Origin of the sequence: Polyangium jinanense, assembly GCF_028435265.1 — a bacterium.
In the GTDB taxonomy this organism is placed as follows: domain Bacteria; phylum Myxococcota_A; class Polyangia; order Polyangiales; family Polyangiaceae; genus Polyangium; species Polyangium jinanense.
Genome location: NZ_JAGTJK010000037.1, coordinates 57672 through 104556, shown reverse-complemented (window position 1 = coordinate 104556; position 46885 = coordinate 57672). Strand labels below are relative to the sequence as shown.

31 protein-coding genes (1 of these 31 running past the window's edge) are annotated in these 46885 nt (G+C 69.2%); 15 read left to right on the top strand and 16 right to left on the bottom strand.

The features are described 5' to 3' along the window. Positions 1-421: 421 nt before the first annotated feature. Positions 422-1510 carry a phosphodiester glycosidase family protein gene (locus KEG38_RS39825; RefSeq protein WP_272425692.1) on the bottom strand — a complete coding sequence of 363 codons (1089 nt, stop codon included), beginning with the start codon at positions 1508-1510 and terminating at the stop codon, positions 422-424. 271 nt (positions 1511-1781) lie between these two features. On the opposite strand from KEG38_RS39825, the gene KEG38_RS39820 reads away from it, so the two are divergent. After that, positions 1782-5795 carry a M36 family metallopeptidase gene (locus tag KEG38_RS39820; RefSeq protein WP_272425691.1) on the top strand — a complete coding sequence of 1338 codons (4014 nt, stop codon included), beginning with the start codon at positions 1782-1784 and terminating at the stop codon, positions 5793-5795. Between the two features lie 4 nt (positions 5796-5799). On the opposite strand, the gene KEG38_RS39815 is transcribed toward KEG38_RS39820, so the two are convergent. Beyond that, a complete protein-coding gene (locus KEG38_RS39815) occupies positions 5800-6600 on the bottom strand; it encodes an alpha/beta hydrolase (protein ID WP_272425690.1) in 801 nt (266 codons plus the stop codon). Next, positions 6597-10052 (bottom strand): hypothetical protein, encoded by a 3456-nt coding sequence (locus tag KEG38_RS39810; protein ID WP_272425689.1) that lies wholly within the window; start codon positions 10050-10052, stop codon positions 6597-6599. The genes KEG38_RS39815 and KEG38_RS39810 overlap by 4 nt, the downstream gene beginning before the upstream one ends. A 233-nt stretch (positions 10053-10285) precedes the next feature. On the opposite strand from KEG38_RS39810, the gene KEG38_RS39805 reads away from it, so the two are divergent. The 8 genes from KEG38_RS39805 to KEG38_RS39770 all read left to right on the top strand — a co-directional run bounded on the left by KEG38_RS39805 (position 10286) and on the right by KEG38_RS39770 (position 21551). Continuing rightward, positions 10286-10888 (top strand): DUF4142 domain-containing protein, encoded by a 603-nt coding sequence (locus KEG38_RS39805; RefSeq protein ID WP_272425688.1) that lies wholly within the window; start codon positions 10286-10288, stop codon positions 10886-10888. Positions 10889-11197: 309 nt separating this feature from the next. Beyond that, positions 11198-12046 carry an HAD hydrolase family protein gene (locus KEG38_RS39800; protein WP_272425687.1) on the top strand — a complete coding sequence of 283 codons (849 nt, stop codon included), beginning with the start codon at positions 11198-11200 and terminating at the stop codon, positions 12044-12046. A 151-nt stretch (positions 12047-12197) separates the two neighbouring features. Beyond that, positions 12198-13772 carry a hypothetical protein gene (locus KEG38_RS39795; RefSeq protein WP_272425686.1) on the top strand — a complete coding sequence of 525 codons (1575 nt, stop codon included), beginning with the start codon at positions 12198-12200 and terminating at the stop codon, positions 13770-13772. An 18-nt stretch (positions 13773-13790) separates the two neighbouring features. Then, complete coding sequence (locus KEG38_RS39790) at positions 13791-15353, top strand: vWA domain-containing protein (RefSeq protein ID WP_272425685.1); 1563 nt, start codon at positions 13791-13793, stop codon at positions 15351-15353. Between the two features lie 222 nt (positions 15354-15575). Continuing rightward, positions 15576-16262, top strand: a complete 687-nt coding sequence (locus tag KEG38_RS39785) for a hypothetical protein (protein WP_272425684.1) — start codon at positions 15576-15578, stop codon at positions 16260-16262. Between the two features lie 707 nt (positions 16263-16969). Further along, positions 16970-18265, top strand: coding sequence for a hypothetical protein (locus tag KEG38_RS39780; RefSeq protein WP_272425683.1), 1296 nt, complete (start codon positions 16970-16972; stop codon positions 18263-18265). Beyond that, positions 18262-20457 carry a hypothetical protein gene (locus KEG38_RS39775; RefSeq protein ID WP_272425682.1) on the top strand — a complete coding sequence of 732 codons (2196 nt, stop codon included), beginning with the start codon at positions 18262-18264 and terminating at the stop codon, positions 20455-20457. Before KEG38_RS39780 ends, KEG38_RS39775 begins: the two co-directional genes overlap by 4 nt. After that, positions 20454-21551: a hypothetical protein gene (locus tag KEG38_RS39770; RefSeq protein WP_272425681.1), complete on the top strand. Its 1098-nt coding sequence runs from the start codon at positions 20454-20456 to the stop codon at positions 21549-21551. The genes KEG38_RS39775 and KEG38_RS39770 overlap by 4 nt, the downstream gene beginning before the upstream one ends. Positions 21552-21762: 211 nt before the next feature. On the opposite strand, the gene KEG38_RS39765 is transcribed toward KEG38_RS39770, so the two are convergent. Then, complete coding sequence (locus KEG38_RS39765) at positions 21763-22353, bottom strand: RNA ligase family protein (protein ID WP_272425680.1); 591 nt, start codon at positions 22351-22353, stop codon at positions 21763-21765. Between the two features lie 440 nt (positions 22354-22793). On the opposite strand from KEG38_RS39765, the gene KEG38_RS39760 reads away from it, so the two are divergent. The 3 genes from KEG38_RS39760 to KEG38_RS39750 all read left to right on the top strand — a co-directional run bounded on the left by KEG38_RS39760 (position 22794) and on the right by KEG38_RS39750 (position 27485). Then, complete coding sequence (locus tag KEG38_RS39760) at positions 22794-25322, top strand: serine/threonine-protein kinase (protein ID WP_272425679.1); 2529 nt, start codon at positions 22794-22796, stop codon at positions 25320-25322. Between the two features lie 168 nt (positions 25323-25490). Next, entirely contained in the window at positions 25491-25823 is a 333-nt protein-coding gene (locus KEG38_RS39755; RefSeq protein ID WP_272425678.1) for a DUF2325 domain-containing protein, read from the top strand. 18 nt (positions 25824-25841) lie between these two features. Continuing rightward, a complete protein-coding gene (locus KEG38_RS39750; RefSeq protein WP_272425677.1) occupies positions 25842-27485 on the top strand; it encodes an acyl-CoA synthetase in 1644 nt (547 codons plus the stop codon). 7 nt (positions 27486-27492) lie between these two features. Here KEG38_RS39750 and KEG38_RS39745 read toward each other — a convergent pair whose 3' ends face one another. Genes KEG38_RS39745 through KEG38_RS39730 form a run of 4 tightly spaced genes read right to left on the bottom strand, consistent with a single transcriptional unit; the run spans position 27493 to position 32819 of the window. Continuing rightward, the gene (locus KEG38_RS39745; protein ID WP_272425676.1) at positions 27493-28176 is read right to left on the bottom strand and encodes an STAS domain-containing protein; all 684 of its coding nucleotides are present in this window, start codon (positions 28174-28176) and stop codon (positions 27493-27495) included. A 44-nt stretch (positions 28177-28220) separates the two neighbouring features. After that, entirely contained in the window at positions 28221-29387 is a 1167-nt protein-coding gene (locus tag KEG38_RS39740) for an FIST signal transduction protein (protein WP_272425675.1), read from the bottom strand. Between the two features lie 58 nt (positions 29388-29445). Further along, positions 29446-30474: a threonine ammonia-lyase gene (locus KEG38_RS39735; RefSeq protein WP_272425674.1), complete on the bottom strand. Its 1029-nt coding sequence runs from the start codon at positions 30472-30474 to the stop codon at positions 29446-29448. Between the two features lie 17 nt (positions 30475-30491). Then, the gene (locus KEG38_RS39730; protein ID WP_272425673.1) at positions 30492-32819 is read right to left on the bottom strand and encodes a GH92 family glycosyl hydrolase; all 2328 of its coding nucleotides are present in this window, start codon (positions 32817-32819) and stop codon (positions 30492-30494) included. A gap of 90 nt (positions 32820-32909) precedes the next feature. Between KEG38_RS39730 and KEG38_RS39725 the strand changes: the two genes are divergently transcribed. Both KEG38_RS39725 and KEG38_RS39720 read left to right on the top strand, forming a co-directional pair. Next, on the top strand, positions 32910-34430 hold the full coding sequence (locus tag KEG38_RS39725; protein WP_272425672.1) for a serine/threonine-protein kinase: 1521 nt from the start codon (positions 32910-32912) through the stop codon (positions 34428-34430). Positions 34431-34442: 12 nt separating this feature from the next. Next, positions 34443-37316 (top strand): TonB-dependent receptor domain-containing protein, encoded by a 2874-nt coding sequence (locus KEG38_RS39720; RefSeq protein ID WP_272425671.1) that lies wholly within the window; start codon positions 34443-34445, stop codon positions 37314-37316. 67 nt (positions 37317-37383) lie between these two features. On the opposite strand, the gene KEG38_RS39715 is transcribed toward KEG38_RS39720, so the two are convergent. The 6 genes from KEG38_RS39715 to KEG38_RS39690 all read right to left on the bottom strand — a co-directional run bounded on the left by KEG38_RS39715 (position 37384) and on the right by KEG38_RS39690 (position 44866). Then, the gene (locus KEG38_RS39715) at positions 37384-38370 is read right to left on the bottom strand and encodes an NAD(P)H-quinone oxidoreductase (protein WP_272425670.1); all 987 of its coding nucleotides are present in this window, start codon (positions 38368-38370) and stop codon (positions 37384-37386) included. Positions 38371-38422: 52 nt separating this feature from the next. Then, complete coding sequence (locus KEG38_RS39710; protein WP_272425669.1) at positions 38423-39994, bottom strand: type 1 periplasmic-binding domain-containing protein; 1572 nt, start codon at positions 39992-39994, stop codon at positions 38423-38425. Between the two features lie 409 nt (positions 39995-40403). Next, positions 40404-41504, bottom strand: a complete 1101-nt coding sequence (locus tag KEG38_RS39705; protein ID WP_272425668.1) for an amino acid adenylation domain-containing protein — start codon at positions 41502-41504, stop codon at positions 40404-40406. A 99-nt stretch (positions 41505-41603) separates the two neighbouring features. Beyond that, positions 41604-42635 (bottom strand): carboxypeptidase-like regulatory domain-containing protein, encoded by a 1032-nt coding sequence (locus tag KEG38_RS39700; RefSeq protein ID WP_272425667.1) that lies wholly within the window; start codon positions 42633-42635, stop codon positions 41604-41606. A gap of 12 nt (positions 42636-42647) precedes the next feature. Beyond that, a complete protein-coding gene (locus KEG38_RS39695; protein ID WP_272425666.1) occupies positions 42648-44087 on the bottom strand; it encodes a serine/threonine-protein kinase in 1440 nt (479 codons plus the stop codon). A gap of 131 nt (positions 44088-44218) precedes the next feature. Beyond that, positions 44219-44866, bottom strand: a complete 648-nt coding sequence (locus tag KEG38_RS39690) for a DUF2267 domain-containing protein (RefSeq protein WP_272425665.1) — start codon at positions 44864-44866, stop codon at positions 44219-44221. A 107-nt stretch (positions 44867-44973) separates the two neighbouring features. Between KEG38_RS39690 and KEG38_RS39685 the strand changes: the two genes are divergently transcribed. Continuing rightward, entirely contained in the window at positions 44974-46011 is a 1038-nt protein-coding gene (locus KEG38_RS39685; protein ID WP_272425664.1) for a Glu/Leu/Phe/Val dehydrogenase dimerization domain-containing protein, read from the top strand. 156 nt (positions 46012-46167) lie between these two features. Here the strand turns inward: KEG38_RS39685 and KEG38_RS39680 are convergent, their stop codons facing one another. Both KEG38_RS39680 and KEG38_RS39675 read right to left on the bottom strand, forming a co-directional pair. Then, entirely contained in the window at positions 46168-46635 is a 468-nt protein-coding gene (locus KEG38_RS39680; protein WP_272425663.1) for a DUF6968 family protein, read from the bottom strand. Positions 46636-46669: 34 nt separating this feature from the next. Further along, positions 46670-46885: the 3' end of a DUF6968 family protein gene (locus KEG38_RS39675; protein WP_272425662.1), read on the bottom strand. The gene runs 258 nt beyond the window's last position; 216 of the gene's 474 nt are visible here — the last part of the coding sequence; the start codon falls outside the window, past its right edge; its stop codon occupies positions 46670-46672.

Sequence of the window (46885 nt, the reverse complement as noted above, 5' to 3'; positions counted from 1 at the left end):
CTGAGCATTGGTCTCATCGCGAGGCGTCGCGCCGGGGCGCTGCCCCGGGCCCCGCGGGGGCTGTTCGCCCCTCGACCCGAACCAGGGCAAGCCCTGGACCGTTCGTGGAAGAACTGCGCATCGCGCAGTTCTTCCAACAGGCCCGTGGCAAGACCAGGAAGGTGCGTTGCACGCTGGCGGACACGTTGCCTATTGAATCGTCAGCACCGCGTCTTGATGGGCAGGGTCGTCGTTGGTCTTGACCTGGCCTGTTCGATGAACTGCGCGGGAGCGCAGTTCATCGACCCCGGGTCCAGCGCTTGCGCTGGTCCGGGTCCAGGGGCGGATAGCCCCGGTGGGGCCTGGGGCAAAGCCCCAGCGCAGCGCCTCCCAAGATGAGACCAATGCTCAGATCGGACGAGGCGGGGGACGCGGGCGCGGCTCAACGGGGCGCGGGGGCGCCGGATTGTTTCTGCTTCAGGTAGAAAAAGTCCCGAGGTGCAGGCTTCGATACATATCCGCTCTTCGTGTATTCGACCTTTTCGATCAGCGTCGACACGACGGCGGGTGGGGTGGAATGGTCGTACAGGAGGAACCGCGTATACGACCAGTTGATGTCGAGCTCCGCGGCGGACGCAGCACCGGCCGATTTCATTGCGGCGGCGAGGTCACGCGCCCATACCCACTCACCGATCGCGAAGAGGAGCGTCGTTCCGTCCTCGTGCAATCCGATCGCCGTGCGGCGAATCTCGCGATCACCTCCCTCGGCCGCGCCCCAGAGCCGCGCCGTGTCCTCGTTTGGCAGGCGCGGGTGGAGCGCGCCGCCCTCGATGAGGCACGGCGGCGTCTGCCGGTAGGACCGGATTTGCGCAGTGATGGGCGCGAGCGCCGGGAAGCTCGCGATACGCACGGACCCGTCGCCGAGAAGCGCCACCGTGCAGGCGTCCTCCCGCGGCGGAAGAAAGACGTCGCCGTCGACCATCATTCCCCATTGGCCGTGCTTCGCCATGAAGCCGCCATTGAACACCGCAATCAGCGAGGACAGATCCGCCGCCGGGACGAGGCCGGGGCGTCGATCCTTTGACACCACGGTCGACGTGGGCTCTTCCGTGCCCGCGACGAGGCGTAGATCGACCCGGCGCAGATCGATCGCCACGAGGACGACGTACGGGTGGGGTTTGATCGGGTGTGGATGGACCGTGGTGCGCGCGAGCGCGCCGGTGCCGCGTGCGGCGCCCTCCTCGAGGAGCGTGAAGACACCGTCGCCGGGTTTGGCGGTGCGGGCGTGGGGCGGCGTGAACGTGGGCGGCGGAAAAGGAGGACCCGAATTCGTGGGAGCAGCAACCGCTCGTGCAGGAGCGGTCTCCGGAGGGCTTGGTTCCGCAGGCTTCGGCGGCGGCGTCACGACAGGCGGCGCCGCGGGACTCGTGGTGATCCGCGGCGGCGGCGCCGAATGGTCGAGGGGAGGGGGCGTCCCGCCGCACCCGGAGGCGAGGATCGAAAGGAACCACGGGAAGAACCGACGGACCATGCCGCGCCGCCATTAGCACAAGTCGCGCGCCTGGCACCTCGGATTGCGAAAGAAAAGCAGCGCGGAGGGAAATTCCAAGCCGTGGTCGACGGAATCTTGCATCATCGTCCGAATACGTGCGGAAGCGCGCGCCAGTCCGCGGTGAGACCATAACGTTCCTCGTAAATTCGCTTCCCTCTCACGCGATAAGCGAGTACGCCTCCCTCCTTGGCCCGGCACCCGCCCGCTTCACATCGAGGCGGCGGGCGCGTCCACGTTGGTGGAGGATTCGATGAAGCGCTCCGTTCGTTGTCTCACCATGCTCACAGCGCTGGTCGGGGCTTCCTTCGCTCATGCGAAGGAGCTGCCGAACTTCGATGCTTATTATCGCGCGCAGCCGACTCCCGCCGGGGGTCCGCGCGTCTTGCGGTCCCCCCTCGGCGGACACGTCACGTCGGTGCACCCGCACACCGGCGCTCCCACTTTTTTCTGGGCCTCGCGGGATCAGAGCGGCACGAAGGCGCTCGTCGCGAGCACGAAGCCCGACGTCGCCGCGCGCAAGGCGCTCGTCTCCGCGGCCGAGATGTTGAAGCTCCCGGAAGCCGCCATCCAGGCCACGGTCGTGCGTGAAATTCACGATCGCGGCGCAGGCGGCGTCGTCGTGCGTCTCGGCCAGGAGATCGAGGGCATCGAGGTCTTCCGCGGCGGCGCGAACGTCATGCTCGATCGCAGCCATCGCCTCGTGGCTGCCTCGAACAACCTCCATCCGGCCGGGTTTGCCGGGAACAAGCGCGTCCCGCGCACATTCGTCGTGACACCTCAGGGCGCCCTCGCCAGTGCGTTCCGGGATTTCCACGGCACCGATCTTCCGGTGGCGAACCTCCTGCCGCGCGGCGAAAAAGGTCGTTACCAGACCTTCGATCTGGTGCCCACGCAGGCTCACGAGTTTGCCGGCCCCGCGCGCGTGAAGAAGGTGTTCTTCCCGCTGCCGGATCGCCTCGTTCCCGCTTACTACCTCGAAATCCGTCCGCGCGAGGTCGGCCAGAAGGACGCGGGGCTCTACGCCTACGTGATCGCGGCAGACGACGGGCGCGTCCTCTATCGGCAGAACCTCTCGCACGACGCGGTTTTCAATTACCGGGTCTGGGCCGATGCGAACGGCGACAAACGCCCCCTCGACGGCCCGCAGGCCGATTTCACGCCGCACCCGACGGGCCAGCCCGACAACTCCCAGCCCGACTTCATCGCGCCCGTGCTGGTCTCGATGGACGGCTTCAACAAGAACCCCCAGGGCACGTTCGATCCGTGGCTGGCCTCGGGCGCGACCTCGACGTCCGGCAACAACGTCGACGCGTATGCCGACCACGCCCAGCCGGACGGCTTCGGCAATGGCGACACGCGCCCGAGCGTCACGGCCCCCGGCACGTTCGATCGGGTCTACGACGTGAACCTCGCGCCGACGGCGAACCAGAACCAGATCATGGCCGCCGCCACGCAGCTGTTCTACGTGACGAACTGGCTGCACGATTACTGGTACGACTCGGGCTTCGACGAGAAAGCGGGCAACGCGCAGAAGAGCAACTACGGCCGCGGCGGCGAGGAAGGCGATGCGCTCCGCGCCGAGGCGCAGGACGACGCGCTCAACAACCAGAGCCGTAACAACGCGAACATGCAGACGCCTGCGGACGGCGAATCGCCGATCATGCAGATGTACCTCTGGTCGGGCGCGAGCACGCGGAGCCTCACGACGAACCCCGGCGGCACGGGCTACGGCACCGACGTGGCCGAATTCGGGCTGCAGGTCTTCAACACGACCGGCTCCCTCGCGCTCGTCGACGACCAGTCCACGACCACGACAAACGAGACGCCCGGTACGTTCGGCGACGGCTGCCAGTCCATCAAGAACAATGTGACCGGCAAGATCGTCGTCATCGATCGCGGCGCCTGCACGTTCAAGCAGAAGGCCGTGAATGCGCAGGCCGCGGGCGCGATCGGCATGATCCTCGCGAACCACCTGAACGAGGCCGCCCCGCCGTACATGCCGAACGGGCAGCCGAACCAGGCCCTGAACATCCCCGTCCTGTCCGTCACGCTGGCTTCTGGCAACGCCATCAAGCAGGCCATGATGGGCGGCGATGTGACGGCCACGATGGTCCGCTCGGCGGCGGGCGTCGAGCGCGACGGCACGATCGACAACCACATCGTCGCGCACGAGTGGGGTCACTACCTGCACAACCGGCTCGCATACTGCGGCTCCAACATGTGCGGCGGCATGGGCGAGGGCTGGGGCGACACGGTCGCGATCCACATGGCCCTGCGCGAGGGCGACGATCTCGACGGCGTCTTCGGCATGAGCGTCTACGCCACGGCGACGCTCGGCGACAGCGGCTACTACGGCATCCGGCGCGTCCCGTACTCGACCGACATGACGAAGAACGGCCTGACCTACCGGCACATCGCCGACGATCAGGCGCTGCCGGATCACCCGATGGCCGTCATCCCCGCGCCGAACTCCGAGGTGCACAACGCCGGCGAGGTGTGGGCGACGATGATGTTCGAGGCGACGGTCGCGCTGCTCAAGCGCAGCCAGCAGCCGGGCGCGCCCTACGACTTCGAAGGGGCTCGCCGCCGCATGGCCGACTACATCGTCGCGTCGCTCAAGACGGTCCCGCCGGACGCGACGTACCTCGAGCAGCGTGACGCGATCCTCATGGCCGCGTCCACGGTCGACCTGAAGGACATGGAGATCCTCGCCCAGGCCTTCGCCAAGCGCGGCGCGGGCTCGTGCGCGGTCTCGCCGCCGCGCGACTCGGGCGACAACATCGGCGTGGTCGAGAGCTTCGAGGTCAAGGCCTCGGTCTCGGACCTCGCGGGCGGGCTCGACGACACCGTCCAGTCCTGCGACTCCGACGGGCGCCTCGACGCCCAGGAGTCGGGCCGCGTGACGATCGAGCTCAAGAACACGGGCGTCGCGCCCCTCACGGACGCGGTCGCGAGCGTGACGGCGCAGCAGGCGGGCATTTCGTTCCCGAACGGCACGCAGGTGCAGTTCGGCACGGTCCCGCCCTTCGGGACGGCCAAGGCCACGATCGACGTCGCGCTCGACGGCTCGGTCGCCGGCATCAGCTCGGTCAAGCTCGACATCGCCGTGACGAGCGCCGAGACGTGCGAGCCCAAGTCGACGCTCGTCGAGGTGCCGTACATCAACTACGACAACGTGCCGGAGTCGGCCGCGATCGAGAGCGCCGAGAGCGACATCGAGACGTGGACGAGGTCGGGCGATGGCGCGGATCGGGTCTGGAACCGCATCCAGAACGGCCCGCCGAACCACGTCTTCCACGGCGTGGACTCGGGCAGCCTGAGCGACACCGCGTACGAGTCGCCGGCGATCGTCGCGGGCCCCGGGCCGCTCACGGTCACGCTGAAGCACCGCCACGAGTTCGAGGTCGGTCCGCCGCCGCAGGGCGGTGGCACCGTCAACTACGACGGCGCCGTCATCGAGATCTCGACGGACGGCGGGCAGAGCTGGCAGGACGCGGCCCAGTTCGCGATGGTGCCCTACACCGGCACGATCACGAACATCTCCGACAACCCGCTCGGGAATCGCCAAGGGTTCACGAACCGGAACGCGGCGTGGCCGGGCTTCAACACGATGACGTTGAACTTCGGCAGCTCGCTCTCCGGCAAGACGTTCAAGCTGCGCTTCCGGATCGGCACCGATCCGGCGGCCGGCGCGTACGGCTGGGAGATCGACGACATCGACGTGCAGGGCGCGGTGAACAAGCCGTTCGCGTCGATCGTGGAGGACAGCACGAACTGCGTGGGCCTGCCCGTGGCGAACGCCGGCGCGGATCTCGTGGTGTCGGGCGGTGACGAGGTCACGCTCGATGGTTCGAAGAGCAACGATCCGGACGGCGACACGCTCACGTACAAGTGGACGCAGACGGAAGGGCCCGAGGTCGCGCTCACGCCGAACAATGGGCCGAAGCCTACGTTCGTCGCGCCGAACACGCAGGTCGATGTGACCCTCACGTTCCAGCTCACCATCTCCGACGGCAAGGGCCTGGCGAGCGACCTCGTGAAGGTGACCGTTCAGCCTGGCTCGGGCAACGGCGAGGGCGGCGGCGCGGGCGTCGGTACCAGTGGCAGTGGCGCCGGCGGCGGCCCGATCATCGTCGAGGACGAAGGTGGCTGCGGCTGCGCCGTGGTCGGTGACGAGCAGAAGAGCCCGGTCGTGCCCGCGGCGGCCGCGCTCGGCTTGATCGGCGCCGTGTTCGCGCGGCTGCGCCGTCGCAGCCGCAAGTAATCCGTCACGGATGGGAGGCGGCGGCCCGCGCGGCCGCTGCCTCCAGCGCCTTCTGCCAATCCCCCCGCATCGAAGCGCTCACTGTGTGCCCCACGCCGGGGTAGGTGGTGAGCTCCGCCGAAAAGCCCACCGCGACGAGCGTGCGTACGGTCTCGGTCGCGCCGGCGAGCGGCACCATCGTGTCCGCGTCGCCGTGGAATGCGTGGACCTTTGGGGCGAATTTTCCCATCGGCCACGAGCTCGGGTAGAGCGGCGGCGCGAGCAGGCCGGCGAGGGGAAGCGCCTCGCCGATACGCTCGGGGTGTTTGACCGCGAGCGTGAAGCTCAGCATTCCTCCCTGGGAAAACCCTGTCACGATCGGCCGACCGCGTGTGGGCCGCGATCGTTCGAGCTCCTCCAGCATCGCCGCGAGCCCGTCGGCCGCGAGTGCCGTGCCTTCCGCCAGTTTTGCCGGATCTCGACGCGCGAGCGGGAACCACGAGAAGCCGTCGCTGTACGGCGTCGTCCCGTACGGCACGACGACCCGCATGCGACCTTCGATCGGATCGAACAGCCGAACGAACGACTCCGGACGATCCCCGAGCCCGTGAATCGCCACCACGAGCGGCAGCCGTTCGGTCGCGGCGGCGCCGCCCGTCACGCGTTCGAGGTACCGGATCCCCGCGGCCTCGGGCGGCCCGGATGCGGCCTTCGCCTCGGTCCTCGGGGCAGCGCTCCCCGGCGGAGGCTCGGGCAGCGTGTCACGCCCGCACGCGGGCGCGAACAGCACGAGCGCGAGGAGGACGGCGCCCTTTGCGTGGTTCATGCCGAGGCCAGGCGCGCGACCCGCTCCCGCTCGCGCTGCGGCGGCGGAAGGATCGACGCGCCGAAGAGCACCCGCCGCGGCGCCTCGCCCGCGACCTCCTCGCGCCACGACAGGGCCCACTCGGCCCAGGGGATGTGCTGATCGCGGAACAGGATCTTCCGTAAATCGAGCGGCTTGGGCTCGATCGCCGGGCGCTCGCCGCGCACCACGGGCGGCACGAGCGGGCCGCTGAAGCCGGCGTCGAGGGTGTAGATCACCTCGGTCCGATAGCCCTCGCCCGGCCAGAGCACGAGGCCCTCGTCGGCGATGTCGTACGGCACGTCTTCGCCGAGCGCCGCGCGGATTTGCTCGCGCACGAGATCCACGCCGGCCATGCGGTAAAATCCGGCGATCGCGTTCTCGAAGAGGATCCGATCCGAGCCGTCGAGCGCATCGACGAACCCTGGCTCGGTCACGCTCGCCACGACGAGCCCGCTCTGCTCCTCGAACGCGATCACGGTCTTTGCCTTGGAGATCGCGTCGCAAGCGAGCTCCAGGCGCAGCCGGTTCGAGCCGAGCTCGACGCTCTGCACGGTGATGACGCCCGCGCGGAAGCGGGGGCAGGCCGCGAGCAGACCGCTCACCTCGCGATCGACGGCGCGCCGCACGGTCTCGCGCAGGTCGTCGAGCTGCTCCTGCAGGCCGCGCAGCGAGCCGTGCCCGTGCTCGATGCCACGCGACTCGTCGAGATCCGCACGCCGCGCCGCACGCCGCAGTTTTCCGTACAGCTTGGGCAACGTGCCCGAGTGAAAGCCTGGGCGCATGAGCGTGCCCACGGTCTCGCCTTGATGCCCGATCGGTACGGGGCCCAAGTTTTTCGCGCGGTTCTCGCGGTAAAGGCGGAAGTTTTCCTTGAACTCCCACACGAGGAAGCCGAACACGCTCGGGAAGAGGAAGACCGTCGTCGCCGCGATCGTTCCGCCGATCACCGGGCCGAGCGGGGCGAGCGCGTGGTTCATGACCGTCAGCATCTCCGCGAGCTGCTGGATCAGCATCTTCTGCGCGACCGTGACCACCGGGAAGTGCTTCACCGGGTTGATCTCGGGCTCGATGAGCAGCGTGATGTAGAGCCGGATCACGTACGCCACGAAGAACCACACGAGCCCGAGCGCGGCCTTGAGCGGGATCGTGGCGCGCTTGTCGCCCTCACGGAACCGCAGGAACTCGTCGACCCGATAGAGCGTGCGCTCCGAGACCTCCAGCATCGCGCGGAAGATGCTCATCACGAGGCGCAGGAGCCCCGGCAGCGCGCGCCCCTTGAGCGCCTCCCAGCCGAGCGCGATCTGGTCGAACACGACCTCCTGCGCGACGAGGCCCGCCCGCGTGTTGAGCAGCACGCTCGCCGCCACGAACACGCCTGCCGCGCCGAGCGGCCCGATCACGCCGGGAACGTCGCGCAGAGGCGTGGCCAGGTAGAGGATCGTCGCGACCACGAGCGGCATGAGCACGTAGCGCGCGAGCGCCCGTGCAAGCCCGCTCTCCAGCACGCGCCGGATCGGCCCGAGCGAGAAGACCCACCGCGGCAGGCGCACGAAGACGGCCGCGAGCGCGTGGCCGAGCATCGACAGGAGCCGCATCGCGCCGGCGCGGAGGGCTTCGCTGTGGATGAGCCCGAAGAGCACGGCGGTCGTCACGAGCAACGACGGCGTGCTCACGAGGTGCGGCGGCACGAAGCCGAGCGCCTTCGCGGCCGGCCCGACCATGTGCTGCAAGCCCTCCAGCACCACGAACGCGCCACCGGCCGGCAGGATCACGAAGAGCGTGACGAGCCGACCGAGCTTCGTGCCGAAGAACACGCTCGACACTTTTTGCAAGGCGCGCAGGTACACCTCGCCGCGGCGGTAGACGCCGTCGAGCGAAACATCGAGCGCCTTGTCGGCGAGCAGCAGCGGATCGCCGCGCACGAGCTCACCCGGGAGCCCGACGTCGCCCATCTTGAGCTGGCTTCTGGAGAGCGCGTCGCGGAGCTGCCCGATGCTCAAGAACCCGCGCACCACCACCTGATCGCAGAGCTCCTCGACGAGCTTCTTCCGCGCCACGCGCTCGGGCACGCTCGCGGGCCGGAGGCCCACGCCGTCGAGCGTCCCCTCGATGACCGGCCGCAGCGTTTTCCGTACGTTCTCCTCGGCCCGCCGCACCGCCATGCGCAGGAGCCGCGCGATGAGCCGTCGATCCGCGGACGGCATCTCCACGTGCCTTAGCTTTTGCAACGCGTTCCGCAGGTGCCGCGCGATCTTGAGCGGCCGCGTCGCTGGCAGCTTCCGCACGATCGGGCGATCGCCGAGCGAGAGCGCCCATGTCACGAGATCGACCGCCGACGCCCCGCGCTCGTGCGCCACGCAAGCCCGCTGGAGATCGTAGAGCAGCCGTGCCTCGACCGGGTACCTGAGCGCTTGCCTCTCGCTCGCCGTCACCGCGAGCGGCATCAGCGACGAGGTCCACGGCACCCGCGGCGCGCCCTCCGCGCTCTCGCCCGGGCCCACGAGCGCCGCGTCGAGCCGCGCGCCGAGCGCGTCGAGATCCCGCTGCACCTGGGCGCGCAGCTTCACCTGCTGATCCTCGCCCGCCGCCGGCATCGCCGCGAGGAGCGAGAGCGCGGCCCGCACGTGGTTCCCCTCGGCGCGCGCCTTCTCGGCCTGGGCCACGAGCTTCTGCGCGCCCGCGACCGTCGTCGCCCGCCGCGACAGGAACGCGGGGAGCACGTCGAGCGCGGGGAGCGCCGAGTACGTCGGCGTCGTCGACTCCTTGCCGAACGGCGTCTCCGAAGGCTCCGCCGCGCCCCCGGGCCGGCACGCGGCGAGCAGCGCGCGCGCGTCCACGTCCCCGCCGATCACCGCGAGCGCGCGCGACGTGTCTCGCAGCGTGGGGAACGTCCTCGCCACGAGGCGCGGGGCGAAGTGGTGCAGCTCCAGCAAGAGCGCGGCGAACTCCGTGTACACCTCGGCGTCGTCGGCCGGGGGCAGGAGCAGATCGTCGGCCCGGAGCACGCGCCGGATCTCGTCGAACTCCGTCTGCCCGATCCGATCGATCCGCGCCCGGATCGCCGCTTCATCGAGCGCACCGCGGCGCCGCGCGGCTTCGAGAGCGAGGTGCACACGCCCGTGGAACGCCCCGCGCCAGAGCCGCGTCAGCACCTCGGCCGGCGACGCGTCGAGGATCTCCGATCCCTTCGGCCGGGGCAGGAGCACCACCTGCTCCGGCAGCTTCTTTCCCGCCTCGCCGAGCTCCGCGGCTGGCACGAGCGCGAGGAGCTCGTCCCTCCCGAGCGCGTAACACGACGCGTGCGGCACCAGGAGCCCGATGCCCACGATGCGCCGGTGCCGCTTGATCACGCGGGCGACGAGGCGGCTGTCCACCACGAGCGTCCCGGTCTCCGCGCTTCGCAGGCTTCGCTCGATGGGGGTCGTATCCATGCGGAAGAGCGGTGCGGCGGGAGCGCCGCGCTCGGCCCCACTTACACCACGCAGCGCGGAGGCACAACGACCCGGGCGGAAAGCATGTTGCCGTCCGGTGCCCCCCGACCTCGGGAGACGGTGCCACCGGCTCTCGCCGCGCGCCGCGGGGCTTCATGGCCATGGGGGCGCTGACGCGTGGATCTCGGCTTTGGCCGAAGCGAGCGGGCGGCGCCTTTGAGAGGAGACGACGCATGGCTCACGCATTCCATCGATCCTTCGGCCGCGCCTTCCTGCTCTTCGCGCTCGCGTCCGTGGGCGTGTGGGGCTGCGGCACGGAGGCGGGGAACAACCGCCCGGGTCAGGCCACGGAGGAGCCCTCGGAGCCGATCTCGGACGGACAGATTTTGGCCGTCGTGTCGACCATCGATCAAGGCGAGATCAAGAACGCGAAGACCGCGGAGCAGCGGACCGCGAACGACGCGGTCCGCACCTACGCGCAGCGCATCGGCGACGAGCACGAGGAGGCCGAGACGCGCATTCAGGCGCTCCAGGAGAAGCTCCGGGTGAAGCAGGAGGGGAGCGAGATGCAGTCGAACCTCCGCCGCGAGGCCGATCGCATGGCCGAGCAGTTGCGGACCGTGCCGCAGAACCAGTTCGACGTCACCTTCCTCGACGCGCAGATCGCCATGCACCAGCGCGCGATCACGCTCCTCGACGCGCAGCTCATCCCGAACGCCGATTCGGCTGAGCTCGAGACCTTCTTGCACGAGATGCGCAGCTCGATGGTCACACACCTCACCCAGGCGCGGCGCCTGCGCAGCCGCTTCCCGACGCCCCCGGGCGGCGGGCTCTGATCCGCGTAGAGCCGATAAATACGGAAAATATCTCGGGCGCCCAGATCGGACTGGATACGTCCGATCTGGGCGTCGATTTCCGTCGGCCTCATGCCATTGCATGATAATCTCGGTTACGGCTGGCGTCATGGACGGGGAGCCGGCGGCCGAGGGCCTCGCCGCGGCCGATCGTGGCCTCCCTCGTCCCGCGCCTCGGGGGCCACGTCTTTCTTTACGGCTTTGGCCTCGTTCGCGAAGGAATGGATCCCATGCTTGTCTTGAAAAACCCGAACCCCGGCCATTTCATGCGGGCCGTGCGATGGACGCGCCATGCCGCCGCTCGGTGATCGCCGCATGTATCTGCCGCGCATCGCGGCCCCGCGCTGGGTCGTCTTCGCCGATTTCGACGAGACCTACCTCGCGCACGACGGCTCGCCCGAGCGCCGCCGCGATCGGCGCTCGCTCGAGCAGCTCCTCCTCGAAGAGGCCTCCGCGCTCGGCCTCGTCTTCGGCTGGGTCGCCGACGGGCCCATCGACGTCGTCGCCGCCACGGTCGGCACCCACGGCCTGCGCGTCGTGCCCCATTTCATCGCGAGCTCCTGGGGCGCCGAGCTCGATTTCTTCACCCGCGAGGAAGGCCGCCGCCCGGTCGCCGAATGGGACGCCCGCGTGGCGCAGAGCGGCTTTTCGAGGGCCCGCGTCGCCGCCGCGCTCGACGATCTCCTCCGCCGCGGCGTCCACCTGATCCGCCGCGAGCAAGCGGGCAGACGCATCGACAGTTACATGTTTCAACCGAGCGGTCGCGGCCGGCACCTCGAGATCGCCTCGATCCTCCACAAGGTCGCCGAGCGCCACGGGATTGGCGTCCACGTCTATCCCTGCCACCCCGCGCTCGGCGAACCCGAGGGCGCCTACGACGTGGATTTCGTGCCGCGGGGCGTCGGAAAACGCCAGGTCGCCGATTTCGTCCTCGATCGCCTCGGCATCCCGCGCTCCCGAGCCTTGGGCTTCGGCGACGACGTGGGCGACGTCGACATGCTCTCCACTGTCGAGCACGGCTACCTGGTCGACAACGCGACCGACGACGCTCGCCGCCGCTTCTCCCGCACCGCCGGGGCCAGTTATGCCCGCGGGATCCTCGACGTGATCGAGCGACGCATCGAACGCGTCCGCCTCTGATTCTCGCCCTCCGCCGCGACACCGCTGTCAGGGCCGCGCGCCGGCCCTGGCAGCACGATCCCTTCTCGAATCCCGGGAATACGTGTATGGCACATGGTTTGCTGGCCGTGCCCAGCCTTCGTCTTTCCCTCATGCAGGAGATGAAATGCCGATGGAACGACCTTATGCGGCGCGTCGCGCGTTGCTCCACCCGTTGTGGCTCGGATCTCTCGCCGTCCTCGCCCTGAACGACCACGTCCTCAAGGGCGCGGGCATTCTCCCCGGCGCGATCACGGGCAAACTGAGTGATTTCGCCGGGCTCGTGGTGGCGCCGGTGCTCCTCGCGGCGCTCCTCCGTCTCGGAAGCCGCCGGAGCCTTTTCCTCGCGCACCTCGCCACGGGCGCCGTCTTCGCCGCCATCAAGCTCTCGCCCGCGGCGGCGCGCGCCTTCGAGGCGTTCACCGCGCTCACGCCATTCCCCTGGCAGATCACCGTCGATCCCACCGATCTGATGGCGCTGCCCGCGCTCGCCCTCGCGTGGCGTGTCCTCGTCCCGGCGATGCAGCGTCCGCTTCCGGAGCGCCCTCTGGCCCAGCGCACGGCCGTCGTCTTCGGATCGCTCGCATGTGCCGCGACCAGCGAGCCCCAGGAACCGCCGCCGACCTGCGACCCCGAGTTCTGCGGCGTCACGCCCACCGAGGCCGGCGCGCTCTCCCTCGGCAATACCACGACCGGCGAGCGCCTCGTGCGCCTGCGGCCGCTCAAGGACTCGGTCCAGGTCGATTGCGAGACCCTGCTCGCCGATCCCGAATCCGCGCTCTCGCGCGAGCTCTTCGCGCCCGCCGAGGCGTGGCTCCTCCAGCCGGGCCGGGGTTTGCCCCTCCAGAACAATGACACGGCGGGCTGCGTCGCCTACCTCGTCGACGCCGACGGCCTCTCGCCCACGCTCCTCGCCTGGTCCTCCTCGAGGTTCCCGACCCAGTTCGTCTCCACGGCGACGAACGCGGACGACGGCCTCATGATCCCGCTCTCGCTCGATTCGAACGGAAAACTCTCGCTCGGCCCGCACGAGGCCGTCTTCAAGGCGCCCGCGCTCGAAGAGCCGCCCGTCGCCCCCGGCTGCGGCTCGCCCGACGAGACCGTCGGCATCGAGTGGTCCACGCCGGTCCCCATCGGCGGGCCTTGGATCGTGGAAACCATCATCTCCTCGCCCGACGATTGCCACGCCCTCGTGCTCCAGAACAAATCGACGATGTACGTCTGCCTGCCCAAAGCGGCCATGCCGTTCAAGGCCGGGGACAGCCTCATGATCGACGAGCATGATGGCATCGCCGGCTCTGCCCCCGAGACGAACGGCGAGCCGCCCGAGGGCAAGGTCCTCATCCTCCACAGCGACACGCACACCGTGGTCGCGACGCGCGGCAATGTCCTCGCGCGGTACGGGTTTACGGGCACGGACGCGCCGCTCGGCGAGCCCACCGTCGAATCCGATCTCGTCGAGGGCTGTACCGGCGCGCACGACGAATGCGGCAGCCTGCTCGTCCCGCTCGAGCTCAGCCTCCTCGGCGCTCACGTCCCGTCAATCTCCTTCCTGCGCGCAGGCAAGAGCATCGATCTCGCGGACGGCTACGGCACGCTGCACGTCGTGCGCGCCGAAGCCATGCCCATTCGCGACACGGAATGCCCGCCCTTCGCTCGCTCCAGCCGTCATTACGAATCCGTCCTCGTCATCCCCGCGGGGCCTTGATTTCGGGAGGAAACCACCATGGACCATCGAATCGGTACAGCGCTCCTTTCGACCTTGCTCGCCTCGCTCGTGCTCACGGGCTGCGCGGCCGACAGCGCGGAGTCGGGCGGCGCCAGCGCCGCTCCGGAGCCCGGACCCGGCGCCACCGGCGTCTCGCAGGGCGGCGCCCAGGACTTCGGCCTCTTCCGCCAGATCCTCGAGGACGGGAAGATCCCGGGCCCCGGCGCGCTCGACGATCTCGGCTTCTTCGCCGAGCACAAGCTCGATTACGCCCCGCCGACCTGCGGCAACGACGTGTGCATGCACGGTCTGCTCGGCGTGATGGGCAACATGATCACGGGCTCGAATTGCACGCTCGTCCAGATCGGCATGAACTCGCCAATCGACGTCGGCAACATCACGCGCCCGCCCTTGCATCTCGTCGTCGCCGTCGACGTGAGCGGTTCCATGGCCGGCCAGCCCATGGATTACGTGAAGGCGGGCCTCGTCGAGATGATTCCGGCCCTGAAGCCCACGGATCGGATCTCCCTCGTGACGTACTCGACGAGCGCCAAGCTCGTCCTCGATCATGTGAACGCGTCCGATACCCAGGCGCTCCAGAGTGCATTCCAGGGCCTCTTCGCCGCGGGCTCGACAAACCTCTACGACGGCCTCTTCACGGCGTTCTCCGTCGCCGATCAGCATTTCGACCCGACGTACCAGAACCGCGTGCTTTACCTTTCGGACGGCGTGGCCACGGCGGGCCTGCAAAACTCGAGCAAGCTCACCTCGCTCGCCGAGGCGTACGCGAAGAAGGGCATCGGCGTGACCACGATCGGCGTCGGCAAGGATTTCGACGTCGAGGCCATGCGTGACGTCAGCGAGGTCGGCGCGGGGAATTTCTACTTCCTCGAAGATCCAAAGGCCGTCGTGGAGGTCTTCACCGACGAGGTGAATACCTTCCTCGTGCCCGTCGCGCTCGACGTGAACATCGACGTGACCGTCGGCGGCGGCTACGTCGTGCGGGGGATCTACGGGACAAACGGCTGGCAGACGGCCGAGGGCGGTGGGACCATCTCGATCCCGAGCCTCTTCCTCGCCGGCCGCACGAGCTCCGAGGATCCCATCTCGGAGGGCCGGCGCGGCGGCGGCGGCGCGATGATCCTCGAGCTCGTGCCGCGTTCCGGCGCGATCAGCGTGCCCGATCCGTACGAGGTCGGTTCGCTCGTCCTCTCGTACAAGGACCCGCTCACGGGCTTCACGAAGTCCCAGGTCACGGACATCAAGGCCCCGCACGTGTACGAGGATCCGCAAGAGTTCTTCACGGACGAGACCGTCGAGAAGGGGTTCGTCATGCTGAACATCTACGCCGGCTTCAAGCTCGCCGCCGAGCTCACGGCCGACAGCGATCCGCGCACGGCGCGCCGCACGCTCGAGGCGCTGCGGCCAAACGTCGACACGTGGCTCGCGGAGCATCCCGACCCGGACATCCAGGACGATCTCAAGTACATCGACCTCTTCATCGAGAACCTGAAGGTCGTCGAGGCGAGCACCACGCCCTACGAGCCGGCCGATCCGCCGCCACCCTGGCCCGCCGACTGACGCGTCGTCATCGACGGGGACCGCTTCGCCGGGGCGCTGCCCCGGACCCCGCGGGGGCTACGCGCCCCTCGACCCGCGCCAGGGCCAGCCCTGGACCTCTAGTGGAAAAACTGCGCATAGCGCAGTTTTTCCAAGGGGCCGGCGGTGAAGCGACAACGGTGTCGCATGCTTGGTCATCTTCCCCCTTGACACGTCCCCCGCCGCCCCGGTTACCTTCCCCACATGGTAACCCATTTACGCACGAGCACCTCACCCCAGCTCGCCGCGGACATCTGCGCCGCCATTGCCGACGGCCTCACCAGCGACGACACCACGAAGCACCTCGCGCCCCTGTGGGAATCTCTCGCGGCCAAGGGCGACGCGCTCTCGGCGGAGCGCCGCAAGCTGGAGCGCGCGCTCGGCCGCGCGCGGGCGCGCCTCGCGGTCGCGGATGCACAATGGGATCCGGAGGTCGCAGCGTTTGGCAGGGACGTCGTCGACAAGACGGGCGGCCGCCGGGATGTGCCGCCCTATACGCGGTTCTTCAAGGTCGTCTCCCCGTCGGCGGCGCAGGATTTCGGGGTCGAGCGCGAGGTGAAGCAGGGCCGCGAATGGCTCGACGAGCTCGGCCGGAACCCGGACGAGCCGCTCGCATTGAAATGGACGCCGCGGCTCGGAGCGGTCACGGACAAGCTCGACGGGGCCTCGAAGGAACGCGCGAATGGCCTGCGCGCGCTCGCCTTGCAAGGCACGTCGGAGGAGCTTTACGTGGAGGACATCAACCTGGAGCTCGACCGGCTCGAAGGCGACCTGAAGAAGCTCTTCCCGGGGCAGCCGAAACGCGTCGCCGCCTTCCTGGAGCCGACGCGGCCGAAGCGGAAGCGTGAGGCGGACTCCGCAGACGAGGGGCAAGACGGCGAGGGTTCGTGAGGTAGATCGCGCGACAGGGTCGATCCGAACCTGGATCAGGGTGGTTGCGCGGCGCGCGGAGGTGACTCCCGGGGGGGAGCGCGCTGGTTGCGCGGGGCGCGAAGGGCGATCCTGGTCGGGAGGGAGGCGGTCGCGGGAGGCGCGAGGGGCGATCCAGGGCGGGAGTGCGCCGGTTGCGCGGAGCGACGGGGTGGATCGAGGCGTGGATCGCAGCGGTCGCGCGGGGCGCGAGGGGCGATCCAGGTGGGGAAGGAGGTTGGCGTGTCGGGGAAGGCGGATCGTCTGGCTGACATGTCAACTTCCGCCTCCGCTCGCGCGCCAGCACACACCTTCCGCCTTGACAAGCTGCGTCGTCCGTGCGCCTGTTGGGTCCGGGGATGCTGACATCGTATGGAGGGACCCAGCGCACCGCGAACCGGGCGTAGCGTTTGCCGCGTAGAAACAGACGCGGCCACCCCGGAGGCACGCTCCATCGGCGGCGGGGCAAAAGAGGGGTAAATCGCGAGCGTGATGCGCGTGGCGACGGCGCGCATCGAGCGATTGTCACGAATAACCCCGCGGCTCGGCCATAGGCGGCAGGAGATGTCAAGGCCGCATATCGTGCGCGCTTCTATCCGGCGAAGAATACAATGGAATCAGCTCATGCCGTCGACGTACGCCGAAATGCGTGGTTGGCTCTTCGCTGGTCCTTCGGTTATCCGATAGGCATGAAGTCAAAACCTTTCTTCCGCGCGGCGCTCCTCGCCGCGACGGGGGCTTTGTCCTCGTGCTTCCCGGGCGACGATCCCTCCCTGGGGCAATTCTGCGCGTCGCCGAGCGAAGGGGGCGAGTATTGTACGAGCACGAAACGCGGGCCGAGCAGCGCGTGGGCGGAGGCGAAGGCCCACGGAACATTGCCCATCCAGATGTGGGCCGAATGGCCGGAGGACGTGACGCGCGAGGAGGTCATCCGCAGCAGGAGCAAGCTCGACGCGTGGTTCGCGGATATCGACGAGGTGCTCTTCTATTTGCGCGTCAACGCGCAGAGCGCGGAATCGTATCGAGCGAGTATGGACGGCCGACTGGGAGACCTCCTCCGGCAAGCGAAGAGCAGGCAGCGGCAGATCCTATCGGAGGAGCCGGTCGACGCGATCGGGAATTTCAAGGCGGCGCTCGCGGAGAAAGCGAACGCCGAGAAAGACCCGCTCGTCGCCGAGATCGCGATCGACAAGCAAGCGATGAGCGCGGCGCGGTCGGTCCTCGACGGCGCGAAGGAGGACGCCTCGCCGCTCGGCGCCGCATACAAAAACCTCGTCGCGGAGTATTCGAGCTATCGCGCGACCGAGGCGGTCGAGACAGCGGCGTACGAGAAGCTCGCGGGCGATGCGTCAACGACGACGCTCGATACGATCGACGACGTCGAGAAGGCGATCCTGAACGCCGCGAAGGCCGCGAGCGCGAAGCCGAACGACCTCGTGCTCCATGCGCTCGAGCTGTCCGCGGAGATCCAGCAATTCGAGCTCACGTCGGAGGAGGCGATCGCGCCGCACACGGAATTCATGGCCGCGCACGCCGCATCGATGCCGGACATGACGTCGGGCGCAGAGCGGTCGATCAACGCGATGCTCGGATACGTGGAGCAGCGGGTCAAGCGCAGCGACAAGACGGCGACGTCGCTCGTGACGGGGCTCGTCTTGCGACGGCACGCGCTCGCCTTGCTCGGCGCTGGCCCGGACGCGGGCGAAGATGCGATGGCGTCGCGCAGCGCGCAGGCCTCCGCCGCATTTCAGGCGGACACCGGCGCGCTCCTCGCGCAGCTCGACGAGGCCGGCGCGACGGAGAACGCGCTCGGGTCGCCCGATGCGGCGAAGCGCCGTCGAACGTTGAAGACGCTGCTCCAGTTGAAGCCGCTCTGCACGGAGGGATCGTCCTCGTTCCGCGAGGCTGCGTGCAAGCCGCTGCGGCAGCGGTTCGCGGCGATGGCGGCGGAGCTCGATACGCTCGAAAGCACGGAGGGGTTATGAAGAGGTTTCTTTGCCTGGCGGTCCTGCTCCTTGCATGTGTCCTTCCGATGACGGCGCTCGCGGGGACGCCGTATACCGTGCATTGGGAGATGCACCAGGAGAGCAACTCCTGCGAGGACGCCAGGCTCGGCATGGAAGGGGGCGCCTATTTCCACGGGAATGGGATGCCGCTGGCCACCTTCGAGGTGCCCGGGGCCTACTTCGCGAGCCCCGACGGTTCGCGGAGGAACGTGGCGGAGGCCCCATTCGATTCCGTGCTGCTGCGCATGGGCGCGAATGAGTTCTCGTTCGGGGTCAGTGCCTCCACCGGCAACAACACCTGCGTCCATTCGCAGAATATCGTGACGCTCGTCGCGCCGACGCTCGGAATTCAGAAGCCGCTGTTCAACGTCCGCCGCGATGGGACGGCCTTCAGCGGCAGCACGCAGGTCGGCCTCGCGCTTGCCGAGATCAACCCACCGCTCGCGCAGGCCATCACGAACCTGGAAGTGGCCATCGCGCACGAGCGAGAGGCGCTCCTCGCGAACGCGTCGGCGATCGCGGATCTCGACGAGCGGCTGAGCTTCTTGCGGGAGCTCGATCTGGAGCTGCACGATCTGGTGCAGAGGCCGCTCGATGAGATTTCGCAGGTGGATCTCGACGCGATCCTCGATCGATACACGGGCGTCGTCGACGAGGCGACGCGGGCGGCGCTGAAAGAGTTGATCGACGATTTGAAGCAGAGCGTCGTCGACCTGCAAAACGAGCTCGCGAGCCTGGCCGCGGAGTTCGGCGCGCAGGCGGACGCGGTGGCGGACTTCCTGACGGCGGACGCGCGCGCCGATGGGTTCGATCCGGACGATCCGTTCCATTACGGGCTCGGCCCGAGCGGGACGCCCTCGGTCGACATCCCGGATCTTTCGGGTGTGCCGGGCGCGTTCGAGCCGGGGAACGATCCTTATGCGGCCTACGCGGACGCGGTGATCGCGGCGCTTGAGGAGGACGTCTCGGGGGGCAAAGTCGTCGATCGCGGCTCGTTCGTCGCGACGGTACGCGCGTGGCGGGCGAACCAGGCAGCGATCGAAAAGGCGCTGCTGTCGGGCTCGGGCGTGACGCAGGCCGAGATGAGCGCGTTCTTGAACGCGCAGAACAAGGTGACGAACCACCTCAAGCATTACATGGACGCCGCGGATTGGTTCCTGGATTCGCAGGTGCCGGCGGACGTGCGCGCGCAGGTGGACGGGGTCTTGAAGAACCTGTACGGCGCGCACGCGGAGCAGTTGAAGGACGCGCTCAATGCAATGGGGGGCGGTGACGGGGGCACGATCGATCTGGAGAAGACGCACCTCTTCCAGATGATCCGGGGGTTTTCCGCGGGGGTGTCGGAGCTCGGCGACGTCGCGGCGCCCTACGTCGACGTGATGGTGACGATGACGCACGCGGCGACGCGGATCGGGATCGGGTTCGTGCCGTACGTGGGGGCGGCGCTCGATTTGTGCGAGGCGGTGACGGGGAAGGAGTTGTGTTTGCCCGACGGGAGGGAGCTATCGCTCGGCGAGCGGATCTTCTCGGCGGTCGGGACGGGCGTGGGGGCGGGCGTCGCGTTCCACAAGGGCATGAAGAATGCGCCGATCGGCGCGGTCGGGAAGGCGACGGCGCAGGGCGTCGTGGAGTTCGGACCGGAGCTCGTCGAGGCGCTGAGCAAGAGTCGGATCAAAGAGTGGAGAGGGATCAAACGCGGGGCCTTCAAGCTCAGCGAGAAACTCGAGCACGTGTTCGAGCGAGACGTGGCGCTCCACTTGATCAAGAAGGAGGGACACAAGATGCTCGCGCTGGGGGACGGCGAAGTGCGCCAAGTGGTAGGTATCCTCCCGAGCGCCCAGGTTCGGGGCGTCTCCAGGGCCTGCGATTTCCTCACGGTCTCGCCGAACGGCGGGTTCGTCCTCAGCGACTCGAAGTTCGTCGGCCCGAAGAGCACCGTCAACGTGCCGAAGGCGCTCGAGCAGTTCAACAACGTGATGGCCGCGCTGGGCAAGAAAAACGTTGCCGGCTTCGTGGAGCGGGCGCAGATTGTCATTCCGGCTGGCGGGAGGCTCAAGGAGGGTTTTAAGATCGGAGAAGGTGGGAAGTTGACCAGCACAGCCACAGGAGAGCTCGTGAAGGTAACCGGAGCGAAGAACGTCGAGCTCGTCGTCCACGTGGTGGAGTTATGAGAAGAAAGTGGAACCGCAAGCCAGCGGGCGAGGGCCCCAGGCCTTGGCCGACGTTCCTGGCGTGGTGCCCCGAGGGCAAACGTTTCGAGGCCTTCGCGTCGGCCTTGTCGACCTTGGTGGGCGCGTCTGGGCATTGGCTCGTATCGCGTTTCATGGTCATGGGCGACGATGACACGGAGTATCTCCTGCCCCCGGAGCAAGCGGCCGAGTTGAAGCGCCCAGGGTACGAGAAATACGGGTGCAACAGCGCGCAGCTCGACGATTTTCGGGCGGCGTCCGGCCGTGAGCTTGCATTCCGTGTCAACGTGCAACTGGATTGGAAGGCAGATAAATTCTTCCTGGGCGGATGCGGAGGCAGCGCGCTCGACATCGGTTTCTGGTACAAGGGGTTCGAGGAGGGCTTCCTCCTGCCGGCGGAGCTGCCGCGGCTGAAACACGGAGGTCCCTCGTCCCTGGCCATGGAGGCCGGGGTCGCTTGGAAAATCGCGCTGATCGACAGCTACGACCTGCTCGTTCGGTTTTGCACGGCGAGCCCAGCCATCACGACAGGCGGCTGTGGCGAAGGGCCGGACTGGGGCGCTCCCATGACCATGGCGGGGACCTACCACGCGGATGGATATCCCGGCCGCGATCTCGCGCTGACGTGGATGCGCCTCCACGACAAGGAGCGGATCGATCTCGCCGTGAACTCTCCCCTCGACGTGCTCCGGGCGCGCGTCGAAGCGTCGCCGCGCGGGAGCAGCGTCTGGATCATCGATGAAGAACGATTGGCGCGCGAACAAGTGCTCGCAGCGCTCGACCTGCCTCCCAAGGTCTTGATCGAGGCCCTCGAGGCGGCCCAAGAGAAGCTACATCCCACATGGGAAGCCATGCAATGGGAGCTCTCTCGCCTGATCGATGAAATCGGACGATCCCCCGCCGACGAGCGGGAAATGATCCCCGTGACCGAGGAGCACATCCGCTTCATCGAGGAGCACACGCCGGCGTACGTCCGGCGCCTCGACAATGGCGCGATCGTGCTGATGGCCCACCCCGACCGCACGCTCTGGCCCCTCTGGTCGGATGCGCTCTCGCTGCTCGGGATTCGGCCGTAGGGGGCTCGGCCTACCGTCTCGATGGGCAGGAACGTCGCCGTCTTGCCTCGGCCTGTTCGATGAGCTGCGCATCGCGCAGGTCATCGAACACGGGTCCAGCGCTTGCGCTGGTCCGGGGTGAAGGGGGCGGAGAGCCCCCTTCTGGGGCCTGGGGCGACGCCCCAGCGCGGCGGCGGCCTCACCTCGAAGGCCGTCGCTCTCTTGTTCATGGCTACTCCTTGCCCCGCCCCTTCGGGGCCTCGTCCTTCTCCAGCGTGACCTTGAACAACCCGCCCGAGGCCGAGTGGAGGATGACCACGCCCTCGGGCTGCATGAAGCCGGGCGCGGCGCGCGAACCCTCCTTGCGGAGAATGGCCAGCGCCTCCTCGGTGACGGTGCGGATGTCCATACCCTGCGCCAGCACTGGGACGACGCCGCAGCACGCCGGACGCACCGCGTCGTCCTCCCAGCGGTGGGTGTCGAAGAGGCTGAAGCGCCTCTCCTTCAAGCCGTAGCGCCGCTGAATGCCCGCTCCCCACCACTCGCCGTAATGCAGGCCCGGCCCGAGGCCGGTGATGAGTTTTTCGCGATGCTCCTCGACCCAGCGCGCGAAGCCGAAGTTGTCGTCCTGCGACGTGATCCACTTGCTCCTGGACCCCGCGAGGATGATCGTCGGGGTCGGCCCACCGGCGCGATGGGGGACGGGCTCGCCGATGTAGATGCACCCATTGGTCCCGTCGATCTTCTCCGTTGCGACGCACAGCCGGTTGAGGCGCGGGATCTTGGGGAACTGCTCGAACGTCGGTCTGACAATCTCGTTCATGGAGAAACCTCCACGGTTCTCGTTCCTGGTCGCGGACCCGTATGAAGCCGCCCTTCCTCCGCGAAGCTCGTGGGCACGAAACCCTCGCTCAGGTAGAGTTTCTTCGCAACCTCGTTGCTCTTTCGGACCGTGAGCATCATCGGGCCGGAGAGCTTGTCGATGGCCTCTGCCTCTCCGTCCCGAGGGCCGGAGCGGCAGGAACGTCGCCGCTCTTGCCACGGCCTGTTCGATGAACTGCGCATCGCGCAGTTCATCGACCCCGGGTCCAGCGCTTGCGCTGGTTCGGGGTGAAGGGGGTGGATAGCCCCCTTCTGGGGCCTGGGGCGACGCCCCAGCGCGGCGGCGTCCCCAGAACGAGCCTGACCCCGCTTCCCCTACCGCTCGCGCCTGGGTATAACGGCGCCGCGCGTTTCGCAGGGAAAACCGAGAGGAGCACGTCCGTGGGCGACGATCGGAACGAGCAGGGCGAAAGGGCCCCGGGCATGCGCCCCGACGACGCGCTGCCCGACCTCGATCCCGAGCCGCGATCCATCGCGCCGCCGAGCACCATCCCCCTCTCGCCGGGCACCGTCGTCGCCGACAAGTTTGCCCTCCAACGGGTCATCGCCTCGGGCGGCATGGGCACGGTGTTCGAGGCGTGGGACACGCTCATCGAGCGCAAGGTCGCGCTCAAGCTCATGCACCCGCACTACGCCACCGACCCCTCGATGGTGGCCCGCTTCCGCCGCGAGGCGCAGGCCGCGGCGCGTGTGCAGCACCCGAACATCGTGAACGTGCTCGAGGTCGGCCGCCGCCGCGACGGCGCGTTTTACCTCGTGCAGGAGCTGCTCGTCGGGCAGACCTTGCGCGAGCACCTCGACGCGCGCGGGCCGCTCGAACCCGACGAGGCCCTCGCGATCCTCGTGCCCGTGATGAGCGGCATCGCGGCCGCGCACGCCTCCGGCATCATCCACCGCGATCTCAAGCCCGAGAACGTGATCCTCTCGCGTTCGCCCTCGGGCGAGATCATCCCGAAGATCATCGACTTCGGCCTCGCCAAGCTCCACGAACCGGGCAAGCAGAGCCTCACGCGCCTCGGCATGCTGCTCGGCACGCCGCAGTACATGGCCCCCGAGCAGGTCCTCGCCGAGAAGGTCGACACGCGCGCGGACGTCTGGGCGATGGGCGTCGTCACGTTCGAGATGCTCTCGGGCGTGCAGCCCTTCGGCGCCGAGGGCCTCGCCAGGCTGCTCGCGAAGATCGTCTCGTCCGAACCGCCGCCTTCGCTCGACTTCGTCGCGCCCAAAGCCGCGTGGCCCTTCGCGCCCGTGGTCGCGCGCGCGCTCGCCCGCGACCTCAAAGAGCGCTTCGCCACGATCCTCGATTTTCGTGACGCCCTCTGCGAGGCCCACGGCGGCGCGCGCCTGCTCGTCGGGCACGCGGCGCCGCACGCGGGGCAGCTCGCGGTGCCGGGGCTCGTGGACGTCGTCCCGATCGAGGATCCGGTCCTCGACGCGCCGGTGCACGACCTCGCCGAGGGGTTTGCCGCGCACCATGCCGACGATGGCGGTGGGTACGTCCGGGTCAACCGCCCGCCGCCCCCCATGCCGCCACGCCCCGCCGCAACGCCGCAGCGGCCGCGCGTGCCCGTCTTGACCCCGCTCCCGGCGTCTCGGACCGAATGGGGCGGCCCGGAGAGCCGAAGCCAGACGGACGAGGATCCCGTCAAGCTCGCCGAGGAGGCGCTCGACGTGAACGCCCTCGGCGACGCGATTCGCTGGGCCGAGATTGCGCTCGAAGTGCCAGGCGAGAGCGAGGACGTCCGCGGCAAGGCCTGGCTCGTGCTCGCCATCGCGCATCGCTGGCTCGGCCATTACAGCGAGGCCGCGCGCGCGGCGCAGGAGGCCATGGCCCGCATGGCGCGTGGCTCGAACGGCTGGCATGCCGCGTTCGGGCACCTCGTCATCGCGTACGGCTACCTCGGACGAAAGGATCGCCTGCTCGCGCGCGTCGACGAGCTCGTCCAGCTCGAAGAGGAGGAGGGCGTCACGACCGAGGCGCACCTCGTGAGCGCCTGCCGGCTCGCCATTTTCGTCATCCGCGCGGGCGTCCCGCCGCTCGGCCGCAAGCTCGCGCGGGACGCCCACAGCCGCGTCGCGCGGGCGGGCGCCGTGGGCCCATTCCTGCGGGCCTGGCTCGCCGCGGCCCGGGCCGAGATCGCCATCTTCGAAGGGGACCCGGCGGCGTATCTGCGCCGCGTCGAGGCCGCCGTGGACGGTTTCACGGAAGCGAGCGACGTCCGCAACGCCTGTGTGCAGCGCACGAACGTCGGGCTCGCGTACATGCACCTCGGCGCTTACGATCGGGCCTGTTTCGGCTTGCGGCGGGCCGTCGCCGTGGCCGAGCCCATGCAGCTCGATTTCGTCCCGTTCGCCCAGGGCGCGCTCGGGTATTGCCTCGCGCACCTCGGCCGCGACGCCGAGGGGCTGCCGATCATCGAGGCGGCCCTCGAGACGTCGCGCCAGCGCAAGGATCGGCGCCGCGAGGCGGGCCTGCTCGTGCACGCGGCGCGGATCCGGGCGATGCAGGGCGATCACGTCGGGGCGGTGACGCTCGCGCGCACGGCCGCGGAGGAGGCCGAGGACATCCCGGCCCAGCGCGCGTATGCGCTCGCGGTGCTGGCGAGCTCGCTGCTCGCGGAGGGCCACACGGTCGCCGCATTGGCGCCTGCGAGCGAGGCGGCGAGCCACCTCGACCGGATTGGCGGCATCGAGGATGGCGAGGCATTGACGCGGCTCGTGCAGGCCCTCGCGCTGCATGGCACCGGCCAGGAGGCCGATGCCAAGCGCCGCCTCGGCGAGGCGCGGCGGCGCCTTCTGGAGAAGGCCGACAAGATCGGCGACCGGCGCTTCCGGCGAAGTTTTCTGGAGCAGGTGCCGGATCACCGGCGGCTCATCGAAACCGCGGCGCAATGGCTCGGGCCGGCGTGACGTCACGCTGAGCGTATCGTTCGCCACGGAGACCCCCTCCTTGCCAGCTTGTCAGAGCGCGCTTCGGGCGGGTCGACATTTTGACCGGGAATAAAACGCGTCACCCTGCGAAATGCGGGGAAATCGCGATCGTCCTTGCTGGCCCGGGGCTTGCGATGGACGCCTGGCATGAGCCGAGAAGCCCTTGCCAGAGAGGTCGAGAAGGATTCGCGTGGTGGTCGGACCGTGCTCGTGATCGGCGGCAGCGGCGGAATGTCGGACAGGTACCGTGACGTCGCCGAGAAGCACGGCTTGACCCTCAAGCACTACGAGACGCGCGTGCCGAAAGGGGTGCGTCGCGACGTGGGGAAGGTCGCGCTCGTCATCATCATGGTGACCATGGTCTCGCACGCGCTCCGGGATCAGGTGCAAAACCTTGGGATCGACGACGCGCCGGTCGTGTATCTGCGGAGCGCGTCCGTCTCGGCGCTACGAGGCGCGCTCGAACAGTGGGAGGCGTGATACGCTCCCGCGCCGAGCATGAGCACGAACCGGAACCCTTACGAAGAATTGCCTCGAACGAAGGCGAACTACGCGCCGCTGACGCCGATCACGTTCCTCGAGCGCGCGGCGGCGGTGTACCCGGAGCGCGTTGCCATCGTGCATGGCCGCATCCGTTTGACCTGGTCCGAGGCGTACGAGCGCGCGCGGCGGCTCGCCTCGGCGCTCACGCGGCGCGGGATCGGCGTGGGGGACACGGTGGCCGTGCTCCTGCCAAACATCCCGGCCATGCTCGATACGCATTTTGGCGTCCCGATGACCGGCGCGGTGCTGAACACGCTGAACACGCGCCTCGACGCGGCTACGATCGCGTTCATGCTGGATCACGCGGAGGCGAAGGTCCTCCTCGTCGATCGTGAGCTTTCGGGGATGGCGAAGCAGGCGCTCGCGCTCGCGCAATCGAAGCCGCTCGTCGTCGACGTGGACGATCCGATGTACGAGGGGCCGGGCGAGCGCATCGGCGCGCTCGAATACGAGGCCTTCCTCGCGGAGGGCGATCCCTCCTTTTCGCCGCGCATGCCCGAGGACGAGTGGGAGGCGATCTCGCTCAACTACACCTCGGGGACGACGGGCGATCCCAAGGGCGTCGTCTATCACCACCGCGGCGCGTATCTGAATGCCATTGGCAACATCGTCACCTGGAGCATGCCGAAGCACGCCACGTACCTGTGGACGTTGCCCATGTTCCACTGCAATGGCTGGTGTTTCACCTGGACGGTGGCGGCGAACGCCGGGACGAACGTTTGCCTTCGAAAGGTCGACGCGCGCCACGTCTTCGAGGCGATCCGCGAGTACCGGGTGACGCATTATTGTGGCGCGCCGATCGTGCACGCGATGCTGGTGAACGCCGATCCCGCGCTCCGGGAGGGGATCGGGCACCGTGTCCATGCCATGGTAGCCGCGGCGGCGCCGCCGGCGGCGATGATCGAGGGCATGGAGCGGATGGGCTTCGATCTCACGCACGTCTATGGTTTGACCGAGACCTACGGGCCCGCCGCCGTCTGCGAGAAGCACGAGGACTGGGCGGCGCTCGACATCAGCCATCGCACGGAGCGCATGGGCCGCCAGGGCGTGCGTTACCTCGTCGAGGAGGGGCTCACCGTGATGGATCCCGAGACCATGGAGCGCGTGCCCGAAAATGGGGACGTCATGGGCGAGGTCGTGTTCCGCGGGAACATCGTCATGAAGGGATACCTGAAGAACCCGCGCGCCACCGAGGAGGCTTTCCGGGGCGGCTGGTTCCATTCGGGCGATCTCGCCGTCCTCCAGCCGGACGGGTACGTGAAGATCAAGGATCGCTCGAAGGACATCATCATCTCGGGCGGGGAAAACATCTCCTCGCTGGAGGTGGAGGACACGCTCTATCGGCACCCCGCCGTGCTCGCCGCGGCCGTCGTCGCCGCGCCGGATCCGAAATGGGGCGAGACCCCGCTCGCGTTCGTCGAGACGAAGGAGGGCGCCGCCATCACGGAGGCGGATCTCATCGCGTTTTGCCGGACACACCTCGCCCATTTCAAGGCGCCGCGGAAGGTCGTCTTCGGCCCGCTCCCCAAGACCTCGACCGGCAAGATCCAGAAGTTCTTGCTGCGCGAGCGCGCGCGGTCGACGGACGCGATCGAATAAAAAGGTTTTACGTGCGGGCCGCGCGCGGGGTGCGTGAGGCGTGCGCGATGGCCTGCTTCAGGCTCGATCGCGTCCGGATCCGCGAAAGATCCACGCCGAGCTCGATCACCGTGCGGGCCACGTCCGCGCGCAGGCCCGAGAGCTCGACCTCGGCGCCGAGCAGGCGCGCTGCGTGCGCGACCCGAAGCAGGTGCTCCGCGGTCTCGGCCGTCATCGCGTGAATGCCTGTCAAATCGACGACCACGTGCCGCGCCGACGAACGCGCGACCTCGTCGAGCAGCGCGTTCGTCATCATCTCGGCGCGGCGCGCGTCGAGCTCGCCGATGAGCGGCAGCACCACGACGCCGTCGAGCACGTGGAGGATCGGCGTGGAGAGGGCGAGGATCGCCGCTTCTTTCTGGGCGACGAGATCCATCTCGGCTTGAAGCGCGGCCTCGGCCTCCTCGGCGCTCGCTTTTTGCAGATGCGCGAGCGTGGCGAGCCGCTCCTCGTTCCGCTCGGCAGTCGCCTCCAGATCCCGCACCGCGGCCTCCGCCGCGCGCGCCCTTTGCCCGAGTTTTCGGTGTGCCCGCGCGGCCTCGTGGTGGCGCGTCACGAGCAGACGCACGATCGGCGAGGCGCCCTCGCCGCATTGCAGCGGGCATTCGTCGCAGCCCCCGAGCTGCTCCCAAAAATCGTCGAGGGAGTGCATCGCGTCTTCCCGTTCGAGAACGCAGGACTTGCAACGCATGGCCTCTAGCCCTCGAGCAGCGCAAGGGTGAAGGTCTCGTTGTGGCACATGCTGACGCCGTCGACCGGGGACAGCTCGCCGTGCGTGTAAAACCCGGCCTTCGGGATCGACCCGAGCCGTTCGAGCGGCTTGTGGAGCTCGTCGCGGTACCTCGTGCCCAGCACGAGCTTGCGCGCCACGCAATCGAAGAGGAGCGCGCACGAGGGGTTTGGCATGGCACGCAGGGCTCGCTCCGTCGCCACCTCGGCCGCTCGGATCACGTCGTCCCGCGTCCCGGTCGTCATGCGCACGAGCGTGCCCTCGGGCACATCCCCGCCGAGGATGAGCGCTTTGCGCTGGATATCGATCCCGGCGACGGCCCGGAGCACGGCGATTTCGCCTTCGGCCGGTCGGTATGTGCCTTCGAGGCCGCCCACGACCGCGAGCGGGAATTCGACGGCGAGCGAGGCCACGGCGACCGCGCGGGCGCCGAGGTACTCCTGATAAAGCTCGAGCGCCGGGCGATCGTCGATCGTCCGCACGACGTTGCCCTTCTCGACCCCGGTGATCCGGTGCTCCCCGCCGACGGGAATCCAGCCGCTGCGCGCCGCCGTCGCGATCCGAATGGGCCCCGAGAACACCACGACGGACGCGCCGCCCGAGACCACCCCTCCATCGGCTATCTGGTAGGCTCGGTCGAACTGCCCGAGATTCCCGGCGCCTCCGCCGACCATGGGGAACGTCGCGCCGAGCACGTCCTGCAGGCCGCGGAGGACGTACGGCCCGTTGACACGCAGGCTATCGTAGAACATGAGGAGCAGGCTTGGTGCGAGGGCCCGCGCGCGCTCGCCGAGGCGCCGCCCGAGCGCGCGATCGTCCCCGTCGTTCGATACGTCGAGGAGCGGCGTCACGCGCAATGCGCTGCCGAGCCTGAGCCCCATGGCCGTGACGGACTCCGTGAGGCCGCCGCGACCGTCGATCTCGGCGAGGCTCGAACACCCCGCAATCCGCGCGTCGCTGCCGAGGCGGCCGCGCAGGCCGTCGAGCATGGCGCGGCCGTCGTATTTCGCGGACGCGAAGAGCAAGACGAAATCGGGCCGGCCGCCCATCACGTCGATGAGCTCGTCCGCGGCGTCGCGGCCCGCGCGGCGGGCGTCGTCGTGGACGATGGATATCGTGGACGCCTCGAGCATGGTTCCCCCCCCTCGATGACATCCGATGGTGGGCGAATGTTCGCGGGCTTGTCAAGGCTCAGGCTTCGTTTCGTCCTGCCTCCGGAGGCGAAAGAATGGCGCGGAGCGTTGCTTCCGATACGTTGCGCCCGGTAACGACATTCACCACCCGCGGCCGCGCCACGCCGGTCCGGGCGAGATCGATCTTTCCCGCGAGCAACGCCGCGGCGCCCACGGCGGCCGAGCCCTCCACGACGAGGCGCTCCTCGCGCAGGAAATGGCGCATCGCCTCGGCGATCTCGGCCTCCGTGACGAGGACGAGATCGTCGAGAAAGCGCCGGCAGAGGTCGAACGTGATCGAGCCCTGCTCGACGTTCCCGGCCAAACCGTCCGCAAGGCTCGGCAGCTCCTCGGCCTCGGTGACGTGGCCCGCGGCGAGGCTTTTGTGCATGGCGGGCGAGGCCTCGCTTTGCACGCCGACGACGCGGGTGCGGGGCGCGATCGATTTCACGTAGAGCGCGATGCCCGCGGCGAGGCCGCCACCGCCGACGGGGACGAGGACGAGATCCACGTCGGGGAGGTCGGCCAGGATCTCGAGGCCGACCGTGCCCGCGCCGGCGATGACGTCGGCGTCGTTATAGGGCGAGACGAACGTGAGCCCGCGCTCGGCCTCGATACGCCGGCCGTCGGCCTCGGCGACGTCGTAATTGCCCACGGAGACGATGAGCTCGACGGGGTAACGCCAGAGCGATTCGAGCTTGGCGGGAGAAACCGTGCGGGGCACGACGAGCGTCGCGCGCGCGGAGAGCTTGGCGGCGGCGTGGGCGAGGCCGAGGCCGTGGTTGCCGGCCGAGGCGGCCACGAACCCGCGCCGAAAGACCTCTTGCTCCTCGTCGCGCAACCGCAGGAGCTTGTTCGCCGCGCCGCGCACCTTGAACGAGCCCGTGGGCTGGAAGAGCTCGAGCTTGTGGAAGACGTCCGCCGGGATCATGGCCGAGAGCGGCAGGCTCGGATCGAGCGGGGTGGTTCGAATGAGGCCGCTCGGCGCGAGCCTCTTCGCCGCGGCGAGCACGTGCCGCGGTGAGACGGAGGGGAGGGGGGCGTTCATGTCGTTGAAATGGTTTGTCAGGGCGTGGTGACGCCAAAGGGACCGGGGGCGGGGCCCATCTCGAAGTGGAGCGTGCCGCCCTGGGCGAGATCGCCGTGGAGGATTTCGGGTTTGTCGAGCGCGACACCGTTCCAGGTGACGGATTGCACGTAGATGTTCTGGGCCGAGACCGCGGGGGCTTCGACGACGATCGTGCCTCCCTTCACGGCGATCTCCAGGCGGGGGAAGAAGGGCGTGCCGAGGATGTACCGATCGGTGCCGGGGATCGGATAGAAGCCGGCAGCCGTGAAGAGGTACCAGCAGGAGAGGGTGCCGCCGTCGTCGTTGCCGGCGAGGCCGCTGGGTTTGTCCGTGTAATGAGCGTTCGCCACCCAGCGGACGTATTTCTGCGTGAGGTCCGCGCGGCCGACCTGCGCGAATCCATAGGCCGCGTGGATGTCCGGCTCGTTGCCGTGCCAGTAGGCATTCCGCGGCGCCGCCGACGCAAAATTGTCCTCGATGGGGCGCTCTTCGAGGTCGGCGATGGATTCCTCGAGGAAGCGCTGGAGCTTCTCGACGAACGGCGCTTGCCCGCCGAGGAGCTCGGCGATCCCGGGGATGTCGTGCTGCGCCCAGAGGCTGTGCCAGCCGTTCGCCTCGGCGTAATGGTCCGAGATGGAGTACGGGTTGTAAGGGCTCTCGACGAAGCTGCCGGCCTCGTCCTTGGCGCGGATGAAGCCCGTCGCGGGATCGAAGAGATTTCGGTGGTTTTTCGCGCGTTCGGTGAACATGGTCGCGTCGTCCGTCAAGCCCAGCGCCTTCGCGAAGAGGCCAAGCGCGAGGTCGTCGTGCGCGTATTCGAGCGTGTGCGAGGCCGAGCGGCCGACGCTCGACGGCACGTAACCATACTCCATGTACGGCACGACGTGGCCACGCCCGCCGCGCCCGCCGGGCGGATCGACCGGATCGACCGCGGCCCGGCGCGCGATGGCGTAGGCGCCCTCGGCGTCGAAATCGGTCACGCCCTTGATGTAGCTGTCGGCGAGCACCACGTCGGCGCTGGCCCCGATCATCGTGCCCGCTTCGCCCGTGGCAATGGGCCATTTCGGGAAGAAGCCGGAGATCTCGGCCATGGCATGCAGCGATCGGACCGTGTCGCGTGCGGCCTCGGGCGCGACGAGCGAATAAAACGGGGTCACCGTGCGGTAGGTGTCCCAGAGCGATTGATCGGTCAGGAAGGAAAAACCGTCCGCGGTGCGCTGCTCTCCGCCGTAGAGGTAACTCCCGTCGACGTCGCTCGACGCGGTGGGCATGAGGAACGCGCGGTAGAGCGACGAATAAAAGATGCGCCGCTCGGTCTCGGTGCCGCCCCAGAGCTTCATGCGGCCGAGCAGATCGCTCCAGGCCGTGGCCGTCTTTGCCCGCGTGCCCTCGAAATCCCAGTCCGGGATCTCGGTTTCGAGGTTTTCCGTGGCGTTCTCCAGCGAGACGAACGAGAGCCCGATCTTCAATTCGATCACCGCGTCCGCGCCGAGATCAAAGGAGAGCGCGAAGCCGACCTTCGTGCCGCTGCCGCTCGTCCCCTCCGCGGGCGCGTCGCCGTTCGACCAGACCTGCGCCGCTTTCCACGCCGCGCGCGTCCGGGCCTCGAAGAAGACATCGTAGCCCCCGAAGCCGCCCGACATCCCGCCCACGTGATGGAGTTTGCCCCGGATACGTTGCGCCTCGGGCTCCAGCGTGAACTCGGCCTGCGTGACCTCGCCTCCGCCCAGGTGATGATCGAGATCGAAGACGACGTGCCCCTCCTTCGTGCCGGCCGGATACCCGTGGCGATGCTGCGCCGCGTGCCGCGTCGCCGTGAGCTCGCTGTGGATCGAGCCCCGATCCAGGGTGACCTCGTAATACCCGGGCGAGGCCCTCTCCGTCGCCTTGTCGAAGTGCGATTCGTAGCCGGGCGCCGAGAAGCGGGACGCCTCGAACGCGTCGATCGGCATCACCCCGAGGATGCCGTAATCGGTCGCGCCCGTGCCGTGCAGGTGCAGGTGCGAAAAGGCCCGGACCTGGTCGTCGCCGGCCCAGTAGCCCGAGTAATGCAAAAAATTGATGGTATCGTAGGGGCCGCGGGTGTCCGGGCCGACCTTCGCGAGCCCGAACGGCGCCGCCGCGCCGGGGAAGGCGCTGCCATTCGCGAAGCCGAAGCCGCCGCTGCCGACACGCGGATCGGCGTAGACGAGCGGATCCTCGACCATCGTCGGCCTCTCCGTGGGCACGTCCTGCGGCTCGAGCGTGCAGCCGGTTCCGCCGAGGACGTTCGTCAGACCGAGCACGAGGAGGGGCGCGAGGGATCGATCGAGGCGAGGCGGCATACGCGCGATGCGAACACGAAGGCGACGCGGGCGTCAACCCGAGCCTTGCGACGACGCGCGAGATCCCTTAGCGTGGATTTCGCGCTTGGCATGAATGACCTCATCGGCGGCCGATACCGGATCGAACGCAGGCTCGGTGCAGGCGGAATGGGGGCCGTCTACGAGGCCACCGATACGCAGAGCGGCGCGCGTGTCGCCGTGAAGGTCGTGACCGCGGAGGTCGCGCGGAACGAGGTGCTGCTCGGGCGCTTCGAACGCGAGGCGCGCGCGGCGCGGGGCCTCGACACGCCGCACGTGGTGCGCGCGCTCGACGCGGGCCGCGACGGCCACTCGGGCCTGCCGTTCCTCGTGATGGAGGTGCTCCAAGGCGAGGACGTGCGCGCGCTCTTCAAGCGGCTCGGCCCGATCCGCCCCGATCTCGCGGTGCGTATCGTGGTCCAGGCCTGCCGCGGGCTCGACGTGGCCCACGCGCAGCGCATCGTGCACCGCGACGTGAAGCCGGCGAACCTGTTCCTCACGCGTGGCCCGAGGCCCGGCGAGTGCACGGTCAAGATCCTGGATTTCGGCATCGCAAAGCTCGCCCCCGATCCCGAGAGCATGGCCGAGGCCGGCGAGCTGACGAGCTTGACGCAGACCGGCAGCATGCTCGGATCGCCGCTCTACATGGCGCCGGAGCAGGCGCGCGGGCACAAGCAGATCGACGGGCGCGCCGATCTCTGGTCGCTCGGCGTGGTGCTCTACCAGGCCCTCACGGGCGTGACGCCGCACCGGGACAGCGGCGCGCTCGGGGAGCTCATCATCGCGATTTGCACCGAGCCGGCCGAGCGCGTGGAGCGGCTCGCGCCGTGGGTGCCGCCCGAGGTGGCGGCGGTCGTGCATCGCGCCCTCGATCTCGATCCCACGCAGCGTTTCCAGAGCGCCGCAGAGATGCACGCGGCGCTCATCGCGCTGCTCCCGCCCGGCGAGGCGAACGCCGCGATCCACGAGCGCATGCTGGTGCCGCTGCCCGAGCCGGAGCGCGCGCGGGTCTCGGTCCTGCCGCCGCGCCCGCCGACGCTCTCGCAGCCGCCTCCGGCTCCTCCGCGGGGGCTGGCGGAGGCGGGTTCGCACATGATGGCGGAACCTCCGACGATGCGCTGGTCGGGCGCGGCGCTCGGGATCTCGGCCGAGACGCCGGCCGCCATGCAGATCGGCGCGCCTTCGTCGGCGCCCGCGGCGATCACGCAGGCGACGCCGCCGAAGCGACGCTCGAGCGCGCTGGCCTTCGTGGCCATGGCGGCCCTCGCGCTCGTGGTGGGCGGGAGCGTCGCGTTCGTGGGGCTGCGGTTGCCCGAAGGGTCCGGACAAACAACGGTGGAACAAACCCCGGCAGGACAAACCAATCCGGGGCAGGCGTCGCCCGGCATTTCGCCCACGAATACGCCGGTCGCGGAGCCCGCGGTCACGACGGGGCAGGCCGAGACGGAGGACGTGCCTGCGCCGAGCGCCGCGCCGGCGGCCCCGAGCGCGAGCGGTTCTTCCCGAGGCCTCGCGCCCTGGCCCCGCGCGACGACGCGTGCATCCGCCGCGCCGAAGCCCCCGGGCAAGAGCGACATTTACCTGGGCCGGTGACGTGTGTCTTTGATGAGGCCTCCTCGTGTCCTCGGACCGATTTTCGCCGCCGCGCTCGTGCTCTTCGGCGCGGCGCGCGCCTCCGCCGACGGGCTCGCCGACGAGGCCGAGCTCCATTTCCAGCTCGGCGCCGCCGATTACCAGAAGGGCGATTACACCAGCGCGCTCGAGCATTTTTTGCTGTCGAACCGGCTCGTCCCGAACCGGCGCGTCGTGTTCAACATCGCGCGCTCGTTCGAGCAGCTCCGGCAATGGCCCGACGCGCACCGCTATTACGTCGACGCCCTCGCCGGGGAGACGGATCCCACGGCGATCGAGGCCTCGAAATCGGCGATCACGCGCCTCGCGCCGAACGTGGCGATCCTCGACGTCGTCACGGATCCGCCCGGCGCCACCATTTACATCGATCGAAAGGATCTCGGCTCGCGCGGCCACGCGCCGCGGCCGCTCGCCGTCAACGAGGGGAAATACCGCATCATCGCCGAGCTCCCAGGGTATGAGGTCGCGACGAGCGAGGAGGTCGTGGCCAAGCGGGGGAGCGAGGCGCGCGTTTCGCTCTCGCTCGTCCGGATCGTCGGCAAAGTGAAGGTGGCCGTGACGGGTGCGCCGCGCGCGGCGGTGCGGGTCGACGAGGAGTCGGGCCCGCCCGCGTGTGTCGCGCCGTGTGAGCTCGCGCTGCCGCCGGGCAAGCACGAGCTTTATGTGACCGCGGAGGGCGCCTCGGCGCCGGCGCGACCGGTGAATGTGGTGGCGGGCCAGACGACCGAGGTGAGCCTCACGTTGCGGCCGCCGGTGGGCATCGTCGTCGTGGGGACGACGGAGGCGGGCGCGCTCGTGACCATCGACGGGCGCGCGGCCGGTTTTTCGCCCGCGGTGATTCGCGAGGTGCCCGCGGGCGCGCGGCAGGTGCGCGTGAGTTTGCCCGGGCACGCGCCCGTGGTGCGCGACATCGTGGTGCGACAGGGCGAGCAGGTGGATCTCGGCACGCTCGACCTCGTGCCGCTGCGCGAAGTGACGGCGGCGTCGCGGTTCGCCGAGCGGATCGAGGACGCGCCGAGTTCGGTCACGGTGATCGATCGGCGCGAGCTCTCGGCGTTCGGGTATCCGACGATCGCGGAGGCGCTTCGCGGCGTGCGCGGCGTGGCCATCGCGAACGACCGGGGGTACGCGTCGGCCTCGATCCGCGCGATTGGCCAGCCAAACGATTATGGAAGCCGCGTGCTCGTGCTCTCGGACGGGCAGGCGCTCAACGACAACCTCCTGAACAGCTCGTACATCGGCTCGGACGGCCGGGGCGATCTGCACGACGTGGACCGCATCGAGATCGTGCGCGGCCCGGGATCGCTGCTCTACGGCGCCGGCGCATTCTCGGGCATCGTGAACCTCGTGACGCGCTCGCGCGAGGAGCCCACGGGCGTGCACGTGGGCGTCGGGAGCTACGACGGCGCGGTCTTGCGTGGGCGCGGCGGGTTTCACCTGCGGAAGGGGCAAGACAAGGGGATCTGGGCGAGCGGGTGGGGCGCGCAATCGGACGGCTTCGATCTGGAGGTGCCGATCACGGGCCAAACCGAGCCGTACCGGGCGCGCGGGGTCGAGGCCTTCCAGGCGGGCGGCACGGCCGGGCGCGCGTACTGGGGCCCGGCGACGATGCAATGGCTCGTCCATCATCGGACGCAGTCGATCCCGGTCGGCGCGTACGCGACGGCGGTCGGCAATCCGCGGACCTCGTTCGGTGATACACGCATGATGCTGGAGGCGCGCTTCGAGCCGCGCCTGACGCAATCGCTGCAATTGCTCGTCCGCGCGCACGCGAATCGCTACGTCTATCACGCGACGTACGCGTTCGACGACGAGGTCGACAACATCGAGGATTTCGCGGGCACGTGGCTCGGCGGCGAGGCGCGGCTCGTGTATTCGCCGGGGCAGCGGCTGCGCGTCACGGTGGGCGGCGAGGGGCAATGGCACCCGGAGGCGACGCTCCAGGGCCGCGAAGATGTCAATCGCGTGACCACGGAGCGATACCTGGACGAGCGGCAGCCTTATCGGTTCGCCGCGGGGTATGCGCTCGCGGAGGGCGCGCCGCTTCCGTGGCTCCGGCTCTCCGGCGGCTTGCGTATCGACGTGTACAGCACGTTCGGCGCGGTGTTCGTGCCGCGCGCGGCGATCATCACGCGGCCCGTGAAAGACGGCACCCTCAAGCTGATGGGCGGCCGCGCATTCCGGGCGCCGAGCATTTACGAGCAGCTCTACAACGACAACGGCCAGTCCCACGAAAAACCCACGCAGCAGCTCGACGCCGAGAAGATCTGGTCCGGCGAGATCGAGTACACGCAACGTTTCCTCGAAGACTGGGCGGCGCTCGTGGCCGTGCACGGGAGCCACATCGACGGGCTCATCTTCACGAAGCCGATTCCCGGGCGGCCCACGGTGGCATACGCGAACAGCGACACGGGCATGCTCGTGCTCGGCGCGGACGCCGAGATCCGGCGCGAATGGCGCAAAGGGTGGATGCTCGCCGCGACGTACGGATATCAGCGCGCAACGTACCTCGACGAGACGCTCGCCGATCCGCGGGTGCTCAATGTACCGGAGCACCTCGCCGGCTTTCGTGGCGTGATTCCGGTCGTGCCCTCGATCGCGTCGCTTGGACTCCGCATGACGCTGGAGGCGCCGCGCCTGCTCGTGGGCGGCGGCGCGACGGGGACCCAGGTGGTCGGCGATGTGACGGTGTCGGGCGAGGTGAAATCGTACGGAATTCGGTACGTCGTGGGCGTGTACAACATCGCCGACCGCCGCGTGCTCGTGCCCGTGACGGATACGTTCCAGAGCCGGACGATGCCCCAGAATGGGCGGACGTTTCTGGTGGATCTCGTCGGGACCTACTGAGGAGGGCGCCGAACGGTCGGCGCCCTGCGAGATCGCGCAGCGAGCTCGCCTCGCGTCCCCCTCGAGACTAGACCCGAGCGTCGAGCAAGACCTTGCCGAACGACACGTTCGACGCGACGTACCGGTGGGCCTCGACCGCCTCCGAAAGCGGAAACACGCGATCGACCACGGGCCGCACGATTCCCCGCGAGAGCCACGGGCCAATCGTGCGCTCGAGCAATTTCGCCGCCTCGATCTTCTCCTCGATCGGCCGCGACCGGAGCACCGTGCCGATGACCTCCAGCCGCTTTTGCAAAAGCACGCCGAGCGGGACGGGCGCGCTCGCTCCCGCCGTCAAGCCCACGATGACAATGCGGGCCTTCTTCGCGGCCGCGGCAAGGGTCTCCGGGACGTAGGCGCCGCCCACGAGGTCGAGGACGACGTCCACGCCGGCCCCGCCCGTGCGGGCGAGGACCTCGGCCGCGAAGACGCCGCCCGGGACGACGATGCCCTCGTCGAGGCCGAGCTCGCGGCATCGATCGAGTTTGTCCGCGGTGCGGCTCGTGCCGATCACGAAGCAGCCGAGCGCGCGGGCGATCTGGACGCCCGCGGTGCCGACGCCGCTGCCCGCCGCATGCACGAGGACCCGTTCGCCGGGCGCGAGGCGGCCACGCACGAGGAGCGCGTCGAGCGCCGTCAGAAATGCCTCGGGAACGGCCGCGGCGTCCTCGTCGGAGAGGCCCGCGGGCGCGGGGACGACCTCGCGCTCGTGCGCGACGAGCCGCTCGGCATAAGCGCCGCCCGCGATGATGCCGTAGACGCGCTCGCCGCCCGAATACCGGGTGACGCCGGGGCCGACGGCGTCGACCGTGCCGACGTATTCGAGGCCAGGAATGTCGGCGGGGACGCCGGGCGGGGCAGGGTAGAAGCCGGCGCGCTGGAGGAGGTCGGCGCGGTTGACGCCCGTGAGGTGGACGCGGACACGGACGTGGCCGTAGGGCGGGTCGGGATCGGGCAGGTCGCGGAGCTCGAGGACCTCGGGTCCCCCGGGAGAACGAATGACGACGGCGCGCATGGGCCGCGTGTAAGCGGGGCGCGGCGGGAACGCAAGCCGCGCGGGCGTCCGATCACGGGGGGTCTTTGACCGTGACCGTCACGAACTGGTCGTTCGAGACGGCCCAGATCTCGATGCGGCCCGGGGCCTCGCCGGTCGCGGGCTCGAAATTGAGCGGGCCCGAGGTGCCGGAGATGTTGATGTTGCCGCCCGCGGCGAGCGTGCTCTTCCCCTTGGGCCAGGCGGTCGAGGTGATATCGATGATATCCCCCGAGGCCAGGCGCCCCATGCCCTCGGCCACCTGCCGGCCGTCGTAATCCGTCCCCTGGCGCGAGGCCCAGATGACCCCGTACGCGCCGACGTACGTGGCGTCGTAGGCATGCGCGGTGAACGAGAAATCGGCCGGATCCGTGTCGAACTGCGACTGCATGTTCGCGCGGAAGGTCTCGTAGATCTGCCCCGAGGGGCTCGCGGGCGCGGTGCCCTGGGAGCCCGCGATCATCTGCTTCACCTCGGAGGAGAGGTTCGGATCGAGCAGCTTCGTCGCGTCCTTGGCGCCGTCCGTGAAGAAGAACTTACGCCCCGCGACCGGCTTGCCCACCATCGCCTTCAAGATCTCGACGGTTTGTCCCGCCTGAACCGTGATCACGAGGACGCCGGCGGGGTTGTACATGTCGACATCGGAGGCGAGCTTGGCGAGCGCCGCGGGATCGGAGAGCTTGGCCTCCTCGATCGGGAAGAGCTGGGACTTGTCGAGCCCGTACCTCTCCCGGAAGACGGTGGCGAGGCCCTGGCCGTACGCGTCGCTGACGTAGGCGACGGCGACGTTGCCGCCCGCGACGACAGGGTCGGGTGAGATCACGTCGTTCGCCATGACGAGGCCCTGGTGCGTGTCGCTCGGACAGGTGCGCCAGAAGAGCCCCGGCTCGTTCGTCGCGAGGCGATCGTCGGCGTCCGTGAGCGCCGGGCTCGTCGCCGAGGGCGAGATGATCACCGTGGGATACTGCTTCTCCTTGAGGCGCGCGATGAGCCGGAGCGAGTCCGAGGAGGAGAGGGGGCCGACGATGTACGGGACGCCAAGCGTGCCCGCAAGGTAGTCGAGTGCAGCCTGGTTGAGCTCGTCGCGCGCGGCGCCGGTCGCGGTGTTGTTCTCGCCGCCGTTGTCGCAGACGACAACAGCCATGCGCTGACCGCGGTTGAGTTTGTCGCTGCCATTGATCTCGCGCACGGCGACGCGGACCGACTGCGTGAGGACCTCGTCTTTCGCCTCGCCGATCGAGAAGATGCTGCCGATGACGAGCGGCGCGTCAGGGCCGGCGAGGGGCCGGTCAGCGAGGTCCGCCGGCTCGAGGATCGTGCTGCACTGCGGGTGCTTGGGGAACGCCGAGACGCAGACGCCGTCGACGCACGCGCCGCCGCCGCCGAGCTTGCGGCAATCGTGGCCCGTGGAGCACGCGGGCGGATCGGTGCAGTACCCCGCGACACACGTGCTGTTCGGGCCGATCGCGAGGACGCACTCGTCGTCGCTCTTGCAGTCGTCCTGCGTGACGTTGCCAAGCGAGCATGCGCCAGAGGCGACGAGGGTCCCGCCGGCCACGAGCAAACCAAAAAGGATTCCAGTTCCCCGGAGAAGTCGTGCAAGCATGAGAGAGCCCAAGCGTACCATTGAAGGTCGCAGAGAAGTCCGGCGAAGAACGACTCTCTGGAGCCGCCGCGCCGGGGCGCTGCCCCGGGCCCCGCGGGGGCTATTCGCCCCTCGACCCGAACCAGGGCAAGCCCTGGACTCGAGGTTGGAAGACCGGCGCGATGCGCAGTACTTCCACGGGCCGGTGGCAAGACCGGCGAGGTTGGTCTCACGCACGGCCAGCGTTGCCACAACGTCGCGGTCTTGGTCGGCAGGGTCGCTTGCGGTCTTGCCTCGGCCTGTTCGATGAACTGCGCATCGCGCAGTTCATCGACCCCGGGTCCAGCGCTTGCGCTGGTCCGGGTCCAGGGGTGGACAACCCCTGGTGGGGCCTGGGGCAACGCCCCAGCGCAGCGGCCTCAAGCCGAGACTAATGCAAAACCGCGTCCTCGCCCTCGTGGAGCTCGATGGCTGCGGCGCCGGGCAGACGGCGCAAGGCGATGATCTCGCCGGGGGCGCAGCCGAGTGCCACGTCGGGGGAGCTCGACGTCAGGATCCACTGCACGCGCGGCAAGGCGCGGCGGAGGCGCGGGACGAGGGTGCGCAGACGATGGGCGGGCTGCTCGATCTCGACGTCGTCGATGAGCACGACGCCCTCGGCCTCGCGGGGATCGCGGTCTGGGAAGGCGGCGAATAGCGAGCGCACGGCTTGCGCGCCGAAGGCGACGAGGTGGCGCAGACTGCGGGGCAGGTCGTCGAACTCGATCAGGCGATCGTCGGCGTCGCGGAACAGGGGTTCCAGGCGCACGGGATCGACGCCGACAAAGGTCACACCGTCCTCTTCGAGCAGCGCGGCGAGCACGTTGACGAGCGCCGTCTCCAGCCGGGCTGCGGCGGCCGGCGCGCTGTCCGATTTGCGGGACAGGGCGGCTGTGATGCAGGCGAACGAGAGGACCTGCTTGGTCTCGCGGGCGATGTCGGTGCGGCTTGCGTCGTCGAAGCTCGCGGAGGCGCGGACGTCGTAGCGGAGCAGGGTGCGCTCGGGCGTCGTGAGGAGCACGGGCGTGCGCGAGAACCAGCGGGCGCCCGAGAGGGAGATCAGGACGAACCCCCGCTCGCTGGCGCGGCGATCGAAGAGGGCCTGCTCGCGGCGGCGGAGGAGCGCTTCGTCGTCGCGCTCGTCGAGGCGCGCGTTCGGGCTTGCGATGCAGAGCGGATGCGGCCGGGCCGGGTCGTCGTCGCCGAGGAGCCAGTCGGCCACGACGAACGGCGGCGCCTCGGGGCGAGGTTCGCGCTGGGCTTCGGGGCGGAAGGCGCCGGTTGGCGACCCGGATGCCCGAGCGTTGACGAGCTGCGCGACGGCGTGGCCTGGGCGGGTCGTGGCGATGGCGGCGAGCACCGCCGTCTTGCCTACCCCTTCGCCGCCGAAGATGACGCAGAGACGCCGGGGGGAGCCATCCGCGTCGCAGAAGGGCAGCGTGATGTCGCCGAAGGGGCCGAGGCCGACGAGGCGGATGCGAGCAAGCAGCACGATGGCGTCGTTTGTACCACAAGGGCGCGGCCAAGGCGCGGCGCGCGCGGGCTTCCATACGGGACATCCGCACGCGTGCGCGACGGACTGCGCGCGTGGTCAGAAATGGCCGAACGCGGAAGCGCCGACGCCGGACGGACCGATCCACGGGACGAACCCCGTGGACGGCGCGGGTGCGCCCTTTTTCGGCGCTGTCACGATGCCGAAGATCGCCGCTCCAATCCCCGCGGCGCCGACGACGCTGCCTGCCACGGTGAGCCCGAGCGAGCGGTTCCACCTCGCTTGCAGGGCCTGCGCTTCCGCGGGCGTATAGTTCTCGTTGCAGGCGTTGCCCGGGCAATCGCGGCTCACGGTCTTTTGCGCGTCGCTGAAGTCGATTCCGAAGCCCACGGCCACGCCGGCCCCGACGAGCCCGACGCCGCCCGTGATCCATGCCCACACCGGGATTTGCCGCCCGCCTCCCTCGTCGGCTGGGGACTCCGGTTTGCCGAATGGATCCACGACGTCCCCGCCGCCCCCCGAGGCCGGGCTCAGCGTGACGTCGACGGCGCGGGTTTGTCCGGCTGCGACCTGCACTTTTTCTGCCCGCTGGCCGAAGCCTGCGGCCGAGACGACGACGGTGTGCTCGCCTGGGTTCACCTTGTACGGGAGCGACACGGCCGCTTGCGGGATGACCTCGGCGTCGACCTTCACGGTGATCTCGGCGCCGGAGGGCGGGCCGTTCACGTTGATCACGAGCGAGGGGATCTTTGGCTCGAGGCTTTGCGCGAGGGCCTCGGCCTCGGTCATGGCCGTGTCGAAGGCGGCGTTGCCGGCGGAGTTGTCGAAGCGCGTCACCTCGAGGGCGATCTCGCGGGCCTCGACGAGGTGGCCCATGGCCTCTTGCACGCGCGCGAGATCGAGCCCGGTCGAGGGCACGCCCATGATCGCGTGCGCGCCCTGGCAATCCTTCAGCGCCTCGGGGAGCTTCTTCGCGGCGAGTTTTTCACGACAATTGACGAGGAGCTCCCGCGCCGTCTGCTTGGCGGCGGCCGAAGGCTGTTTTCCCTGGGCTGCTGCCGCTCCAGAGAGCGAGAGGCCGAGCGCGACGATCGTCGCTGTGGCACCGAGTCGAGCTTGCGTATGGCGCATGGAAGCCGTGGTTCAGAAGCCGATGTTGTCCTTGCCACCCTTGGGCGGCTTGGGCGCGGTCTTCGTGGTCGTGGCGGGCGGGGGTGGGGCCGTCGTCGCGGGCGCGGTCGCCGTCTTGCGGGTCGTGGGGTTGTCCTCGGCCGTCTTCGCAGTCGCGGCGGACGCGGCCGGTTCGGCGAGCGCGCTCGTGGTGGGCGGGGGCGCCGGCGCGACGACGGGCGTGGGGGACGGGGAAGGCGTGGGCGCTGCGGTGAGAGCGCTGGTGGAGGCCTCGCCGGGTGCGGCGGAGACGGGCGTGGTGTCGTTGCTTCGGCCGACGGCGAGGAACAGGCCCACGGCGCCGAGGACGAGCACGGCCACGCCGGCGGCGATGATTGCGGGCTTCTTGCCGCCGCCCGCGCGCGCGGCCGTGGTCGAGGTCCCGATGAGCGTCTGCGGCGCGCTCGCGGGGCTTTGCGGCGCGCTGTACGGCGAGGAGGTGTAGCCGTGCATGGAACTCGGGGCCGGCGTCGCGGCCATCGGCCCGCCCGAGTACGGCGCGGGCGTCGGCTCGGGGTGCGTGTGCAGCGACCCGCGCGTGACGCCGCCGGTCACCGCGTAGGGCGACGGTGCGCCGAGGATGGCTTGCTCGAGCGCCTCGGCCATCTCCTTCGCCGTGCCGAACCGCTCGGCTGGATCACGCCGCAGCATGCGCTGGAACCACGCGTCGACGGCCGGCGGCACGTCGGGCCGGAGCGTGCTCGGGAGATGGAAGGCGCCCGTGTGCACGGCGACCCCGAGCGAGCCGACGGTCTCGCCGTGGAAGGGCACGCGGCCCGTGATCGCGTGGTAGGCGACGACCGCGATCGACCAGAGATCCGAGCGGTGATCGACGCGCTTGGCGCTGAGGAGCTGCTCGGGGCTCATGTAGAGCGGCGTGCCCATCATCGAGCCCGTGGTCGTGGCGCCGAGGGCGCTATCGGGGCCCATCTTGGCGATGCCGAAGTCGAGCAGCTTGACGAAGGTCTCGCCGTCGATGTTGCAGAGGAAGATGTTGTCCGGCTTGATGTCGCGATGGACGATCCCGAGCGCGTGCGCGCGGGAGAGCGCCTTCGAGGCTTGCGACACGACGAGCGCCACGTCCTTGAGCGGCAGCGGTCCTTCGCGACGGATGCGGCGCTTGAGGTCTTCGCCTTCGAGCAGCTCCATCACGATGTAGGGCGTGCCGTCGGCGGTGAAGCCGTGATCGAAGACCTGCGCGACGTGTGGGCTCTTGATCTGCGCCGCGGCCATGGCCTCCGTGCGGAACCGCTGCACGAGCGAGGCGTTCTCGACGTAGGCCGGGGACATGAACTTGACGGCGACCTGGGTCCCGAGCGCGAGATGGTCGGCGACCCACACGCTGCCCATGCCTCCCTTCCCGAGAAGGCCCTGGAGCCGAAGCGTCGGCGTGATTTGCTGGCCAGCCTGCATCCGCCCGTGCCTTTCCGCACGACCCGCCCCCGGGTCTGCATCGGCGAGGGCGGCTCGGTCGGAAGGTACACGATTTCGGATCCGGATCGTAGCTTCCTGCCAGATTCCAACGACCCGCGGAGGCCTCGCTTCTAGCGGCCTTTTTCGCTCACGGGTCTCCGCGGCCCGGGTTCGCCCTCGGCGAGGGTTTCGTGCTCGCGCTCCTGCGTGAGCCCGCAGCTCGACGAGAGTTTTGTCTCCTGGTGGGGGTTTTCGGCGCGGACGACCGATTCCGCATGAGCACGCTCGGGCCGAGCCTCGCTGAGCGGCTTCTGGCTGCCGGGGCGACCGGTGGCGAGGGTGTTTCCTTTGCCAAGCTTGGGCTCGTGCGGCCGGCGGAGGTGGACCGGAGGCGGCGGAAGGGGCTCGCGCGGTGCGAGGAGCTCGCCGAGCTCGGGCGTGAGGTGGCGGCGCAAGCGGAGGCGGGTGGTCTCGGGGAGCTTTTCGCCGAGGACGCCGAGGACGAGCCGGGTGTGCTCGATGGCGAAGCCGAGGAGCGTGCCCTCGCGGTCGGCGACGCGGCGGTAGAGCGCCTCTTCGGAGAGGTTTCCAAGGTGCGGGCCGTCGAGGAGAAAGGCCGCGAGCGGCTCCGGGAGCGCGTGCGCGAGGGCGCGGGCCTCGTCGGGGACGAGCGTCTCGGCGAACGCCCGGAGGACGGCTTCGGACATCGCTCGCACGAGCGACGTCTCTCCGAGCCCACCACGCCACGCGACCTCGTCCAGGAAGGATGATTCGTCCATGCCCGCACCTCCGCTCCGCGCGCGAGGGGCATGCGAGGCCCGCGCCACGCGCGACCGAGAGGAGCACGCGCTTGCGTCGCGGGGCGATCGGTGCGTCTTTGCGATCCATGGAGGAACTCTTCGCAACTTTGGCCGCGGCGGGCGGCCCGCGGTGCATGTTCGTCGCGGATCCTCGCTCGGGTCTGCGCGCGATCGTGGCCCTCGACGACACGACGCTCGGGCCCGCCGTGGGCGGCGTGCGCACGATGCGATATCCGTCGTCGGACGCGGCGCTCGCGGACGTGCTCGCGCTTGCGCGGGCCATGACGCGCAAGTGCTCTCTCGCCGGGCTCGACGCGGGCGGCGGGAAGGCGGTCGTGCTTCTCGCCGACGGGCTCGATCGGAAGGCCGCGTTCGCGCGGCTCGGGCAGGTGGTCGAGGAGCTCGGCGGCGTGTTCCGTACGGCCGGCGATCTCGGGACGACGGCCGCGGATCTCGCGGTGATGGCCGAGCACACGCGGCACGTGCACACGGACGAGCGAGGCCTCGCGGCGGCGGTGGCGCGGGGGCTCGTTCGGTGCATCGAGGCATGCGCGGCGGTGCGGGGCGTGCCGCTCGAAGGGCTCTCGGTGGCGGTGCAGGGCGCGGGCGCGATCGGCGCGCGCGCGGCCGAGGTGCTGGCCGAGGCGGGCCTCCGGATCGTGCTCGCGGATGTGGATGCGCGCCGCGCCGAGGAGGTCGCTCGGAAGATCCCCGGCGCGCGGGTCACCTCGGCGGATCGGATCCTCGTCGAGGATGTCGACATCGTCGCGCCGTGCGCCGTCGGGGGCGTCGTCACGGCCGAGGTCGTCCACGCGATGCGCGCCTGGGCCGTGTGCGGCGCGGCGAACAACGCGCTCGCTTCGCCCGAGATCGCGGGCCTTCTCGCCGCGCGTGGCGTCCTCCACGTGCCGGATCCGATCGCCTCGGCGGGCGCGGTGATCGATGGGATCGGCCTCTCCGTGATGGGCCTTCCGGACCGCACGCCGCTCATCGATCGGCTCGGCGAAACCGCGCGCCTCGTGCTCGACGAGGCGAAGGCGACCGGGCGGACGCCGATGGAGGTGGCCGAGGCGCGTGCGCTCGCGCGGATCGCGGCGGCGAAGGGAGAAGGACCGTCAGGTTGAGCGACATTCTTCGCCTGGCGGCTTCGGGCAATCGGATTCGGGCACGTAGATGCGCCCGTTGGTGCCGAGCCCCAAGAACGAAGTTTCGGCCCAGGTCAAGAGGTTTTCGCGCTAGCAGGCATGTTCTCCCTCGCTACGGCAGGATCCCCAGCAGGATCATTCCGTTCGCGGCTTCGCCCGCGCCTTGCGCCGAGCCTCGCGGCGCTCATGGCGCTCGCGAATGGGCCGGACGAGCTTCTCTTCTTCGTCGAGGATCATTTGTTCGATGCGTTGTTGAAACGCGAGCCCATAGCCTCTGTCCGCCTCCATGGAAAAACCAGTGTCATCTTCGTCAAGTCCCTCCCACCGAAGCGGAATACCACTCTGCACGAGCTTGCTGCGAATGCCCCGCAGGGCATTTTGGAGCGCAGCCATCGAATCGATGCTTTTGCCAAATTGAATCGAGTCATCACCCAGTCCCAGGATGACGAAGGGGCATCTCCACACCTCGTCGCCAGGGGGTAATTCAGGAGAACCGATGCGGACCACGACGATGCCCCCGACGGCGTCACGTCGCTCAAGACGGCGCTCGGCGATCCAGCGAGGTCGTTTAATTTTCGAGGTGGTTTTCGCGCTAGCAGGCATGTTCTCCCTCGCTACGTCAGGATCCCCAGCAGGATCATTCCTTTCGCGGCTTTACCCTCGCCTTGCGGCGCGCCTTTCGACGCTCGATGAGCTCGCGGAAGAGACGGGCGCGCTCCTCGATCTCTGCTTCAATCATTTTTTCAAGGTGTTGTTGAAAACCGAGGCCATATGCGAAGGGTACAGCCATCTGAAACCCAGTGTCATTTTCCTCAGCCCCCTCCAACTCCCATCGAAGCGGAATCCCGCTCTG

What these genes read in the sequence shown, in the direction of transcription:
- KEG38_RS39770 (WP_272425681.1), top strand. Translation starts at nt 20,454, where the DNA reads ATGAGAAGAAAGTGGAACCGCAAGCCAGCGGGCGAGGGCCCCAGGCCT.
- KEG38_RS39740 (WP_272425675.1), bottom strand. Translation starts at nt 29,387, where the DNA reads ATGCTCGAGGCGTCCACGATATCCATCGTCCACGACGACGCCCGCCGC.
- KEG38_RS39695 (WP_272425666.1), bottom strand. Translation starts at nt 44,087, where the DNA reads ATGCAGGCTGGCCAGCAAATCACGCCGACGCTTCGGCTCCAGGGCCTT.
- KEG38_RS39800 (WP_272425687.1), top strand. Translation starts at nt 11,198, where the DNA reads ATGCCGCCGCTCGGTGATCGCCGCATGTATCTGCCGCGCATCGCGGCC.
- KEG38_RS39690 (WP_272425665.1), bottom strand. Translation starts at nt 44,866, where the DNA reads ATGGACGAATCATCCTTCCTGGACGAGGTCGCGTGGCGTGGTGGGCTC.
- KEG38_RS39750 (WP_272425677.1), top strand. Translation starts at nt 25,842, where the DNA reads ATGAGCACGAACCGGAACCCTTACGAAGAATTGCCTCGAACGAAGGCG.
- KEG38_RS39715 (WP_272425670.1), bottom strand. Translation starts at nt 38,370, where the DNA reads ATGCGCGCCGTCGTCATTCGTTCTCCCGGGGGACCCGAGGTCCTCGAG.
- KEG38_RS39780 (WP_272425683.1), top strand. Translation starts at nt 16,970, where the DNA reads ATGAAGTCAAAACCTTTCTTCCGCGCGGCGCTCCTCGCCGCGACGGGG.
- KEG38_RS39685 (WP_272425664.1), top strand. Translation starts at nt 44,974, where the DNA reads ATGGAGGAACTCTTCGCAACTTTGGCCGCGGCGGGCGGCCCGCGGTGC.
- KEG38_RS39795 (WP_272425686.1), top strand. Translation starts at nt 12,198, where the DNA reads ATGGAACGACCTTATGCGGCGCGTCGCGCGTTGCTCCACCCGTTGTGG.
- KEG38_RS39755 (WP_272425678.1), top strand. Translation starts at nt 25,491, where the DNA reads ATGAGCCGAGAAGCCCTTGCCAGAGAGGTCGAGAAGGATTCGCGTGGT.
- KEG38_RS39745 (WP_272425676.1), bottom strand. Translation starts at nt 28,176, where the DNA reads ATGCACTCCCTCGACGATTTTTGGGAGCAGCTCGGGGGCTGCGACGAA.
- KEG38_RS39815 (WP_272425690.1), bottom strand. Translation starts at nt 6,600, where the DNA reads ATGAACCACGCAAAGGGCGCCGTCCTCCTCGCGCTCGTGCTGTTCGCG.
- KEG38_RS39820 (WP_272425691.1), top strand. Translation starts at nt 1,782, where the DNA reads ATGAAGCGCTCCGTTCGTTGTCTCACCATGCTCACAGCGCTGGTCGGG.
- KEG38_RS39790 (WP_272425685.1), top strand. Translation starts at nt 13,791, where the DNA reads ATGGACCATCGAATCGGTACAGCGCTCCTTTCGACCTTGCTCGCCTCG.
- KEG38_RS39810 (WP_272425689.1), bottom strand. Translation starts at nt 10,052, where the DNA reads ATGGATACGACCCCCATCGAGCGAAGCCTGCGAAGCGCGGAGACCGGG.
- KEG38_RS39765 (WP_272425680.1), bottom strand. Translation starts at nt 22,353, where the DNA reads ATGAACGAGATTGTCAGACCGACGTTCGAGCAGTTCCCCAAGATCCCG.
- KEG38_RS39680 (WP_272425663.1), bottom strand. Translation starts at nt 46,635, where the DNA reads ATGCCTGCTAGCGCGAAAACCACCTCGAAAATTAAACGACCTCGCTGG.
- KEG38_RS39710 (WP_272425669.1), bottom strand. Translation starts at nt 39,994, where the DNA reads ATGCTTGCACGACTTCTCCGGGGAACTGGAATCCTTTTTGGTTTGCTC.
- KEG38_RS39700 (WP_272425667.1), bottom strand. Translation starts at nt 42,635, where the DNA reads ATGCGCCATACGCAAGCTCGACTCGGTGCCACAGCGACGATCGTCGCG.
- KEG38_RS39805 (WP_272425688.1), top strand. Translation starts at nt 10,286, where the DNA reads ATGGCTCACGCATTCCATCGATCCTTCGGCCGCGCCTTCCTGCTCTTC.
- KEG38_RS39730 (WP_272425673.1), bottom strand. Translation starts at nt 32,819, where the DNA reads ATGCCGCCTCGCCTCGATCGATCCCTCGCGCCCCTCCTCGTGCTCGGT.
- KEG38_RS39775 (WP_272425682.1), top strand. Translation starts at nt 18,262, where the DNA reads ATGAAGAGGTTTCTTTGCCTGGCGGTCCTGCTCCTTGCATGTGTCCTT.
- KEG38_RS39725 (WP_272425672.1), top strand. Translation starts at nt 32,910, where the DNA reads ATGAATGACCTCATCGGCGGCCGATACCGGATCGAACGCAGGCTCGGT.
- KEG38_RS39735 (WP_272425674.1), bottom strand. Translation starts at nt 30,474, where the DNA reads ATGAACGCCCCCCTCCCCTCCGTCTCACCGCGGCACGTGCTCGCCGCG.
- KEG38_RS39785 (WP_272425684.1), top strand. Translation starts at nt 15,576, where the DNA reads ATGGTAACCCATTTACGCACGAGCACCTCACCCCAGCTCGCCGCGGAC.
- KEG38_RS39720 (WP_272425671.1), top strand. Translation starts at nt 34,443, where the DNA reads ATGAGGCCTCCTCGTGTCCTCGGACCGATTTTCGCCGCCGCGCTCGTG.
- KEG38_RS39825 (WP_272425692.1), bottom strand. Translation starts at nt 1,510, where the DNA reads ATGGTCCGTCGGTTCTTCCCGTGGTTCCTTTCGATCCTCGCCTCCGGG.